Origin of the sequence: Acidovorax sp. A1169 (assembly GCF_030704685.1) — a bacterium.
In the GTDB taxonomy this organism is placed as follows: Bacteria; Pseudomonadota; Gammaproteobacteria; order Burkholderiales; family Burkholderiaceae_C; genus Acidovorax.
In genome coordinates this window covers 1-54668 of record NZ_JAUZDX010000014.1, presented here as the reverse complement: position 1 = coordinate 54668, position 54668 = coordinate 1, and the positions used below count along the sequence as shown (strand labels likewise).

Below are 54668 nucleotides of genomic sequence, written 5' to 3'. Positions count from 1 at the left end.
CGTGGCCGTGATCACCGCCAACTACCAGATGCGCGGCGGCAAGGAGCTGCCGCTCAAGGCCATCATCGACGAGGCCCTGGCCGCCGGCGGCTGCGATACCATCCGCAACGTCTTCGTCTACCAGCGCACGCCCACCGCCTGCAACATGGTGGCCGGGCGCGACAAGACCTTCACCGAAGCCCTCGAAGGCCAGAGCACCGACTGCCCGCCCGTGGCCGTGGGCGCAGAGCACCCGCTGTTCATCCTGTACACCAGCGGCTCCACCGGCAAGCCCAAGGGCGTGCAGCACTCCACCGGCGGCTACCTGCTGTGGGCCAAGCTCACGATGGACTGGACCTTCGACCTGCGGCCTGACGACATCTTCTGGTGCACGGCCGACATCGGCTGGATCACCGGCCACACCTACGTGGCCTACGGCCCGCTGGCTGCGGGCGCCACGCAGATCATCTTCGAAGGCATCCCCACCTTCCCCAACGCCGGGCGCTTCTGGCAGATGATCGAAAAGCACAAGTGCACCATCTTCTACACGGCCCCCACCGCCATCCGTTCGCTCATCAAGGCGGCCGAGGGCGATGCCTCCGTGCATCCCGCGCGCTCGGACCTGTCGAGCCTGCGCATCCTGGGCAGCGTGGGCGAGCCCATCAACCCCGAAGCCTGGATGTGGTACCACAAGAACGTGGGCGGCGAGCGCTGCCCCATCGTGGACACCTTCTGGCAGACCGAGACCGGCGGCCACGTCATCACCCCGCTGCCCGGCGCCACGCCGCTGGTGCCCGGCAGCTGCACGCTGCCGCTGCCCGGCATCACCGCCGCCATCGTCGATGAGCTGGGCAACGACATCGCCAACGGCACGGGCGGCATCCTGGTCATCAAGCGCCCCTGGCCCAGCATGATCCGCACCATCTGGAACGACCCCGAGCGCTTCAAGAAGGCCTACTTCCCCGAAGAGCTCAAGGGCTACTACCTGGCCGGCGACGGTGCCGTGCGCAGCAGCGACCGCGCCTACTTTCGCATCACCGGCCGCATCGACGATGTGCTCAACGTCTCGGGCCACCGCATGGGCACGATGGAAATCGAGTCGGCCCTGGTCTCCAAGACCGACCTGGTGGCCGAAGCCGCCGTGGTGGGCCGCCCCGACGACGTGACCGGCGAGGCCATCTGCGCCTTCGTCGTGCTCAAGCGCTCGCGCCCCACCGGCGAAGAGGCCAAGCAGATCGCCAACGAACTGCGCGCCTGGGTCGCCAAGGAAATCGGCCCCATCGCCAAGCCCAAGGACATCCGTTTCGGCGACAACCTGCCCAAGACGCGCAGCGGCAAGATCATGCGCCGGCTGCTGCGCAGCATTGCCAAGGGGGAGGCGATCACCCAAGATACTTCCACGCTTGAGAATCCGGCAATCCTGGATCAGTTGTCGCAGACCAACTGATCCAGAAGGCGCCGTGCAACGGCGCCAGCGCGCAGCGCTGCCGGTTCGGGGACGCTCCTATCGCGCAGCGATGTGACGTGGCCACAAAACCCCGCAATTCTGGATCAGTTGGCCCGGGCCAACTGATCCAGATGGCGCCGTGCAATGGCGTCAGCGCGCAGCGCTTGCGGGGTTTGGGGACACTCATATCGCGCAGCGATGTGACGTGGCCACAGAATCCTCGTCGATCATCCACCGCCGTGATTGAAGTACCATTTTGACGTTGCGAAGCCTTTCGGTCCCATGGGTTCCGACTGCCCCTTCCGGAGCGTTTTCCTCCCTCCCTCTCTTTTTTTCGTTTCGGGACGCTTCGCAACTTTTTTATCCCGGCCACCGGCCGCCGCGCAGCGGCCAGGCGGCCGCCCCTGTAGGACAGCTTCGGCAAACCGCTGCAAGGTCGGCGTTTGCCGCCCTGCATCGGTTACAACCCGTTCAACGCGCCGCCGGCCATGAGGGCCGGCGTGCGATGCGTGCAACGAACGAACGGAGCTTTTCCCATGCAATTACGATCCATCGTGCTGCTGCTGACCATGCTGGCCATTGCCGTGCTGGCGGCCCTCAACTGGGCAGCGCTGTCTGCCCCCGTGCCCGTGTCCCTGGGCGTGACCACACTGGAGGCGCCACTGGGCATGCTCATGCTGGGCCTCACGGCCTTGCTGGCCATCGTCGGCGTGGCCTATGTGCTGTCGCTGCAGGGCTCGGTGCTGCTGGAGACGCGCCGCCACACCAAGGAGCTGCAGGCCCAGCGTGAGCTGGCCGACAAGGCCGAAGCCTCGCGCTTCACCGAGTTGCGCGCCTTCCTGGAAACCCAGCAGCAGCAAACGCACACCGCCTTGCTGGCCCGGCTGGACCACCTCGAAACCCGCCTGGCCGCACGTGCCCAGGAATCCGACAACACCACCGCCGCCTATGTGGGACAACTGGAGCAGCAAATGCGCGTGCGCGGGGCCGACATGAACCTCGTGTAACACGGTCTGGCCAGCATCCTGGCCCGCAAAGCACAACAGCCGCCCCACTGGCACAGTGGCGCGGCTGTTGTCGTTTGTTGGCAGGGGAGGGCGCGGTGCCCTGGCGCCCGGCGGCTTACTTCACCGTCAGCACCCAGGCGGCCAGCTTCTTCGCGTCGGCTTCGTTGACCTGCGCATTGGCGGGCATGGGCACGGGGCCCCACACGCCTCCGCCACCCTTCATGATCTTGCCGGCCAGCTTGTCTACGGCGTCCTTCTGGCCCGCGTACTTGGCCGCCACTTCCTTGTAGGAGGGGCCCACCACCTTCTTGTCCATGGCATGGCAGGCCATGCAGCTCTTGGCCGTGGCCAGCGCCAGATCGGCCATGGCGGGGCCCGCGACCGACAGCGTAAGGGCCAATGTGATCAGAGTGCGCTTCATGGTGGGGATTTTCCTGTGGGTTGGGTTACAGTTCTTTTAACGGAATTGTAGTGACTTGGGTTGACCTGGGGCCCGTCGGCCGCCAAGCCCCTGCGCACCCGTACTGATTGGAGATTGCCATGTACCTGCTCGCCATCGCCGTTATCCTGACGGCACTCAAATACTTTGAAATCGGCCCCGTCGCGAACATGGATTGGTGGTGGATCCTGGGCTTCTACGGCGCCACCATCGTCTGGTGGGCCTGGGCCGATGCGACCGGCTACACCAAGCGCAAGGCCATGGAAAAGATGGCGACGCGCAAGCAGGACCGCATCAACAAGAACAAGGAAGCCCTGGGCATCGCGCCGCGCAAGCCGCGCTGAGTGCCTGCACCGAGCGCGGGCGATGCCCTCGGTAAGGGCCGCACGCTGGCCGCTTGAGCGATCATTCCTGGCCCCATGAAAAAAGCCCGTACCGCAGTAGTACGGGCTTTTTTCATGCCTTGTCCGCCCGGGTGCCCATCGGCCCGGGCGCCTGGCACTTTCGGCACAGCGCCCTGGCGCAACCAGGCCAGCCAGGCCCCTGTCTTCTTCGTAAGGTATCGCCAGGGCAGGGCATGTCGCCCGGCCTGGCACAACTACCCCGAAGGAGACAACGATGGCGGAATCCTATGTCCTGGTCCATGGCGCCTGGCACACCGGCGCCGAGATGGAGGCCACGGCCGGCCACCTGCGCGCACGCGGCCACACGGTGCATTGCCCCACCCTGGCCGGCAACAGGCCGGGCGACGACCGGGCGGCCACGGGCCTGGCCGATGCGGTGGACTCGCTCGCAGCCTTCATCGAAGGCCAGGACCTCACGGACGTGCGCCTGGTGGGCCACAGCTATGGCGGCATGGTCATCAGCCACATGGCGGCGAGGCTGCCCGGGCGCATCCGCCGACTGGTGTACTGGAACGCCTTCGTGCCGCTGGACGGCGAATGCCTCAACGACCTGGTGCCGCCCCACTACCGCGCGCTGTTCGACCAGGTGGCGGCGGCCAACGGCAATGCGGTGATGCTGCCGTACCCGATCTGGCGCGAGGCCTTCATCAACGATGCCGACGAGGCCCTGGCGCGCAGCAGCTATGCGCTGCTCAACCCGCACCCCTACCTTACCTTCACCGAACCGGCGCGCCTGCCCGTGCCTCTGGCGGCGCTGGAGATCGGCAAGAGCTACCTGAACGCCCAGCAGGACGCGGCCTTGCCCCACAGCCTGCCCTGGCACCCACGCCTGTCGGAGCGGCTGGGCCTGTTCCGCCTGGTGGAGTGCCAGGGCAGCCACGAGATCTGCTTTTCCGACCCGGCGCTGGCAGCCGCCAGCATCGAGCGGGCCGGGCGGGACTGAAAATCGGGCCTCTTCCTGCGGGTGTTGGTGGGTGCTTGGACCCTCGCCCAACACGCGGCATAATCATGTCCATGACACCGCCCGGCCTGCGCTCGGCGGTGTCGTTTTTTTGACAACCCGAACGACGACGGACATGACCACCATTCCCATCACCAAGCGCGGCGCGGAGAAGCTGCGCGAAGAGTTGCACCGCTTGAAGACCGTGGACCGCCCCTGGGTGATCACGGCCATTTCCGACGCCCGCGCGCAGGGTGACCTGAGCGAAAACGCCGAGTACGAAGCCGCCAAGGACCGCCAGGGCTTCATCGAAGGCCGCATCCAGGAGGTGGAGGGCAAGCTGTCCGCCGCGCAGATCATCGACCCGACCGCCGTGGACGCGGGCGGCAAGGTGGTGTTCGGCGCCACGGTGGAGCTCGAAGACGAAGAGTCCGGCGACACGGTGACCTACCAGATCGTGGGCGAGGACGAGGCCGACCTCAAGCAGGGCCTGATCAACGTCTCCAGCCCCATCGCGCGCGCGCTGATCGGCAAGGAAGAGGGCGACACCGCCGAAGTGCAGGCACCGGGCGGCGTTCGCCGCTACGAGGTGGTGGCCGTCAGCTACGTCTGAGGCCAGCAGGCCCTCTTTGGCTTCATGATCGCTGCGCGCCTTCCGGCACTGGCCGCTGCCCTGTGGTGGGGTAGCCTGACCACCGTGGGTTTCCTGGTGGTGCCCCTGCTGTTCGCCAACTTGCCCTCGGCCGCGATGGCCGGGCAGATGGCGGCGAAGCTGTTCGCGGCACAGACCTGGGTCACGGTGGCCTGCTGCATGCTGCTGCTGCTCATATCGCGGCGCCGGCACGAGGAGTTCCAGGAGCCCTGGGCCAAGGCCGTGTTGGGCTTCGTGCTCGGTGGCTTGCTGCTCGCCCTGCTGGTGCAGTTCGGCGTGTCGCCGCGCATCGTCGCGCGGCAGGACCTGCGCCTGTGGCACTCCGTAGGCACCGGCATGTACGTGCTGCAGTGGGTGTGCGCGCTGGTGGTGCTGTGGCGTACCGTGCAGGTTGCGGTCGCTCCCGCCGAAGACGGGGCCGGGCCGGCGCAGCCCGGTCTTTGAATCCGCCTATTCGTGCCAGTGCTCCGCCACCCAGGTGGCGGGGCGGATGTAGCGAAAACGCCGGTTGCGCCGGCCGGCCAGTGCGTCGGGTGGGTTGCATTCGCCGTGGAAGATCACGATGCGCGCATCCTGCGGCACGAAGGGCGCCTTCCAGTAATTGCTGGGCCAGGCGGGGATGCCGTGGTACTTGAAGCTTGGGCACCAGGCCGCAGGCCAGTAGGCGAGCTTGCCCTGGCGGTGCAGAAAGTCCGACAGGTAGGCCTGCTCGTTGCGGAACTGCTCACGGATCTGCGCGAAATGGCCGCGAAAATAGTCGAGCACGTCCGGGTGGGCGCCCAGCTCGAAGCGGTACACCGACGAATTGCCCGTGACGCGCCAGGGGCGCTTGTAATCGTGGATGATGAGGAACTCGCCCGGCTGGGTGAAGAAATCATCGAGCGGGCCGGTGACGACCACGTCCACGTCGAGAAACAGCGCCGTGCCCTTGAGGCCGTGCAGGTCGGCGCTGAAGGTGACGAGCTTGGTCCAGCCGCGCTCGGGAATGCCGGCAGGCAGGTCAAGCGGCGGGATGGGCAGGCACTGCACTTCGCTGCGGATGCCGGCATTGCTGTCGGTAAGGCAGACGAAGTTGAAATCGCCAGCCAGGTGCCTGCGCACCATGGCATAGAGGCGGTTGACGTATTCGGGGCCGTATTTCGTGCCCCATTTCATGCAGATGACATGGCGCTGGCCCCCGGGGGGCGCAGCGCCGCCAGCGGGCGTGGCCTGCATGCGGATCAGTCAGCCTGGCGTTTCTTGACGGACTTGAGCTTGGGCTTCTTGGCCCGCTTGATCTGGCCGCCGGGCGTCAGGCGCTGGTTGCCCAGCACGCGCAGCTGCTTGACCTCGGGGCGCTGGCCGGCGCGCTTGCTGTACTTGAGCACCTTCACGTCGCGCGGGCCGGGCATGCGGTCTTCGTCGATGGTGCGCTCCTTGTCCTTGGCGGGCTGGGGGCGCCACAGCACGAGGAGCTTGCCGATGTGCTGGATGGGCGCGGCGCTCAGGTCGGCCGTGAGCTGCTGGTACATCAGCTCGCGGGCGGCGCGGTCGTCGTTGAAAACGCGCACCTTGATCAGCCCGTGGGCGTTCAGGGCGGCGTCGATTTCCTTTTGCACGGCGGGGGTGAGGCCATCGCCGCCCACGAGCACCACGGGGTTGAGGTGATGGGCATCGGCGCGGTATTCCCGGCGCTCAGCGGGAGTCAATTGAATTTGGGGCATGGGCCGTATTATCGAGGCTGAAAGAAAAACACAATGAAAGTTAACAGAAGAAGCGATGTCACTCATCCAGATACTGCTTAAGAACCGGGTACAGCCCGGTATTTTTTTGCCCCTTTCGCTCAGCAATAAGGCGGCGGATGACGATCAAGGAAACCTTGTAGTCGCGTGCTACAGCAGACATAGAACGCCCGCCATCGACTGCCGCCAGGGCCGAAGATTCCTGCTCAGGTGAGAGCAGCTTGGGGCGCCCGAAGACGACACCACGCTTTACGGCCGCAACTTGACCAGCAACAGTGCGCTCACGAGTTATAGAGCGCTCCAACTGGCCGACAGCACCAAGAATCTGAATCATGAACATGCCCAATGGGCTGGACGTATCTAGCGGCTCAGTGAGTGATCGAATGGCTGCTCCAGAAGCCTTGATGCGATCCAGGATAGAAAGAAGATCCTTCAGCGACCTTGCAATGCGATCCATCTTGTAGACAACAAGCACATCGCCGGAGCCAAGGGCAGCAAGCGCCTTTTGTAACTCAGGACGGGCGCCTACCGAGCTACCCTTTTCTTGATAGACCAGCTTGACGCCGGCCTTCCCCAATGCATCCAACTGCAAATGTGTTTCCTGATCCTTTGTTGAAACGCGCGCGTATCCAATGAGTGCCATTACTCCCCCTCAGTTTGTTGCGGGGCGTAAAGATACCTGTATGAATGAACAGTGTTAACCTGCTGCATACATATCGCGCTATTCGTCGCGCCAGAGCAAGCCCTGTTGTCGCCAATCCCTGTTTGTCAGAGCGAAGCGGAGCAAAGACCGTACAACCACAGCACGGGACGTGTCGAAATGAACCGCCAAGTCATCGAGCGTTAGACCGATCCGGGGATTGATCGACACATCGAGGCGCACATGCTGCGAACGATGCTCAGCGACACGCCGCGAGGTGGCGTTACCGGTAACGAACGCCTGTTTTGTGCTGACGGTACCCATGGCTAGCCCCTGACTGTCTGGAGCCCTACAGCGCCTTTCCTGCGCTTGTTGGGCAGCTCACCATGCAGCACAAACCAGTCTTTCCACTTTGACAGCTTTTCCAAGACAACATGGTGCACATCGAGCATGCAAGCATAGGCCGCCGTCCATGCACTGAGGGTGTCGGGGAAGTGGCCCATGTTGATCGGCTTGGGCATGTCTGGTGCACCGAAGGCGCTGTAACGGTTTGAGAAGGCCTCACCCTCACGGAATGCCTTCACGATGTACTTGGCGATATAGGCCGCAATTTGGGCAGGGCTGCGTGTGCTGGATGCCTTGCGGCGGGCTATGTCTATGTTGCCCTGCCGGGTGCCCGTCACAGACCGCCAGATGGCCCGTATGGCCTCAAAACTCTTCACCTTGCAGGGCAGGCCGCTGGCACTGCGCTGGATGAACGAGACAGGCACGTTAGCAGTAGCAATGTGCCAATGCACTGCACCGCGCTTTTGGGTTTCGTAAACGGCCACAGCCTTGAACTGAGGCATGACGCGGCGCAAACGGCGCACGAACTCTTTGAGGTCTTTTTTGGCCTGCTGCACAGAACACTCATTGGCCCTGTACGTGAGCGTGAGCATGGTATCTGCACCCATGGCTTTGCAGAGCTTGCGCACCTTAGATTTAGCACGGTTTGCCGCGATGGTGAGGGACTTTTCCCGCAACTCGTCGGCGTTGTCTTCACGGTGCTTTAGCACACACTCCAGGTACATCTCCAGGGCCATCGGCGACCACTCCAGCTCGACCCACTTTGTAGGGGCGGCGCCGGACATCTCGATATGGCCATTGCCAAGATCGTGCGCTTTGAGGTTGATGCCATCGCCCATCTTTCCCTCAAACGCAACAAGCGGGACGCCACGCCGGTGCATATCGAGCAGCTCAGCAGGGGTGAATTTGGCGGTTGGGCGCGTTTCGTCGAAAATGCGGATCATGTGGACCAGTCGTAGTGGTTTACATCACGAACCCGGAGGGCCTGCCAGCTCTGCCGGGTTCACCTTTTTGGGCCGTCCCGTGGCCCGTGTTCCAAAGTGTTTATGGGATAAATCTAGGCCGCGCTCCGCGCGGCCCCGCCTGCGCGCTTCGCTTGCGCATGCGTGTCCGCTGCTGCGCTTGCTGGGGACTCATCAAGGGGTACGAGGTGCACGACGGTTGACATGGGGCGTGCTGCCCCATACCCCTGCCCCCAAGCCTGCGGCGCGTGGCTAGTCGCCACTTTGGGGCCCCCGGTTTGTCTCTCAGACAGGTACGACATGCCCGCGCCCATGCAGCCGCTGTAGAGCACTATCACAGGCCACCCCCGCCGAACTTGGCAAAGGCCGGATTGCGAGCCCGTAGCGCGCCCGTCACGTCGGCCTGCGTGATCTGCGTGGGGTCAGGCGGCTGTACCTCAGGCATGGGCACTGTGCGGGCTTGGCGGGGCTGCGGCGGCTGCTGGCGGGGGTCAGTCGGCCCGTTAGCCTGTACGAGCAACTGGGGCCGCTGCTGGCGCTCCTGATGCTCCCTTGGCGGGTCAGCCCATTCCATAAAAAACCCCTGTTTGACTATCTGCAAACAGACCGTGCCAGACACCTGCAGGAGCGTGGCTTGCTGGGTGTAGCACTTGCAGGTTCCGGCCATGTGGATGCACGCCGCAGGGTAAGGCGCTTGCTTGGGCTTTGTGACCTCATCATAGGCCGGTGCCGTGTGCGGAAAATCGGGAATGCGAGGCGTGCGATCGGCGAGGTATTGCTCCGGCGTGGGCTTGAGGGACGCAGGGGGAGCCGCCGCTGCAACCTGCGTTGCGCCAGGCGCTGGCACTCCAGCCGCGGTTGCGTGCTTTGTGACGTTTTTATAGGTCAGCGAGAACGCGTAATAGCCGAACAGCGGCACCAGAATCGCCGCAACCAACAGGAACCAAACGGCCTTTGGGATTCTCTTTTTGCCGGTGTGAAGGCTGGCGCTGCGGTACCACGTATACACCTCTTTAGGGAAGGGCACCATGCTGACGCTGGCGGTTTTTCCGCTGCCGTCTTTCTCGCAGTTGGGGTTGACCGCAGCCCATTCCAGCACGCTCACCATATCAACGCCGAATGTGCGCTTTAGGTGCCGATGCCATCCAGGCGGGCCGATCAGCCGACGCACGAAAGCGTCAATGTTCTGCGGGTGCTGGGTGACCAGGAAGAAATCGAAACCGCGCTTGCGGTGCTCCGCCAGCATGCGCACGTATTCCGGGGGCGTGCCGCTTGGCGGGCGCAATGGAAAATCGTTGTGGCACTCGTCGACGAGGAAAATCGTGCCGTCCGGCTCGTTCTGCCAATCCTTGATGTCGATCTTTTTCCAGTTCGACAGCTCACCGCCTTCGACTACATCAAAGCGCCCGTTGTGGCACACCGGGCGGTTTTCCTTGACCTGCAGTTCGCGAACCCATTTGAGGGTGTTAAGGGTCTTACCTGCGCCGTTGGCGCCAGTGATCAGATGCAGCATGGTTACTTCTTCACGAACCGCTTTGCAACGCCGTTCATGCCGTTGATGAAGACGCGGGCCAGCAATGCGCTGGTGATGATCGAGATAGCCACACCGACCTTCATGTAGGTGAGCAAGGCCATGAGGTCAGGAGGCAATCCGCCGAAGGCAGAAAGGGCCTGTTGCTTGAGCTGTTCAAGGCCGGTTTCCATGCCCTTGTAGGTGATGACGGCAACACCGAGGTTGAGCAGTACACGGCCCACGAAGGACGCCATCATGCGCAGGAATGCGCCCATGAGTGCAGCAATGAATATCGGCATGATCAGCCCTTCACGATGATGCGAGCAGCCGCAAGAGAGCTGACCGCGACGAGGATGTAGCCCAACTGCGCGAGCACAGTGCAGAGCTTCGAGATAGGCAGGTCCACCGCTTGCCGCCACACCGTCAAGTGCAAATCCTGTATGCAGGCACCGCCGCCGCCGAGGGCATCCGTGCTGTTGAGCTTGGACGCGATATCGATCTCTTCATTGCCGGGCAAATCTTTGGTGACGTCGCGCATTAGGTCTTTCTTGGTCTCTTCCGCATAGAGATCTGACTCAGCGCTTTTGTCGTCGAAAAGCTTGCAGGAGCGACGGTGCTGCTCACGAGCTATGGCGCACTGGATGGCATCGCCCTCACACATGAAACCCTCATTGCAAGAACCCTCAAACGTGTTGCCATCGCCATCGCCGTCACCGTCACCGTCACCATCGCCATCGCCATCGCCATCGCCACTGCCATCGCCACCCGGGCGGGTGTAGACACACACGCTGCCAATCTTCACTGTGTCAGGAGGGCACAGGCCGTCGCCATTGGGTGCAGTCGGATTCTTGATACAGACCTTGCCTTGCTTGGTGTAGCCCGCAGGGCAATTGCCACCGGCATCGGGCGCCTGAGGCTTGGGCGTAGGCATGCCGCTGCTACCACCAGGACCGGAGGTTGTCGGCGGGTGAGGATTGCCGGGCGTTGTCGGGTCCGGGTTATAGCCAGGGTTTGTAGGCGCAGTGGGATTGGGGTTTGTGCCACCACCGCCACCGTTCCCAGGACCTGCAGGGCCTTGTGAACCAGGGGGGCCGGTGCCGTTATTGCTCCCGCCGCCGTTGCCACCGCTGCCGCCATTCGGCTTAGTGCTATCGCCGCTGTTGCCATCCCTTCTTGGACCGCCTTCGCCAGAGCTATTTGCACCCGGCGTGCATGTGGAACCTGTGAGGCGCCCAGTGCCAGCACATGACGTGTGACCGTCATACGAAGCACAAACGCTGCCGATGGCCTTGACAGTGCAGAACTGCCCGCCATCCTTTTCGCAGTAGAAAGCAGCGCGGCCATCTGGGGCGTCGTAAGTGCCCATCACCTTGCCAACGTCGCATCCATTTTTCTTGCAAACGCCATTGACACGCTTTTCGCCAGGGGGGCAGGGTGGCTCAGGGACACACACGCCATTGACGCGCACTTCATCGGGCTTGCAGCTGTCAGGGACGCATGCGCCGCCCTCTTCATGCTGACCGGAGGGGCATGGATTTTTGGGGCGACACTGGCCATCTTTTTCTTCATGGGTTGAGGCGCAAACACAGTTGCCGGTGCCGTCGTCGGTGCTGTTGGCGGGACATGAAGTACCAACCTCATAGGCAGGAATCTGCAGACCGGTCATAGTCTGCGGAGTCCACGTATCAGGTGCGCCGGGTGGCCTGCGGGTGGTGAGAGACATCACGCATGTACGGGGTGCCTGCGTGCCTGTCACTGCATAGGTATCCACGGTCTGTTGAGAGTTGCGCTCTGCGACCCAAGCACTGCACGCAGCAGACAAAGAACCGAACGGGCCAAGCTTTACTGTCGAGCCAACCCAAATCTCATACTGGGGCGCCTTGGGCAGTGCGAAGGACGCAGCGCAGAGGGTGCACAGGATAGCCGCGAGGACTACGCGGAGAAGATTAGCCATGCGGCCCCCAGCATTGCGATGATGACGAAAAAGCCCATGTGCTACCCCTTGACGAAACCCACCGCGTGGGCTTTGGCAAAGGCCCCCTGCCGGCCGGTCAGGGGTCTTATGCCGGGTGGCTTAGGACAGAGCCTTGCGCACCCACTGGAAGGCCTTGACGCCCACGTAGATCAGCAGCACGGCAGCGCCGATCAGACCGATGGGTGCGGCTTGGGCGGCAATGTCTGTGACGACAGAGGCGACGTCCACGGCTGCGGCTTGGGAGGCGGTTGCAGCGGCCAGGAGTGCCGATGCGACGATGGCTTGCAGAGCAGGCTTGCGGAAGGTGATGCGGTTCATGTGTTACTCCGTTTCTGAGGTTGAATTTCCATCGGTGTGTTTCAGGGTTTGGATGAGCACTCGAAAGGCCCAGCCCGCACCCCATACCAGCAGGATGGCGCTGCTGATTGCGACCCCTTCCGCCGTCGTTATTTGCAACGGAGGGAGGGAAATTTGTTGGTTGGCTTCTGCCACCGTGAGCAGCAGATGGGAGCCACTGGGGCAGGTGTAGGAGCCACCGGAAAGGGTGGCGTCACCGACTGCCCAGGGCAGGAGCGTTTTGCCGGTCGCAGAAGCCGCAGAAGGCGGGCCAGATGCAGACGCTTCAATGAAGAGGCAAAGGGCCATGGTCAGTAGTCCCGCTTGGGCGGGAATGCCCACTTGATGACCTTGAGCAATGGCGAAATACCAGCAAGGAATGCCAGCCAGAAGAAGCAAGCGAGCCCAATTGCCAAGAGCCAGTCAGCCACGAGACACCACCTGCACTGAGGAACAGTCAACCCAGGTGGGCGCAACCTTGACTGTTGCGTCAGCCTGATCGACGTTGAATTTGATCAAGCAACGGCCCGTGCGAACGCGCTGCACGGTGCCACGCCAGCCATGCCAGGAAACGGGAAGGCCGCGCTTCACGAGCTTGTCGTTTAGATCGAGATTGGCAGGCATGAAGAGCCTCAGGCGGAAGCCTTGGGAGCTGGGGCGGGCGTAGCGGCTTGGCGCTGGGGCGGTACTGGAGTCAAGCTGGTGAGGACCGCCACGACCTCACCCTTATCAGCGCCGTAGTCAGGCACGCGCAATGCGAAGCCAGCGCGATAAATCCCGACCTTCGCCTGTTCGACCAGGTCACGAGGCACGCGCAAGCGGCCTACGGTTTCGAGCTCACCGTCATCGTTGATCAGGGCGCAGCGCGCAACGTGAGAGATGTAGGGCTTGCCGGTGTCGGGGTTGAGTTTCTTGGAGGTCTCTTCAGAGACTTTGAGGAGCTGGATAGTGCTTGTGAATGACATTGCGTGTGCCTCTATTGGCTGTGTGGAACAACAACAGCACCGGGGTACTGTTACCATCACGTACCAAAAAATTGATACGTGACGAATAGTACCAAACATTTGGTACATGTACCAATAGAAAGCTACATATGCCACTAATCGACACCATTGAGAAGGCCGCCGCGATCGCAGGGAGCCAGACAAAGCTTGCCGAGCTACTGGGCGAAAGCCGACCTCACGTATCGAACTGGAAAGCGGGGACTCGTGTGTGCACCATCGACAAGCGCATCAAGCTAGCGCAGATTGCGGGGTTAGACCCAACGATGGCGGTACTAGAAGGCCTAGCAGATCAGCTAGACGAAAATGACGAATGGCAAGCGAAGGCGAAAGAAACGCTAAATGCCATCCTTAACGCCTTCCCTGAAACAGGAATAGAACGCAATGAAAGTCAAAACCCAAAGCAAGAAGGTCAACAAGGCGTGGCTCAATGACCACGTCAACGACACCTACGTCAAGTTGGCCCAGAAAGAGGGTTTTCGGGCCCGTGCAGCCTACAAGCTCAAGGAGATCGATGAGCAGCTGCACCTCATCAAGCCCGGCAATACCGTGGTGGACCTGGGCTCCACGCCCGGCGCCTGGAGCCAGTACGTGCGCCGGCGCCTGTCGCCGGGTGGCGCGGCCACGGGGCAACTCAACGGCACCATCATCGCCCTGGACATCCTGCCCATGGAGCCCGTCGAGGGCGTGACCTTCCTGAACGGGGATTTTCGCGAAGAGGCGGTGCTGGCGCAACTGGAGGCGGCGCTGGACGGCCGGGTGGTGGACGTGGTGGTCTCGGACATGGCTCCCAACCTCTCGGGCATTGAATCGGCCGACGCCGCCCGCATTTCCCATCTGGTCGAGCTGGCGGTGGAATTCGCCACCACCCACCTCAAGCCCGATGGGGCGCTGGTGGTCAAGCTTTTTCACGGCAGCGGCTACAGCGACCTGGTCACGCTGTTCAAGCAGACCTTCAAGGTGGTGAAACCCGTCAAACCCAAGGCATCGCGCGATAAATCGTCAGAAACCTTCCTGGTCGGCATGGGCCTCAAGAAATCGGCGTGATGCGCCGAAATCTCCAAAAGGGGGCTGCCTGAGAGGCAAAACCCCCGCCGATATGTGACAAACCCCCGCAAATCCCGAGCGGTGCCCATGGCCGCTAGGGGGAATAGCCATGGTGTCTGCGCTTGAAAGACCTAAAATGGGCCACATATAGGCCGTGACGGCTTTGTGACCGTCGCCCTTTCTCCCTTGCAACTGGAGCCCCGCTTGAACAATCAGTGGTTTTCAAAAATTGCCGTATGGCTGGTCATTGCCATGGTGCTGTTCACGGTGTTCAAGCAGTTTGACACCCGTGGCGGCGCCAGCGCAGGACATATCGGGTACTCCGAATTCCTCGAAGAAGTTCGTAACAACCGTATCAAGAGCGCCACCATCCCCGAGGGGCTGAGCGGCGGCGAGATCGTTGCCACGACCAACGACGACCGCAAAATCCGCACGAACGCATCGGTGCTGGACCGTGGCCTGGTGGGCGACCTGATCACCCACAACGTCAAGTTCGACGTCAAGCCCCGTGAAGAAGGCTCCCTGCTCATGACCTTGCTGGTCAGCTGGGGCCCCATGCTGCTGCTGATCGGCGTATGGGTCTACTTCATGCGCCAGATGCAGGGCGGCGGCAAGGGCGGTGCCTTCAGTTTCGGCAAGAGCAAGGCACGCATGCTCGACGAGAACAACAACCAGGTCACGTTCGCGGACGTGGCCGGTTGCGACGAGGCCAAGGAAGAAGTCAAGGAAGTCGTGGACTTCCTCAAAGACCCGCAGAAATTCCAGAAGCTCGGCGGGCGCATTCCGCGCGGCCTGCTGCTTGTCGGCCCGCCCGGTACCGGCAAGACCCTCTTGGCCAAGTCCATCGCGGGCGAAGCCAAGGTGCCGTTCTTCAGCATCTCGGGCTCCGACTTCGTGGAAATGTTCGTCGGCGTGGGCGCGGCCCGTGTGCGCGACATGTTCGACAACGCCAAGAAGAACGCCCCCTGCATCATCTTCATCGATGAAATCGACGCCGTGGGCCGCCAGCGCGGTGCCGGCCTCGGTGGTGGCAACGACGAGCGCGAGCAGACCCTGAACCAGATGCTGGTCGAGATGGACGGCTTCGAAACCAACCTGGGCGTGATCGTGGTGGCTGCCACCAACCGCCCCGACATCCTGGACGCCGCCCTGCTGCGCCCCGGCCGTTTCGACCGCCAGGTGTACGTGACGCTGCCCGACATCCGCGGCCGCGAACAGATCCTGAACGTGCACATGCGCAAGATCCCGATCGGCCAGGACGTAGCCCCGAACATCATCGCCCGGGGCACGCCCGGCATGAGCGGTGCCGACCTGGCCAATCTGTGCAATGAAGCCGCCCTGATGGCTGCGCGCCGCAACGCCCGCACCGTGGAGATGCAGGACTTCGAGAAGGCCAAGGACAAGATCCTCATGGGCCCCGAGCGCAAGAGCATGGTCATGCCCGAGGAAGAGCGCCGCAACACGGCCTACCACGAGTCCGGCCACGCACTGATCGGCAAGCTGCTGCCCAAGTGCGACCCGGTGCACAAGGTCACCATCATCCCCCGTGGCCGTGCCCTGGGCGTGACGATGAGCCTGCCCGCGCAGGACCGCTACAGCTACGACCGTGAATACATGCTCAACCAGATCAGCATGCTGTTCGGTGGCCGCATTGCCGAAGAAGTGTTCATGAACCAGATGACCACCGGCGCCAGCAACGACTTCGAGCGTGCCACGCACATCGCACGTGACATGGTGACCCGCTACGGCATGACCGCAGCGTTGGGCCCGATGGTCTATGCCGAGAACGAGGGCGAAGTGTTCCTGGGCCGTTCGGTCACCAAGACCACGAACATGAGCGAGCAGACCATGGAAAAGGTCGATGGCGAGGTGCGCCGCATCATCGACGAGCAATACGACCTGGCCCGCCGCCTGATCGAAGAGAACAGCGACAAGATGCACGCCATGGCCAAGGCCCTGCTCGAATGGGAAACCATCGACACGGAGCAGCTCGACGACATCATGGCCGGAAAGCCTCCACGCCCTCCCAAGGACTGGACGCCGCGCACGCCTTCGTCGGGTGGCGACACCCCCGGCGGCGGCACGCCTGCCGTGGCCACCGAGGCTGCGCCAGCAGCACCATCGGCCGCCTGATAGACAGAGTCCAGGCACGACAGGCGGACCAGCGGTTCGACCGCAGCAACGGGGCCCAGTGCCCCGTTTTTCGTGGCCGGGCCCGGCAGCACCCCTTTCTTCTTCTTTCTCCCGCATCCACTTCCCTTCCGTCCCCCTGCCTGTGCGTCCCTGGCGGCGCCGTTCAGTCCCCGGTGGACTACCTCCCATTCCATGCTCTGGCAGACCTCCCGCTTCGCCATTGACCTCGCCCGGCCGCAGGTCATGGGCATCGTCAATGTCACGCCCGATTCGTTCTCGGACGGCGGGCAGCACGCCAGCACGGCCGCTGCGCTGCGCCATTGCGAGCAACTGGTGCACGAGGGTGCGCACATCCTCGACATCGGCGGTGAATCCACGCGCCCCGGCAGCCCCGCCGTGCCGCTGGCCGAAGAGCTGGCCCGCGTGCTACCGGTGGTGCAGGGGGCCGTGTCGCTGGGCGTACCGGTTTCGGTGGACACCTACAAGCCCGAGGTGATGCAAGCCGTGCTCGACCTGGGGGCCGACATCGTCAACGATGTGTGGGCGCTGCGCCAGCCTGGGGCGGCGGCCGTGGTGGCCGGCCACCCGCTGTGCGGGGTTTGCCTGATGCACATGCACCGCGATCCGCAGACCATGCAGGTGGCGCCCATGGCGGGCGACGTGGTGGCCCAGGTGCTGTCGTTCCTGGCGCAGGCGGCCGACGGTCTGCAGGCCCTGGGCGTGGCCCCCGGGCGCATTGCACTCGACCCCGGCATAGGCTTTGGCAAGACGGTGGAGCAGAACTTTGCGCTGCTGGCGCGTCAGCAGGAGCTGGCGGCCACCGGCTACGCGGTATTGGCCGGCTGGTCGCGCAAGTCGTCCCTGGGGGCTGTGACCGGGCTGGCCGTGGCCGGCGAGCGCATGCTGCCCAGCGTGGCGGCGGCGCTGCTGGCGGTGGTGAACGGTGCGCGCATCGTGCGCGTGCACGACGTGGCCGAGACGGTGACCGCCCTGGCCGTGTGGCAGGCCATGGAGCAGCAGCGACAGCCGTGAGGGCTGTGGCAGGTACGAGGCCGGTACGAGCAAGTGCGAAGCAAAACCAAAAAGCGACAGAACCCGAGGAGATCTCACACATGACACGCCAGTATTTCGGCACCGACGGCATCCGCGGTACCGTGGGCCAGGCCCCCATCACCCCTGACTTCGTGCTGCGCCTGGCCCATGCCGTGGGGCGCGTGCTGCGCCGCACCGAAGAACGCCCCACCGTGCTCATCGGCAAGGACACGCGCATCTCGGGCTACATGCTCGAAAGCGCGCTGGAGTCGGGCTTCAACTCGGCCGGGGTGGACGTGGTGCTGCTCGGCCCGCTGCCCACGCCGGGCGTGGCCTACCTCACGCGCGCGCAGCGCGCCAGCCTGGGCGTGGTGATCAGCGCCAGCCACAATGCGTTTCCCGACAACGGCATCAAATTCTTCAGCGCCCAGGGCACCAAACTGCCCGACGCCTGGGAGCTGGCCGTGGAAGCGGCCCTGTCCGAAGCCCCGGTGTGGGCCGATTCGGCCAGCCTGGGCAAGGCGCGCCGTCTCGACGACGCGGCGGGCCGCTACATCGAGTTCTGCAAGAGCACCTTCCCGCAGGACCTGACCCTGAAGGGCCTGAAGATCGTGGTGGATGGCGCCCATGGCGCGGCCTACCAGGTGGCGCCCAAGGTGTTCCACGAACTGGGCGCCGAGGTGTTGTCCATCGGCTGCGCGCCCGATGGCCTGAACATCAACCACGAGGTGGGGGCCACGCACCCCGAAGCGCTGGTGCGCTCGGTGCGCGCCAACCGCGCCGACTACGGCATCGCGCTCGACGGCGATGCCGACCGCCTGCAGATGGTGGATGCCACGGGCCGCCTGTACAACGGCGACGAGCTGCTGTACCTCATGGCGGCCGACCGCCTGGGCCGCGGCGAAGAGGTGCCCGGTGTGGTCGGCACCCTCATGACCAACATGGCCGTGGAGGTGGCGCTGCAGCAGCGCGGCGTGCAATTCGTGCGCGCCAAGGTGGGCGACCGCTATGTGCTCGAAGAGCTGGCCCGCCACGGCTGGACGCTGGGCGGCGAGGGCTCGGGCCACCTGCTGGCGCTGGACCGCCACACCACGGGCGATGGCCTGGTCAGCGCCCTGCAGGTGCTGCAGGCCTGCGTGCGCAGCGGCAGGAAGCTGCCCGAGCTGCTCAGCGATGTCACCCTGTACCCCCAGGTGCTGCTCAACGTGCGCCTGGCGCCCGGGCAGGACTGGAAGTCGAATCAGCTGTTGGCCCGTGAGACCGAGGCCGTTAAGCAGGAGCTGGGCACCACGGGCCGCGTGCTGATACGCGCCAGCGGCACCGAGCCCCTGCTGCGCGTGATGGTCGAGGCGCGCGAGGCCCGGCAGGCCAGCCACTGCGCCCAGCGCCTGGCCGATGCCGCCCGTGCAGGCTGACACCATGGCTACCGAACAGCCCGCCGTGATCACCGTGCGCCTTGTGGACTACGCCGATCCCGGCGACGCCCAGGCGCTGGTGCAACTGCTCGACGGCTATGCCCGTGACGCTGCCGGTGGTGCCCAGCCGCTGGCCGAGCAGGTGCTGCAGGGCCTGCCCGCCGCACTGCGGCAGCGCCCACAGGCCTTCAGCGTGCTGGCCTGGGCCCAGCAAGAGGGCGCGGCGCCCGTGCCCGTGGGCCTGGTCAACTGCTTCGAGGGCTTTTCCACCTTTGCTTGCCAGCCCCTGGTCAATGTGCACGACGTGGTGGTGGCGCCCGACTGGCGCGGCCAGCGCATTGCGCAGCGCATGCTGGCGCTGGTCGAGACTATCGCGCGCGAGCGCGGTGCCTGCAAGCTCACGCTCGAAGTGCTCTCGGGCAACACCAGTGCCATGGTGCTGTACCTGCGCGAGGGTTTCGCGCCGTATGCGCTGGACCCGGCGATGGGGCAGGCGCAGTTTCTGCAGAAGAAGCTGGCCTGATCGCCTATCTGCCTATCTGCCTATCTGCCTATCTGCCTATCTGCCTATCTGCCTGATGGGTCGATGCGGCCCGATCTTTGTAAGCAGCTGTTCTGCTTTCAAATGCGGCGGCGCAATGCGTGTAGCCTGTTGCCTCCATCCTCGTAAACCCCGATGCGGGTGCACGGCGCGTATCTTCCAGAATCTCGCACCCACAAGGTAACGGCGGGCGGTGCGCAGAGTGCACCGCGACCGCCTTTTCAAGGAGCACGCCTTTCATGACCCATTCCCCCCTGCGCACCGCAGTCACCAGCCTGTTCCTCGTCGCCACATGTGCCGCACCCTTGTCCGCGCAGGCGGGCAAGACGCTGGACGGCATCAAGGCCCGGGGCCTGGTGGTCTGCGGCGTCAACACGGCGCTGGCCGGCTTTTCGGTGGCCGATGCGGGGGGCAAGTGGTCGGGCCTGGATGTGGACATCTGCCGCGCAGTGGCGGCGGCGGTGCTGGGCGATGGCGAGAAGGTCAAGTTCGTGCCGCTCAACACCCAGCAGCGCTTCACGGCGCTGCAGTCTGGCGAGATCGACGTGCTCTCGCGCAACACCACTTTTTCTTTGACGCGCGATGCGTCCATGGGCCTGCACCAGACGGCCGTCACCTACTACGACGGCCAGGGCGTGATGGTGCTCAAGAAAAGCGGCATCAAGGGCTTGAAGCAGCTCAAGGGCCAGACGGTGTGCGTGCAATCGGGCACCACCACCGAGAAGAACCTCGTCGATTATTCGAAGGCCAACAACCTGGCCATCAAGCCTGCCGTGTTCGAAAAGGTCGAGGCCGCCACCGCCGCCTACTTCGCGGGGCGCTGCGTGGGCTACACCACGGACGCCTCCGGCCTCGCATCGGTGCGCAACAAGGAGGCCAAGGACCCGTCGGAGCATGTGGTGCTGCCCGAGCTGATTTCCAAGGAGCCCCTGGGCCCCATGGTGCGCCGTGGCGACGATGAGTGGTTTGCCATCGTCAAGTGGGTGGTCTATGGGCTGATCGAGGCCGAGGAATATGGCGTGGCCCAGTCCTCGGTCGACCGCCTCAAGACCGGCAGCACCGACCCCGTGGTGCAGCGCCTGCTGGGCACCACCGAAGACACCGGCAAGCTGCTGGGGCTGGACCGTGACTGGCTGGCCCGCGCCGTCAAGACCACGGGCAACTACGGTGAGATCTTCGAGCGCAACGTAGGCCCCAAGTCGGCCCTGGGCCTGCAGCGCGGCCTGAACAACCAGTGGAACAAGAACGGGCTGATGTACGCCTTCCCGATCCGCTGAGCAAGGCTGCAGGTCTTCGGCGCACCCTGGTTGCCCTTCAGGGGTGGATGGCGGCGCACAGGTCCGCCACATGCACCACCAACTCCCGCACACGGCGCATCGCCGGGTACTGGTGGAGCACGGACTCCCACTGGGGCGACTCCAGCAGCCGCTGCCAGACCGGTTCGAGATCCCGCGCATCCGCAGGCTGGCCTCGGGCCCCTGCACTGGCAAAGTTGAGGCTCTCGGGGGCGGACAGCAGTTGCATGCGGCTGGCGGCGCTCAGCAGGTGCGGCGCCGCCTCGGCCGGTGCATCGCAGCAGTAGAGCACGCTGCCGGGCAGCTCGGCGTCGCCCGTGCCCAGGGCGCTCAGCACAGCGCCGCGCAGCAGCACCGGGCCCTGGTGCGTGCTGAAGGTGTAGGCAGCCTTCGGGTCCGCCTGGGCGAGCAGGCTCAGGCCGCGCAGCAGGCGCGGAAAATCCGTGGTGGCCGCGTCGATGGAGGCCTTGGCTTCGACCAGCAGGCACACATCCCAGGCAGGCTCTGGCACACCGGCGGGCGCTGCCGCCTGCCGCAGCAGCACCGCATCCCATTCGCTCTTGGCGCGCTCTGCGCTGCCTGGTAGCGTGGACGGCACCCGCATCGACGTCACCACGCGCCATGCACCTGCCGTTCCCCCGGCCGCATCCCCTGCCGCACCTTCGGCTGCATTGAGCCGCTGCGCCAGTGCTTCGAGCGCCTGTGCGGCCAACGCCTCCACTGCTGCGCCACGGTGCTGCGCGGCCTGGCCTTTCGCGACGGCGGCGGGGCTGCCCGAGCGGGGGCCATGCTGGTCGCGCAGGGCCTGGTATTGCTGCACCTGCGGGTCGGCGGCGAGCAGCGTGGTGCGCTGCATGCGCGTGAGCGCTGCACCGCCCAGCAGCCGTGCCAGGTCGCGCTGCAATCGCGTCTCGCCAGCCAGCTCCGGCATGGCGAGCAACCGCTGGGCGGTGGCTGCAAGCGCATCCCACTGCGCCGAGGCGTGGGCTGCATGCAGCTGCGCCAGCGCTTCACGTTGGGGGCCCGCTGTGCAGTGCGGGAGTTTGGCGGGGTGCGCGACGGCGTTGACGATGCTGCGCAGCTCGCGCTCGTCCTTCTCGGCATGGGCTTGCAGTGCCATGGCCTCGTGCACTGGGGGCGCGTGGTGCGCGAGCACCATGGCCTGGTAGGCGGCATCGCCGCTGTCCGCACGCATGGCATCCCCGATCAGGCGCGCCAGCGAGCCGGTGAACAGGCGCCGGGCGGCCGCATCGGGCGGGTGTGCATGCTGCGCAGCGCTGCGCGCCTGGTCGATGGCCATGGCCAGCGCGGTGGCGGGGCTGGTCTCCAGCCGTTGCGCGCAGGCTGCCGGCGCTGCGGGCAGCCTGTAGCGGCGCATGACCGTGCGCAGCACCTGTTCGAGCAAGGGAGGGTGGGGCAGCAGGGGCACGGAAGGGCCGGCAATGCGTTCAGGGACCGGTGCACCAGCGCTTCAGGCGCCGCCGTTACTGCCCACCGGCGTGTCCGGGCCGGCACCCCGGTGGGTCTTGGTCCAATCATACGGCGTGCCGTCGGGCAGCAGCCGGGCCTCTACCGTGTTCACGCCAGGCCGGCCCACGCTCTCGGTCAGCTCCGTCGACAGGCTCACATGGCGTTTGCCCGCCTTGCGCCGGGCCTCGCAGAACTGCAGGGCCGGCGCCAGCTCGTGGGCGCCAAACGCCTGCATGGCGGCCACTCCGGGCGCTTCTTGCCAATAAACGACGATGCTCATGCGGATCCGGGCCTTTTCTGGGTTGCGTGCGGGTGGTACCCGCCGATCGTGCCAGAAAGCCGAACCTTCTACCTGAGCGGTTGCTCGGCTGCACCCGAGGGCCGCGCCCCCTGCCGTGTCAGCGTCACTTGGCCAGCGCCAGCGTGCCCTTCATCAGGCTCGAATGCCCGGGGAAGGAGCAGAACCAGACGTAGGCCTCGCCCGCCTTGAGTTTGGCCACGTCAAAGGCCACCGCATCGGCTTCGCCGCCGCCGATGACCTTGGTGTGCGCGATCACGCGGGCATCACCGGCCTTGACATAGGCCTTGTCCACGCCGGCTGCCATGCCATCGGCAGCCACGCCCTGCATGTCGGCGGCCTTGCTCAGCACCCAGTTGTGGCCCATGGCAGCCTTGGGCAGCTTGCCCACGTGCTTGAGCTTCACGGTGAACTGCTTGCAGCTGGCGGGAACGGCGATGCTGGACTTGTTGAACTGCATGGCATCGTTGGCTTCGATCTCCACGTCGCAGGTCGCGGCCAGCGCCGGGCCGGCGAGCAGTGTGGTCAGCAGCATGGCTGCGGCGTTTTTCATCTTGATCGTCATCTGTCATTTCTCCGTCGGTAAGAAGCGCTTGAGTTCCCGGGAGCCCCTGGAGGGCAGGGGTCGGGCTGTCTGTGAGTGGACCACCGATGGCCGACAGCGCTGTTGACCTGCATCAGAGAACACTGGCGCAACGGCACCACGCATCCATCCGGGCCAGGGGCGGGCCCGGTGGCCCTGCGCCAAGGCTTCGGCTAGCATTGCCAATGGCCGAGAAATCCGCACCGCTGCCCCTGCGCGCCGAGCACCCTGGCCGCAGGCTGGGCATGTTGCTCACCGGAGCCAATGCCCTGCTCGCCGCGCTGCTGTGCGGCCTGGTCCTGTGGGTGCTGTCGGCGTCGCGGCAAAACCACGAAGACCGTGCTCGGGCCACGGCGGAAAGCCTGGTAGCCATCACCGGGGCCAACGTGGGGTCCGAACTCGGGCTCATCGATGCAGTGCTGAGGATGACGCTGGACGACCTCCAGCGCAGCGGGTTTGGCGCCCGGGCGACGGACGAAGACATCCATCGGCTGCTCAATGAGCGGCGCAGCCTGCTCCCGGGTGCCGAAGGCTTTCGCCTGGCAGACGAGGCGGGAGCGGTGCGCTGGGGCAATCAGGTGGGAGGAGCGACGGTACCGTCCATATCGGACCGAGAGTTCTTCAAGCAGGCCAGGCTGGCCGTTTCGGGCGATCCCATCGTTTCCCGCCCCGTGGTCTCCCAGGTTTCAGGCAACTGGGTGATCGTCATCGCGCGCCGCCTGGCTGTGCAAGGCCGGTTCGCGGGCGTTCTGTACGCAACCATCCGGGTGGACCACTTTGCACAGCTGTTCCACGGCTATGAGCTGGGTGAGCGCGACGCCATCACGCTCAGGATGCGGGATCTGCGTTTCGTGGCCTGGATGTCGCCCGGGAACGAAGTACGCGTCGAGATCGGCTCGGCCCAGGTCTCCGATGAGCTGCGGGCGGCGCTGGCGAGCAAGCCTTCTTCCGGTGTCTACACGGCGGTCTCTGCGACCGATGGGGTGGAACGGACGGTGGCCTACCGGGAGGTGCAGGGCTGGCCGTTCATTGTCCTGGCGGGGCTCAACAACCAGCATTTCTTTCAGCCCCTGGCCCAGGAGGCGCGCATGCTCACGCTCATGGCCGGCCTGATGTGGCTGCTGAGCTGCGCCGCCGCCGTCGTGGTCTACCGGCTGTGGCTGCGCGAGCTGGGCACCCTGCGCGCCCTGGAGGCGCAAAGCCGGCGCACGCAGACCCTGCTGCGCGTGGCCGGTGACGGCATCCACATTATCGACCGCCAAGGTCACCTGGTCGAGATGAGCGATTCGTTCGCGCAGATGCACCGATCTTCCCGGGAGGCGCTGCAGGGCCGGCATGTCTCCAGCTGGGACGCCAAGCAGAACGAGGCGGCCATCCGCGCCTGGCTGACCAGGGTGTGTGACGGTGACCGCCAGCGTGTGGAGGTGCAGCACCGGCGGGCGGACGGCCAGGTCATCGACGTCGACCTGCACTGGCATGCGGTGGACATCGACGGGCAGTTGCTGATCTTCGGCTCCGCCCGCGACATCACCGACAGGCAGCGCCTGCTGCAAAGCCTGGAAGAGTCCTCCGCGCGCATCCGCGACCTGTACGACCACGCGCCCTGCGGGTATTTCTCGCTCGATGCCGATGGCTGTGTCGTGCACATCAACGCCACCCTGCAGCAGTGGCTTGGGGGCACCCCCGTGGAGCCCCACTCCCGCTTCGGCGACCTGCTGCAGGGCGCAAGCCGCCAGCGATTCCATGACCACTTCATCGTGCTGACCCTGCAGGAGCAGGCCCCGGAGATCGAGGTCGAGCTGGCACCACCGGGCGCTGAAAGCCGCTTCGTGCGCATCAACGCCACGGCCGTGCGCGATGCCCAGGGCAACTTCCTGATGAGCCGCACCGTGGCGATCGACGTGACGGCGCAGCACCAGGCGCTGCAGCAGGTGCAGGCCCTGCTGCACGACCAGTCGGCCATGCTCAACAGCGACCTCGTGGGCATGGTCAAGCTGCGCGACCGCACCATCACCTGGAAGAATGCCGCGATGGAACGCATGCTGGGCCATGCGCCCGGCGAGCTCGACGGTGCCCAGGTGCAGGACCTGTATGCCCATGGCCAGGACCACCGCAACGTGGAGAATGCCGCGGCGCTGCGGCTGGACCAGGGCCAGAACTTTCGCACCGATGTGCGCCTGCAGCACAAGAACGGCGACGCCATCTGGGTGGACCTGAGTGGCGTGCGCCTGTCGGACCGCGAGACCTTCTGGATGGCGGTGGACATCTCTGCGGCCAAGCGGGCGCATGAGCAGATCACCCACGTGGCCTTCCACGACGCGCTCACGCAGTTGCCCAACCGCCTGCTGTTGTTGGACCGCTTGCGCCAGGCCCTGGCTGCGGCACAGCGGGCCGGCCATGGGGTGGCTGTCTGCTTTGCCGACCTGGACGGCTTCAAGGCCGTGAACGACCAGTTGGGGCACGACGCAGGCGACCAGCTCCTGGTCGAGCTGGCCGGGCGCGTGCGTGGGAGCATCCGCGCATCGGACACGGCGGCGCGCATCGGCGGCGATGAGTTCGTGCTGGTCCTCACGCCCGTGGCCGGTGACGAATGGGGGGCCGTGCTCGATCGCCTGATGCAGGCCGCCTGCCAGCCCGTGCAACTGCTGGCCTCGCAGGCACCCGTGCAGGTGGGCATGAGCATCGGCGTCGCGCTGTCACGGGGCCGGCTGGACGCGCAGGAGCTGCTGGCCGAGGCCGACGCCGCCATGCTGGAGGCCAAGCGTTCAGGCAAGCACCGCGTGCAGCTGGCGCAGGGACCGCAGGCAGCCAAGAGCACCATCTGATACAGGGCTGCATTCCAATCGGCCCGAATCAGGGGCCGTAAAAAGCAAAACGCCTACAGCAAAGCTGCAGGCGTTCATATTGTGGGGATGGGCGAGGCTGGGGGGCTACCCGCCCCTCAAGCCCTGCACCATCCCGTTGCCTTTCCTCAATACGCGTCCAGCACCGCGCCCTTGCTCGCGCTAGAGGCATTGAACGCGAACTTGGCCTGCACGCCGCGGGTGTAGCGCGGTGCTGGCGCCGTCCAGGCGGCGCGGCGCTTGGCGATTTCTTCTTCTGGCACGTTCAGCTCCAGCAGCAGTTGGCGCGCGTCGATGGTGATGCTGTCGCCTTCGTTGACGAAGGCAATGGTGCCGCCTGCCGCCGCTTCAGGCGCCACGTGGCCGACCACCATGCCCCAGGTGCCGCCGGAGAAGCGGCCGTCGGTGATGAGGCCCACGCTTTCGCCCAGGCCAGCGCCGATGAGCGCGCCGGTGGGGGCCAGCATTTCGGGCATGCCGGGGCCGCCCTTGGGGCCCAGGTAGCGCAGCACCATCACGTCGCCGGCAACGATCTTGCCGGCCAGGATGGCTTCTAGGGCGGACTGCTCGTCGTCGAAAACGCGGGCCGGGCCGGTGATGACGGGGTTCTTCAGGCCGGTGATCTTGGCCACGGCGCCTTCGGGGCTGAGGTTGCCCTTCAAGATGGCCAGGTGGCCCTGGGCGTACATGGGCTTGTCGATGCCGCGGATCACGTCCTGGTCGGCTCGGGGTACATCGGGCACGTCCTTGAGCACTTCGGCAATGGTTTTGCCGCTGATGGTGATGCAGTCACCGTGCAGCAGGCCGGCGTTGAGCAGCACCTTCATCACTTGCGGAATGCCGCCTGCGCGGTGCAGGTCCACGGCCAGGTACTTGCCGCTGGGCTTCAGGTCGCACAGCACGGGGGTCTGCTTGCGGATGCGCTCGAAGTCGTCGATGCTCCACTCCACGCCTGCGGTGTGGGCGATGGCCAGGAAGTGCAGCACGGCGTTGGTGGAGCCGCCGGTGGCCATGATCACGGCCACGGCGTTCTCGATGGCCTTCTTGGTCACGATGTCGCGGGGCTTGAGGTCCATCTTGATGGCCTCGATCAGCACCTTGGCCGATTCCTTGGCCGAGTTCATCTTCTCGTCGTGCGGGTTGGCCATGGTGGACGAGTAGGGCAGGCTGATGCCCAGGGCCTCGAAGGCGCTGGACATGGTGTTGGCGGTGTACATGCCGCCGCACGAGCCGGTGCCGGGGATGGCGCGCTTTTCGATCTCTTTGAGGTCGAAGTCGCTCAGCTTGCCGGCGGCGTTCTCGCCCACGGCCTCGAATACGCTCACGATGTTCAGGTCCTTGTCCTGGTAGCGGCCCGGCAGGATGGTGCCGCCGTACACGTAGATGGCGGGCACGTTGGCGCGCAGCATGCCCATCAGGCCGCCGGGCATGTTCTTGTCGCAGCCGCCGACCACCAGCACGCCGTCCATCCACTGGCCGCCCACGCAGGTCTCGATGCAGTCGCTGATCACCTCGCGGCTGACCAGGCTGTACTTCATGCCTTCGGTGCCCATGGCCATGCCGTCCGAGATGGTGGGCGTGCCGAACACCTGGGCGTTGCCGCCCGCTTCCTCGATGCCGGCGATGGCCGCGTCGGCCAGCTTCTGCAGGCCGCTATTGCAGGGGGTGATGGTGCTGTGGCCGTTGGCCACGCCGACCATGGGCTTGACGAAGTCGCCTTCCTCGTAGCCCATGGCGTAGTACATGGAGCGGTTGGGCGCACGCGACTTGCCTTGCGTGATGTTGGCGCTGCGGTGGTTGATGGGCTGGATCGGGATGGTCTTGCTGTCTGCCATGGCGTGTTTCCTGGTGGGGGAGTCGTTGTTGTGGGGGAGGACAGCGCAGCGTTCCACGTGTCCCGTGCTTTCGGGTTGCAAGTATGCGAGGTTTGGCGCTGCGTTTCCAATCCCTTTCATCTGCTCCATTAATATATAAAACATATGAAAGAGACATTCATCGACGTGCGCGCCTGGCGCCAGTTCGTCGCCGTGGCCGAGGAGCTGCACTTTGGCCGGGCCGCGCTGCGCCTGCACATGACGCAGCCGCCGCTGACCCAGGCGATTGCGCAGATGGAGCGCTCGCTGGGCGTGATGCTGTTCGACCGCACGCGCCGGCGCGTGGCGCTGACGCCGGCGGGCGAGGCCCTGCTGCCCGACGTGCGCGACTTTCTGGAGCGCGCGCAGGCGCTGCCGGTGCGGGCGCGCGCGGCGGCGGCGGGCGAGGTGGGGCGGGTGCGGCTGGCCTTTGTCTCCACCATCGGCTTCGAGCGGCTGCCCGAGTGGGTGCGCGATTTTCGCGTGCTGTGCCCGCAGGTGGCGCTGGAGCTGGTGGAGGCCACGGGCGACGTGCAGCGCGCGCTGTTCGCGCGCGGCGAGCTCGATGGCGGGCTGGTGCTGCATTCGCCCGGCGCGGCCCCGCCGGAGCTGGCGCGCCTGGCGGTGGCCGAAGAACCCTTGGTGCTGGCGCTGCCCGCAAGCCACCCGCTGGCCGGTGTGCCGCGCCTGGACCTGGCGCAAGTGCTGGCCGAGCCGCTGGTGATCTTTCCGCGCCGCATCGTGCCCTCGCTGCACGACGCGATCTTTGCGCTGTACCACGCGGCTGGCCGCGTGCCCGTGGTGGCGCAGGAGGCGATCCAGATGCAGACCATCGTCAACCTAGTGTGGGGCGGCCTGGGCGTGGCCTGGGTGCCCGAGAGCGTGACCCAGTTTCGCCGCGAGGGGGTGGTCTACCGCGCGGCCGATGCGTTCGGGCCTGCCCCGGGCAAGGCGCGGACCAAGGCCGTGAAAGCGGTGCCCGGTCCCCTTCCGGTATGCGAAACCAGCCTGGTCTGGCCGGCTGCGCTGAACAACCCGGCGCTGGCGCGTTTCGTCGACTTCGTGCGCGAGCGCTCGGCTGCAGGTTAAGAGCGGAGAACAAAACTCAGCGAAGCGGTTCTGGCCAGGCGCTGCGTTGCAGGCAGTACGAGCAGTACGACAAGACGCAGCAACGACGCCAGAAGAGTTTTGTTAGCCGCTCTAAGCCGCGGCCGCAGCGCGGCCGCGCACGAACAGCAGCCCCGCCGCAACGGCCAGCAGCGGCAGCGCCACGGCGTTGATGGCAGTCCAGCCCACGCCAGTCAGCAATGCGCCCGAGGCAAAGGACATCATCGCCGCCACGATGCCGTTGGCCAACTGCATCAGTGCCTGCGCCTGGCCGCGCTCTTCGGGAGCATGGCTTTCGGCCAGCAGCGTGGTGCCCGAGATCACCATCAGGTTCCAGCCCGTGCCCAGCAGGAAGGAGCTGGCCAAAAACTCGGTGAAGGAGATGCCCGACAGCGCCACCACCGCGCTGGCCGCCAGGCACAGGGCACCCACGGTGGCCACGCGGCGGCTGCCGAAGCGGTCCACCAGTGCGCCCGAGAACAGAGCGGGCGCGAACATGCCGATCACATGCCACTGGATGACCTGCGCGGCGGACGCAGCCGAGAAGCCGCAGACCTCCATCGCCAGCGGCGTGGCGTTCATCACCAGGATCATCAGGCCGTGGCCGATGGCCGTCATCACCACCGCCGCGCGCAGGCCGGGCCGCGCCAGCAGGGCGCGCATGGCCGCCATGCCGCCTGCGGCCGGCTTGGGGGCCACGCCCTCGCGCAGCCGCGCCATCACCACCCAGCCCAGCGCGGCCAGTGCCGCAATGGCCAGATAGGCACCCGCCAGCGGCGTGGCCAGCAGGTTGCGCGACCACAGCGCCAGCGGCGGCGCGAACACCGCCGCGCACAGGCCGCCGGCTACCACGCAGGCGGCGGCCCGGCCTTTCTGCTGTGCATCCACTGCCTCCAGCGCGGCATAGGTGTAGTAGCCCGAGGATGCCTGGTAGGCGCCGATGGCCAGCGTGCCCGCGCAGAAGACGGCAAAGCTGCCCCACTGCACCCCCGCCATGCTGATGAGCCCGCCCGCCACGCCGCACAGCGCGCCGGCCTGCAGCCCCGCGCGCCGGCCGTGGCGCTGCATGAACAGCGACAGCGGCTGCACCGACAGCAGGTTGCCCAACACCAGCAGTGCCAGCGGCAAGGTGGCCAGCGCCGGCCAGGGCGCCAGCCGCGCGCCGACGATGGAGGTCAGCGTGATGCCGATGATGGAGCAGCCCCAGTACAGGGCCTGGCCGGCGAACAGCAGGCGAACGGAGGCATTGCGCAGAAGCAGCATGGGCGGGGCTTTCGGTGGTGCGCCGTGAGCGGCGCGGTGGGGGATGAGGAGGGCGCTCAGTCCAGCAAGGCACCGGCGCCAAAGCGCTGCGCATAGGCCTGCGGGCTCACCGCGCGGTGCTTGTGAAAACTGCGGCGCAGGTTCTCAGGGTGCTCGAAGCCGCACAGCCGGGCCACGGTGGAGACGGACGCCTGGGCCTGGGCGAGCAGGGTGGAGGCGGCCTCCACGCGCACGCGCTCCACATAGCGGCCCGGCGTGGTGCCCAGCTCACGCTGGAACACGCGCGTGAGCGTGCGCGGCGGCATGCAGGCCTGCCCGGCCAGGGCGCCAAGCGACAGGTCGCCGCCGAGCTGCGAGGGAATCCATTCGAGCAGCGCCGCCAGCCGGGGCGCATGCCGGGTCTCGGGCGCCAGCAGCGCGCTGAACTGGGCCTGCCCGCCCGGGCGGCGCATGAACATCACCAGCCGGCGCGCCACAGCCAGGGCCATGGGGCGGCCCAGGTCCGCCTCCACCAGCGCCAGGGCCAGATCGATGCCGGCCGTGACGCCGGCCGAGGTGAACAGGTGGCCGTACACGGGGTGGGCCGCGTCGTAGGTGTGCAGGCAGTCCTCGTCCACCTGCACGGCGGGGTAGTCCTGGCGCATGCTGTCCATGCGGCACCAGTGCGTGGTGGCGCGCAGGCCGTCGAGCAGGCCGGCCTGGGCCAGCAGCAGCGCGCCCGAGCAGACCGAGCCCAGGCGGCGCACCTGGGGCGCGGCACGGCGCAGCCACTGCTGCATGCCGGCGTGGCCCAACTGGTCGGCCACACCATCGCCGCCTGCCACCAGCACGGTGTCCAGGCCGGCGGGGTCGGTATCGGCCCAGCTGCCATCGGCCACCAGCGCAAAACCGGCCGAGGTGGTGACGGGCCCCGGCGCGCCCGCCAGCAGGCGCAGCGCATAGGCCGGCGGCAGGCCATGGCCGGTGCGCTCTGCATTGGCCGAACCGAACACCTGCATCGGGCCGATGGCGTCCAGGCTCATCACGCCGGGGTAGATCAGGCAGGCAACGGTGCGGGTGGGGTGGGGCATGCCCCCAGTGTCGGCGTTCGGCTGGTTGGCTGCAATGACAATCGGCCCACAGATCTGGCCACATGCCAAGCTGCTACGGTCAGTGGAGGTGCGCCCAGGAGGCGCCAGCCACCGCTGTCCGGGCCACAATGTCAACAAGCGATAATTTGCTGGCGTTCGCTGCCGCATGGGCGCTATCCTGCAGACAGGTTGACTGGCAAGCCGAAAGCCCGCAACCCGGTTTGAACTTGTCCATTGCACGCTTTGAGGAGACTGCGAATGCCTTTCCCCTTGAGGTTTCCCCGAGAGATGGAGTGGCTCCTGAAGGCCGCGCGGCTGCTCGGCACCATCCAGGGCGACCCAGGGCGGGTGAATCTCGTCCTGGAACTTCAGCAACTGCTCATCCGGCGCATCGCCCGCTCGAAGCTGAGCCATGACCGCCTTCAGGACGCCAGGCTCCGCCTCAAGCAGCGCCTGGTGAGAGAGCGGCTGATCGGAGAGAAGGCGCGCGAGACGAAAGAGCTGGTTCTGAAAATCCAGGACCGCTGTGACGCGCTGGAACATCTGCGCTTTCTGTACCGCTGCTTTGGCGATGGCATTGCGGCGACCTACCATCCGCCCCAACGCCACAGGTACTTCTATTTTGCGCAGAGAACCCAGGCCAAGGAACGCGCGGGACTCATCTCCCGGCAGGAAACGTTTCGCAGGCGGTACCGTGCCCTGAGGCTGGGCACCGGCATGGGCATCCCCGTTGTGCTGGCCGATGTGACGAACATGGTGGGGCAAGGCGATATCTGCGTGCTGGCGGGCAGTGAACCGCAGCCCGTGGAACTGACGTCTTTCGTGCAAAGGGGTTGCTCAGGGAAGCTCCTGGACGAGGAACTGCGGCGCACCATGCAGCTTCTGGCGGGCGGTTTTCCGGCGGATTTCCGCAGCACGCGCAATGCGCCGCCGCCGGAAATCCACCCCGCAACAGCGCATGCGGTGCACCTCAACACCTGTGTGCAGCAGGGCATGGAGTCGGGCATCGCGCAGGTCTTGCCGGAAGAGGGCCTGCGCTACGTGGCGATCCGCACGGACTACTACCAGAGCAACCCGGGTTGCCTGCGTGCGCTCAAGGGTATGGCATCGAAGTCGATGATGTCGATACAGGTGGCGCCCGAAATGGCCTGGGTGCCGATGCAGCCGTTCACCCTGTCAATGACTGCTGAAAATGCCGTTCTGTTCATGCAGGGGGCATTTCATCTCTTTGTCTGCATCGACTTGAAGGTACTGGTGTCCCACTTCGCATCGCTGGGGGTGCATGCCATTGCCTTGATGGACGGGGTGACGGCGCTGCAGATTTCCAACGACCCCGAGGACTCTGGGCCGGGGTCCTACCGGGTCAGTGAGGTCATCTTCCAACGCATCTCCTGCGAGTTCATTGCGCTGCGCAGTTTTGCCCAGGAAATGGCGGGAATGCTGGAGCCGGCAGACGCCCATGGGCTGCAGGATGCCGGTGACCGGGATCTGCTTTTTGCGCCACCAGCGCCTGAGTGGGACGAGGCGCGGCACTACTACGACGAAGAAGGCCCACGCCTGCATTGAGTGGACACCAGAACTGGCCGGTGGGACCGGATGTACGGGCAACCCCCTTGCCTGAACCCGGCGCGGGGCGCGCGAGTTCCGTGGGGGCTGGCTCAGGCGGAGGTTTGTGACTGCAGGTAGTTCTGCAGGCCAATCTTGTCGATCAGGCCGATCTGCTTTTCGAGCCAGTAGGCGTGGTCTTCCTCGGTGTCGCGCAGCTGGGTCAGCAGCAGGTCGCGGCTCACGTAGTCGCCCACGCTCTCGCACAGCGCCATGCCGTTTTGCAGGGCGGTGCGCACTTCGTATTCGGTGGCCAGGTCCTTGCGCAGCATCTCGGGCACGGTTTCGCCGGGGGTGAACTCCTTGGGCCGCATGTCGGGGCGGCCGCCCAGGAAGAGGATGCGGCGCAGCAGCGCGTCGGCGTGCTGGGTCTCTTCCTGCATCTCGTGGTCGAGGCGGGTGTAGAGCTTGATGAAGCCCTGGTCTTCATAGATGCGCGAATGCGCGAAATACTGGTCGCGCGCGGCCAGTTCGCCGCGCAGCAGATCCTTGAAGTAGTCGACGACCTGTGGGTTTCCCTGCATGTTTTTATCCTTGAATTCTGGCGGGGAGTATCGCGCGGACGAAGGCGTTTGGGGGGAATGTCCCCCTCAGCGCGCTCTGCATGCGTACAGGGATCAGAAGCGTTCTCATCGGGTGTCCGTGCCGTGCGCCACAGGGCCCCGCGCCAGCTTCCCCCACACCTCGCGGGGCTGCCGGCTGCCAACCGCCACGGCGCGCGGGCACAATACCGCCCAAATGCTGACCTACCCCCAAATCGACCCCATCGCCCTGCAAGTGGGCCCGCTGGCCATCCACTGGTATGGCCTGACCTACCTGGCGGCCTTCGGGCTGTTCATGCTGCTGGGCATCGCCCGGCTGCGGCACCAGCCGTTCGCCTCCATCACCGGCCCGGGCGCGTGGACGCGCAAGGATGTGGAGGACATCCTCTTCCTGGGCGTGGCGGGCGTGGTGATCGGCGGGCGGGTGGGCTACTGCCTGTTCTACAAGCCCGGCTATTACCTGAGTCACCCGCTGGAGATTTTCTACGTGTGGCAGGGCGGCATGGCTTTCCATGGCGGGCTGCTGGGCGTGATCGTGTCCATGCTGTGGTTTGCCCACTCGCGCAAGCGCCCCTGGCTGCAGGTGGCCGACTTCGTGGCGCCCTGCGTGCCCACGGGGCTGGCGGCAGGCCGCGTCGGCAACTTCATCAATGGCGAACTCTGGGGCCGCTTTGCCAGCCCCGACCTGCCCTGGGGCATGGTGTTCCCGCAAAGCGGCTCCATGCTGCCGCGCCACCCCTCGCAGGTCTACCAGTTCTTGCTGGAAGGGCTGCTGCTGTTCGTGCTGCTGTGGCTGTATGCCCGGCGCGAGCGCCGTGAGGGCCAGGTGGCCGCCGTCTTCCTGATAGGCTACGGGGCTTTCCGCTTCATCGCCGAATACTTCCGTGAGCCCGATGCGCACCTGGGCATCCTCTCGCTGGGCATGAGCATGGGCCAGTGGCTGTGCGTGCCGATGATCGTGGCGGGCATCCTGATGTGGCTGTGGGCCGCCAAGCGCGAGGGCGGCACGCCTGCGCTCACCACGCCCAAGTCCTGACCTGCCGCGCGGTGCCGATGACCGTCACCCGCCGCCGGCTCCTTCTGGCCAGCGCTGGCGCGTCACCGCTGCTGTCGTCATGTGCCACGGACCTCACGCGCTACCAACACCAGCAGGTGGCCGAGGTGGCTGCCAGCCTGGGCGTGTGCGCGGCGGCGCATGCCACGCTGCAGGCGGGCCGTGTGCAGGAGACCGTGGTGGCAGGCACCTGTGGTGCGGCACCCGACGCGGTGTTCCAGGCCGCCTCGCTGACCAAACCCGTCGTCGCTTATGCCATGCTGCGCCTGGCCCTGGCGGGGCAGCTGGACCTGCATGCGCCTGTCTCGCACTACCTGCCGCAAGGCTATGTGCACTACCAGCATGTGCTGCGGCGTAAACCCGGCGATGCCAGCGACACCGTGCCCGCCAGCACGCTGGCCCGCATCCCGGTGGCCGCCTTGCTCAACCACACCTCGGGCCTGCCCAACTGGACCGGTGGCACGCTGGCCCCCGCCTTCGAGCCCGGCCAGCGCTGGCGCTATTCGGGCGAAGGCTATGTGCTGCTGCAGACCGTGATGGAGGCCGTCACCGGCACGCCCATCGCGCAGTGGATGGATGCTGAGGTCTTTGCACCCCTGGGCATGCGCGATTCCAGCCTGGTCTGGAAGGCCACCTTGGAAGGCCGGGCCGTGCATGCCCATGGCGGCGCCGCCAGCGGCATGCGCTGGGGCCTGCCCGTGGCTGCCGCCTCGCTGTACACCACGGCGGGAGACTATGCGCGCCTGCTGGCCGCCGTCGTGGCAGATGAGCGCTTGCTGGCGCTGGCCTTGTCCGCCCCCGTGGTGGCCGACAAGGCGCTGGGGCTGGAGTGGGGCTATGGCTGGGGCATCGAGCGCACCCCCTCAGGCCCCATGCTCTGGCAGTGGGGCAACAACCCGGGCTTTCGCAATTTCGCGATGGTCTCGCCCGGCTCGGGCGATGGCTTTGTGCTGTTGACCAACAGCGACCGGGGCATGGCCCTGGCCGTGCCGTTGGCGCAGCAGGTGCTGCCGATGGAGCACCCGGTGTTCAGGTCCCCACTGGTGGGGTGATTTCAGCCTCTCAGCCCAGCGGCTTGCGCATCAGGGCCAGGTACTGGCCCTGGATGTAGTCGTCGATGCGCGCGTACTCGGCGTAACCCTGCTTGATGTAGAAGGCACGTGCCTGCCACTCGAAGGTTTCGAGCTTGGCGTTCTTGGCACCCAATGCCTTGCCTTGCGCTTCGGCCATGCCCAAGAGGCGGGCACCGAGGCCGTTGCCGCGCTGATCCTCGGCCACCCACAGCACGTCGGTCTGCAGCCAGTACAGGAACACATAGGAGCGGATGCCCGCCACCAGCCGGCCGTCCGGGTCGCGCACGTCCAGCCGCACCGGCTGCGCCTGCGGGTACTCGCCCACCGTACGGTAGTTGAACTCACGCATCTGCTTGCCGAGCGTGCCGGCCTGCAGGTCTTCGGGGGAGGGCGGAGCGAAGGTGAAGGAATAGGCCATGGATGCAGGGGGCGGGCTGGATGGGGCGGCGATTATGCCGGCAGGTCGGCCGCTTGCTCTATGGAACCTGCCTCCCCCAGCCAGGCCTGCACCTGCCCGCGGATGCCGTCCAGCACCGGGTTGGGCGTGCGCGCCACGCGCTGCACCCAGGCGATGTGCGATTGCAGTCCTTGTGTCGGTATGTCCAGCGCCACCAGTCGGCCCTGCGCCAGCAAGGGCGCGGCCGGGGCCACGATGCCCAGGTAGACCGCATCCGTGTGGCTGACCACGTCCAGCAGGTCGGCCACCGATTCGCTGCCCAGGGTGATCAGTGTGTCGGGGTGCGCCTGCAGGCCCAGGCGCTGCACCAGCAGCCGTCCCATGGCCGCGCTCATGCCGGTGCAGGCCACGGCAAATTCCGTGAGGTCGGCAAATCGCACGGGGTGCCGTTGTGCCAGGGGGTGGCCGGGCCGCACCAGAACCCCGGTGGGCAACTCGGCCAGGGTGTGCACTTCCAGGTCGGCATGGGCTCCGGGGAGGGAGCGCTGGTCCATTACCAGCGCGTCCAGCGCGCGGTCGCGCAGGGCTTGTATCTGCTGCGCCTGGGGCCCGCCGCTCAGCTGCAGGCGCATGTGGCCTGCTTGCCCCGCCGCCATGTGCAGCAGGCGGCTGCCCAGCAGGGCATGGGGCGTGGCGCTCATCCCCAGGCGCACGGAGCCCGCTTCGCCGCTGACGTGGTGGCGCACCACCTGGTGCAGCTCGTCGGCCTGGGCCACCACCTGGCGCGCGTGTTCGAGCACGGTGCGGCCTATGGGTGTGAGCGCATTGCGCTGGCCGCTGCGCTCGACCAGTGCCGCGCCCAGGTGGGCCTCCAGCATGGCGATGCTGCGGCTGAAGGCGGCCTGCGAGCGCCGCGTGCTGTCGGCCGCACGGGTGAAGCTGCCGCTGTCGGCCAGGGCAATGAAATGGCGCAACTGGGCGATGGTGGTGCTCATGCGGAAAATCGAACGAAACGACTTGAATTATGCATTGGACGAACATTTCGTTACCGGCATAGCATGCAGCCCTCTCTCCCGCCCACCGAATCCAAGAAAGCGCTGACGTACATGATCAAGAAACTCCTGCTGGGGCTGCTGGCCCTGGTGGTGCTGCTGGTAGCGGCGCTGGGTATCAACACCGCGCGCAAGGGCTCGCGCCAACTGGAGGTGGCGCCCATCGCCCGCCTGCCGGTGGACGATGCCGCCGTGGCCGCCCGCCTGGCCGAAGCAGTGCGCCTGCGTACCGAGTCCTCGCGCGACGATGCCAACTTCAGCGCCGGCCAGTTCCTGCAGTTCCACGCCTTGCTGCAGCAGCGCTTTCCGCTGGTGCACGCCAAGCTCAAGCGCGAGGTGGTGGGCGACCTGAGCCTTCTCTACACCTGGCCCGGCAGCGATGCGAATGCCGCCCCGGTGATGCTGATGGCGCACCAGGACGTGGTGCCCGTGGCGCCCGGCACCGAGGGCGACTGGGCCCAGCCCCCGTACTCGGGCGCCATTGAGGGCGGCTTCGTCTGGGGCCGTGGCTCCTGGGACGACAAGGGCAACCTCATGAGCCAGCTCGAAGCCGTGGAGATGCTGCTGGCCAGCGGCTTTGCGCCCCAGCGCACCATCTACCTGGCCTTCGGTGCCGACGAGGAAGTGGGCGGCCTGCGCGGCGCCGCCAAGATCGCCACGCTGCTGCAGGAGCGCAAGGTGCGCCTGGATTTCTTGATCGACGAAGGCTTGTTGATCCTGGACGGCGTGATGCCCGGCCTGGCCAAGCCGGCCGCCGTCATCGGCGTGGCCGAGAAGGGCTACATGTCGGTGGTGATGAAGATGTCGGGCACGCCCGGCCATTCGTCCATGCCGCCGCACAAGGGCAGCAGCGCCATCGCCATGATGAGCGACGCGCTCAAACGCCTGGACGAAGAGCAGATGCCCGGCGGCATACGCGGCGTGGCGGGCGAGCTGTTCGACACCTTGGCGCCCGAGATGGGCGGCGTGAATCGGGTGGTGCTGTCCAACCTGTGGCTGTTCCGCCCCGTGGTGCAAAAGCAGTTCGAAGGCGCTGCCAGCACCAACGCCATGCTGCGCACCACCACGGCGCTGACCATCGTGAATGCCGGCAACCGCGACAACGTGGTGCCCGGCCGCGCCGAGGCCACGGTCAATTTCCGCATCATGCCCGGCGATACTCAGGAGCAGGTGATGGAGCACATGCGCAGCAAGATCAGCGCGCCCACGGCGCAGTACGAGCTGAGCCCGCTGCCCGGCGCGGTGGACGCCTCCAAGGTCGCACCCACCGATTCCACCCAGTACCGGCTGCTCAACCAGACCATCCGCGAGATCTTTCCCGATGTGCTGGTGGCCCCGGGCCTGATGGTGGCGGGCACGGATTCGCAGCACTACGGCGCCATCAGCGACCACATCTTCAAGTTCTCGCCCGTGCGCGCGAACTCGGAGGACCTCAAGCGCTTTCATGGAACCAACGAGCGCCTGGAGATCGCCAATTATGCGGATGCGATCCGCTTTTACCACCGCCTGATCGGGCAGGTGAGCCAGGCGGGCGCCAAGCCCTGAGTCGACCTTTTCAGGGGCCGGCCAGCTGGTCCATGGCTTCGCGCGTGAGCCGGTAGCTCAGCCTGTCGGCCACGAGCACCGCACCCAGGCTTTCGTAGAAGGCGATGCCCGCGTGGTTGCCGGCCTTCACGTTCCAGTCCATGCGGCCGCAGCCTTCGCTGGCGGCATGGCGGGCCACCCAGGCCATCAGCGCGCGGCCTGTCCCCCGGCCTCGGGCGCTCGCGCTGACGAACAACTCCTTGACCATGCACTGCAGCCGGTGCCCGGGGCTTGGGTCCACCAGCGAGTGCAGGAAAACGATGGCTGCAAACCCATGGGCCTTGCCCGCCGCATCGCTGGCCACCACCAGACGCACGGGCGAGCCGGGCGCGAGCAGGTGGTCGCGCAGGTGCGCATGCACGGCCTCGCGCGGGGCCGTGGCCACGCCGGCATCGGCGTAGTAGGCATTCAGTTCGCAGAGCAGGTCGGTCAGCGAGGCATGCGGACTGTCTGCCAGCGCGATGTGCAGCATGGGGACGGAGCCCAAGCTGCCGTTACGGGAAGAAGCGCTGGAGTGCATCCTCGAAGGCGGGTACGTCGGCACCGACGTGGCTGGCGTTGTACTCTGCCCTGAGCAGCGTCAGCCCCGGGTTGCTCTGCGCGGCCATCTGGGTATACAGCGGATTGACGATGAGTACCGTATTGCCGTTGATGGCGCCCGTCAGGAACAGCGTGGCGGGCAGGGGCTTGCCGTCGAGCTGCTTTTCATAGGCGAGGAAGGCCCTCGCATCACCGTGGCCGCCCACGCTGGACTCGGTGGACAGGTAGTGCGAGAAGCTCAGCGCGCCGGCCATTCCCTCGATCACCAGGGCTGCCACCACGAAGTAGCCGCCGTGCGACAGACCCGAGAGAGCGCGGCGCTTGGGGTCGGCGCGGTACTGGCGCTCGATGCTGGGTGCCAGCTCCTTGGTGATGAAATTCAGGTAGACGGCAGCGCCGGGCAGCAGGAAGTCCGTGCCGCGTTGGGCCGTGCCACCGATGCCGACCAGGATGGCCTGTGTGCCCCGGCGCTGCATCACCTGCTTGAAGGTGTCGAAGCGCGTGGGGGCCAGGCCGCTGCTGCCGTACACCGCATCGCCTTCGGTCACATAGATGGTGGGCAGAGTGGCCGTGCCCGTGGCATAGGCCGGGGGCAGGTAGACGCGGATGGCGTACGAGCCGCCCGTCGCTTCGGACCTGAGCGACGAGTTGATGACCTGGCCCACAGGCTCGGCAGGCGGCTCTTCGCTGGACGAGCCGCCACCGCCGCAGGCAGCCAGCGCCGTGGCGGCGGCTGCCGCCAACAGGGCCGTGCGGCGTGGCATGGAGACGGTGGTGGGGCGGGGCGATGGCTTTGGCGGCATGCGTTGGACTCCTCCTGTTCGGCCCATTGTAGGGAGGCATGCCTGACGGTGCTGATGACCGCCGCACGGATGCTTCTGCCGGCTCAGAACTGCGCGCGGTCCAGGTCCGCGATCAGTGTGGTCTCCACCGGCCGCCAGCCCAGGCGCTGCTGCGTGAGCGCGCTGGAGGCGGGGCTGTCCATACCGGCAAAGCGGGCCAGCCAGCCAAAGTGCTGCTCGGCATCACTGGCCGGTACCGAGGCCACGGGCAGGTTCAGACACCGGCCGATGGATTCGGCAACCGCCCTGAGGGCCACACCTTCTTCGCCCACCGCGTGGTAGCGTGCGCCGGCCTGGCCCTGTTCCAGCACCAGCCGGTACAGGCAGGCGGCATCGAGCACATGCACGGCGGGCCAGCGGTTGGCGCCTTCGCCCAGGTAGGCCGACACCCCTTTCTCGCGGGCCAGCGCGATCAGGTAGGTGATCAGGCCCTGCTTGAACGGGTCGTGCACCTGCGGCAGCCGCACCACGCAGGCATGCACTCCCTGCTGCGCCAGGGCGGTGGCAGCCTCTTCCGAGGCGCTGCGCGGCACACCGGCGCTGCTGGGCACGGGCGCATCCTCTTCGGTGCCCACGCCGCCCCTGTTGCCCAGCAGCGTCATGCCGGTGGTCACGAGCAGGGGCCGGTTGGTGCCCGCAAGCTCGGCGCCCAGCGCCGCGATGACCCGCCGGTCCGCCTCGCAGTTGGCCGCATAGGTTGAAAAGTCGTGGTTGAACGCCGTGTGGATCACGCCATCGGCGTGGGCAACGCCGCGGCGCAGGCTGGGCAGGTCGTCGATGGAGCCGCGGTGCACCTCGGCCCCCACGGCGGCCAGGCGCTCGGCCCCTTCGTCCGAGCGGGCCAGGCCCAGCACACTGTGGCCCGCATCGATCAGCTCATTGACGACGGCCGTTCCCACAAAACCGGTCGCGCCGGTCACGAATACTCGCATGGTGATGTCCTTCCTGTGAAAGGAAGGCAGTGTCGCCACGGCGCTTATCCGGGTAAAGTAGTGATATTATACAGGTATAAAAAGTAACAGGACTGCATCCATGCCCGACACCAACGACAACCCGCTGGGCAACTACCTGCGCGACCGCCGCACCCGGCTGGACCCTGCCGCCCTGGGCTTTCCGCTCGCGCGCCGGCGCACGCCCGGCCTGCGCCGCGAAGAAGTCGCCCAGCGCGCCCATGTCAGTGCCACCTGGTACACCTGGCTGGAGCAGGGGCGCGGCGGGGCGCCTTCGGCCGACGTGCTGGCGCGCATCGCCCGCGCGCTGATGCTCACCGAAGCCGAGCGCGAGTATGTCTTTTTGCTCGCCCTGGGCCGCCCACCCGAGGTGCGCTTTCAGGACCCAGAGGGCGTGACGCCCCGGTTGCAGCGCGTGCTCGATTCGCTCGAAACCAGCGCCGCCTATGTGAAAACCTCCACCTGGGATGTTGTCGCCTGGAACCATGCCTCCACCCTGGTGCTGACCGACTATGGCGCGCTGCCCGTGGGGCAGCGCAACATCCTGCGCGTGGTTTTCGGCAGCGCGGCGCTGCGCCGCAAGATGCCCAACTGGGAGCGCGATTCGCGCTTCATCGTCGGCGCCTTCCGCGCCGACGTGGCGCGCGCCGGTGCTGCTGCCCGCGTGCAGCCCATGGTGGACGAGTTGTGCCATCTCGACCCCGAGTTCCGCGCGCTCTGGCGCGACAACGGTGTGCAGAGCAGCTATGGCGAGCACCCCAAGCACGTGGTGCACCCCGTGGCTGGCCCCATCGACCTGGAGTATTCGGCCTTTGCCGTCGATGGCCGGCCCGACCTGGGCATGGTGATCTACACCCCGGCCACGCCGCGCGACCTGGCGCGGGTGAAGGCACTGATTGCGGCGGGCGAGGAGGGCAAGGCGGCAGCAGCGGCAAGTGCTGCTGTCAGGCGCAAGCGCCAGACCACGCATGCATAGGCACGCCCCTAAAATTGCCGATGTAACAAAACCGCCAGTCCCGCATGCCTGCAGGAGACAAGCCAGATGAACGCCATGCCCGCCGTACCTTTGAGCTTCGAGCAATTCCAGGCCCAGTCGCTTGCCGGCGGGTTCGACGAAGTGCGGGTGCGCGAATGGGCCCCCGGCCAGGTGGTGCCCGAGCACCGCCACGACTTCGGCGTGAGCGCTATCGTCGTGCAGGGCGAGATGTGGCTCACCTGCGAGGGCCAGGAGCGCCACCTGGTGCCCGGAGATACCTTTACGCTGTACCGCAATGAGCCGCATGCGGAGCGCTATGGGGCGCAGGGGGCGACTTACTGGGTGGCACGGCGCAACGCAGGGGATTGATGGGGCAGGGCGCTGGGCTTTCAGCCCTTGCCAAACAGCCCGTCGAAACGTGCCTGGAACTTGCCCATCACCTCATCCGCTGAAGTGCCTTGCAACAGGTCGGGGTCGAACATATGGTCTCCGACATAGATCAGCGCATCGTCCTTGCCTTCTGCCGCATCGTCGCCGGCCACGGGAAAGGTGGGCTGCAGCCTGTAGGTTTCCAGCCGGAAGACCCGCCCTTGGTACCGGGTGGTATTCACTTCGCGCGAGATCTCGAGACGGAATCGAAATGCATCTCCGTCACCAGTGCTGAATGGCTCTACGTCGATGGTTCTGACCAGCTCGCGCAGTTTTTTCATGTTCTCTGTTCAAGGCTTCTTGTTGTGAACGAATGCTTGCGCTGCAACGGGTGAGCTACAGAGGGAACGACCTACGTGCAGCGGCGCGACGGATAACAAATTCACTCTGCGAGGTTACAGCGTTGCTGCTACCCACTTGCGCACCTTTGCTACTCGCCAGTGTGCCGCTTCGAGCCCTGACGGCTGTTGCTCCACTGCCTCTTTTCTCCAAATTTGGCCCTGCCTTACCAAAAAACACGTTTCCCCTCTTGTCATTTTCCATAATTATGAGAAATTACAACCATGTGAGAGCAAAGCCTGCGTTTGCCGTCATTTGATGGCACGTTGGCGGCAAAAGCCGGGGGCCCTTGTGGGGCCTGGCAGCTGATTCACCCGGAGTTCACCCGCACATGCGCCTGGTATCCAATTCCCTGCACGATGAAGTCGCCTCGCGCCTGCGCGAGGAGATCTTTGCCGGCACGCTGGCGCCGGGCATGTTTCTGGACGAGGCGGCGCTGTGCGAGCGGCTGGAGATTTCGCGCACGCCGTTGCGTGAGGCGCTCAAGGTGCTGGTGGCCGAGGGCCTGCTGCGCCACGAGCCGCGCCGTGGCTGCTTTGTGGCCGAGGTCACGTCCCAGGACCTCGACGATATCTTCCCCGTGATCGCGCTGCTCGAAGGCCGCGCCGCGCACGAGGCCACGCGCCGCGCCAGTGCGGGCGACGTGGCCGCGCTGGAGGTGCTGCACCAGCGCCTGCAGGCCCACGCCGCAGCCGGGCGCATCCCCGAATACTACGCAGCCAACCACGCCATCCACGAGGCCTTCATCACGCTGGCGGACAACCGCTGGCTGGCCCAGGTGATCGGCGATCTGCGCAAGATCCTGCGCCTGGCGCGGCTGCAGCAGTTGCACGCGCCCGGCCGCCTGCAGCAGAGCCTGGCCGAGCACCTGGCGGTGTTTGCCGCCCTGAAGGCCCGGGACTGCGATGCCGCCGAGGAGGCCATGCGCACCCACCTGCTGCGCCAGCGCGAGGCCTTGCGCGACGTAGCCCGCACCCAGCAATCGAGGTTGACACCATGAACATGAACACTGCCCCCGAATGGATTGCCCGCAGCGTCTCGCGCCTGCGCTCTGCTGCACCCGCCATCGACAAAGCCGCAGGCGACAAGCCTGCCGGTGACAAGGCCCCGGGCGACAAGCTTGCGCGAGCGGCCGCCGACAAGGCCAACGTGACCGACGTGGTGGCCAAGGTGGCTGTCCCGCGCTCCACCAACGAACGCCTGGCGGCCACGCTGCGCCGCGGGCAGGAGGCCTTGTCGCCGCGTGCCCTGCGCCGCCTGCTGGCGGACCTGCAGGAGGTGGTGGCCCCGCAGGTGAGCGAGCTCGAAGGCGGGCGCCGCGCCCACGGCGTGGCCCAGTGGTATGCCGAGGCCGCGCCCGAGGAGCGGCGTGACATGTGGCTGCTGCTGTGCGAGCAGTTCGCACCCGATGCCACGCGCTTCAAGTCCGCCCGCCAGCGCTACGAGGCCGCAGCCGGCACGGCCGAGGAGGGCCAGGCCGAGATCAGCCTGCGCCGCGCCCTGGTGTCGCCGCGCACACGGCTGCTGCAGCGCTTTGCGGTGGTGCCCGAAGGCATGCGTTTTTTGCTGGACATGCGCGCCGAGCTGCTGCCCCTGCTCAAGGCCGACAAGCGCCTGCTGCCGCTCGATGCGGAGCTGGAGCACCTGTTCTCGACCTGGTTCGACGTGGCCTTCCTGGAGCTGCGCCGCCTGTCGTGGGACTCGCCTGCCTCGCTGATCGAAAAGCTCATCAAGTACGAGGCGGTGCACGACATCCGCAGCTGGGCCGACGTGAAGAACCGGCTGGACAGCGACCGCCGCTGCTACGGCTTCTTCCACCCGCGCCTGCCCAACGAGCCGTTGATCTTTGTCGAGGTGGCGCTGGTGGATCGCATCTCCAGCAGCATTACCCCGCTGCTGGACGAGGCCGCCGCACCGGCCGACCTGGCCAAGGCCACCACGGCCATTTTCTACTCCATCAGCAACACCCAGACGGGGCTGCGCGGCGTGAGTTTTGGTGATTCGCTGATCAAGCACGTGGTGGAAACGCTGACCGAGGAGTTCCCGCGCCTGCGCACCTTTGCCACGCTGTCGCCCATCCCCGGCTTTCGTGGCTGGCTGGCCAAGCATGCGGCACCCATGCTGGAGCGGCTGGACGACAAGCGCCGCGCCGAGCTGGGCCGCGCCGTGGGCTTCGAGCCGCCCCAGGCCGCGCACCTGCTCACCGCGCTCGAAAAGCCGCTGGACCTGGACGCCCGCTCGCCCGTGCGGCAGATGCTGCTCGAATGCGCGGCCCACTACCTGGCGCGCGAGCTGGCCGAGGGCAAGCCCGTGGACCCGGTGGCGCGCTTTCACCTGGGCAATGGCGCGCGCGTTGAGCGCCTGAACTGGGGCGGCGACCCCTCCACCAAGGGGCTCAAGCAGTCGTACGGGCTGATGGTCAACTACCTGTATGACTTGAAGCGCATCGACAAGCACCGCAGCATGCTGGCACAGGGCAAGGTGCCCGCATCGGGAGACATCGACAGCCTGTGCAGGGGCTGAATCGCGGCGTCACCGCGCCTGTGTGCCGCGTCCAGAGGGGTAACCCGTAACCCCTGGGGCCGTGGCGTGCATCGGTGACACCCGTGTCGTGAGGCGGCGCTACCATGCGCCTTTGTTGTGTTGGACCTTTTATTTCTATTTTTATAAGACAGGAGACAAGATGAAAGACAACGACCTGCAGCGCCGCGACGTGCTGCGCGGTGCCGCTGCTGCGGCCGCCGCACTGGCCTGTGGCAACAGCTGGGCCCAGGCGTCCGCATGGCCTAGCAAGCCGGTGACCGTGGTGGTGCCGTTCCCCGCAGGCGGGGGCACCGATGCGTTTGCGCGCCCTCTGGCCGCGCAGTTTGCCAAGTCCACGGGCAAGGCCCTGGTCATCGACAACCGGGGCGGCGCGGGCGGCACCGTGGGCGCCAGTTTTGCCGCCAAGGGGGCACCCGACGGCTACACCCTGTTCATGGGTGCCGTGCACCACGCCATCGCCCCGTCGATGTACCCCAAGCTCGACTACGACATCGAGAAGGACTTCATCCCCCTGGCCCTGCTGGCCAACGTGCCGCAGGTGGTGGTGGTCAACCCCAAGGCCGTACCGGTGGCCAACTTCCAGCAGTTCATCGATTTCGTCAAGCGCAACCCTGCCAAGCTTAACTATGGCTCGGCCGGTGCCGGCACCTCGCACCACCTGGCGGGCGAGCTGTTCAAGCAACAAACTGGCACCTTCATCACCCACATCCCCTACCGCGGCGCAGGCCCGGCCCTGCAGGATCTGATCGCCGGCAATGTGGACATGATGTTCGACGGCCTGGGCTCATCGGCGGCGCACATCAAGGGGGGGCGCATCAAGGCGCTGATGGTCTCGGGCAGCAAGCGCAACCCGGCCTTCCCCGATGTGCCCTGCGCCGCCGAAGTGGGCCTGCCCGACTACACCGTGACCACCTGGTACGGCCTTTGGGCGCCCAAGGGCACGCCAGCCGACATCCAGGCGCGCATCGTGGACGAAATCAAGCGCCTGGGCACGGCCGAAGAACTCAAGACCATCTGGGCCAGCAACGGGGCCGACTACGGCGGCCTCACCCAGCAGCAGTTCGGCGCCATGGTCAGCAGCGAAGTCAAGCGCTGGGCCACGGTGGTCAAGGCCTCGGGCGCCAAGCTCGACTGAAATGAAGCACCCCCTGAGTCGCTTCGCGCCTCGGTGCCGTCGCCAGAGGCGACGGCTCTTCGAGCACGTCCAAGCCTGCGCAGGCATGCTTGGAGCCGCGGCCCTCAGCCCCTCTCTCTCCTCGCTGCGCGAGTCGGGAGGGGGACGCCCCCGTTGCGGCGGGGCGGCCCTTGCACGGGGGCACTGGCCTGGGCCGCGCCAGTCTCATGCGATGTGGGGCGCGCTCAGCGCCATAAACAACTAAGAGAAAAGGCGATATGCAGGCAGTAGCAGTACCCGCAGGGACATCGGCAACCAGGGCCGAGGTAGTCGCTACGCGAGCGCCCGGTGCAGCCGGCGATGCTGGCGTGGTGCAGGTCACGCTGCGCCACACCGGCCGGCTCAACGCCATGTCGCGTGGCATGTGGCAGCAACTGCGCGCGGTGTTCAAGGACATTCAGCGCAGCCACGATGTGCGCTGCGTGCTGATCGAAGGCGAGGGCGCGGCCTTCTGCGCGGGTGGCGATATCTCGGAGTACCCGGGCTTTCGCTTCGACGCGGCGGCGCTGCGTGAATTCCACGAAGGCGATGTCTGGGGCGGGCTCTCGGCCATGCTCGACTGCGACGTGCCCATCGTCGCCCACATCGTCGGCGCCTGCATGGGCGCGGGCGTGGAGATTGCCAGCTGCTGCGACGTGCGCGTGGCCCATGCTGGCGCGCGCTTTGGCGCACCCATTGCACGCCTGGGCTTTCCCATGGCCCCGCGCGAGGCGCAACTGGTGGCCGGCGCCGTGGGCGAGGTCACCGCGCGCCAGATGCTGCTGGAAGCCGCCACCTTTGGCGCTGACGAGATGTTCTCGCGTGGCTTTCTGAGCCGCGTGGTGGCCGATGCCCAGGAGGCCCGCGCCGAGGCCCTGGCCAGCGCCTGCCGCATCGCGGCGCTGGCGCCAGGGGCCGCACGCCTGAACAAGCAGACCCTGCGTGCGCTGAAAGCGCCGCCGTCCATCGACCCGTCGCAGCACCACCCTGCGTCTTCCAGCCACCACCACGCCACAGACCCTTATGCCTACGCGGACAGCGCCGAGCACCGCGAAGGCATCACCGCATTTCTTCAAAAACGCCCCCCTGTGTTTTGAACCGCCGCTTTGTTGCCTATACGGATGACCGCACCATGAGTTCCACCCCTCAGCAAAACCTCTTTTGCGCCCTGCGCGCCGCCTTCCCCGCAGACCTGGCCAGCACGGCGGTGGAGACCTCCACCGCCGATGGCCGGCCGCTGCTCTACAGCTGGAGCGACCTGGACCGCGCCAGCGCCCGCATCGCCAACCTGCTGGTGTCGCTCAAGCTGCCCGAGGGCAGCCGCGTGGCCGTGCAGGTCGAGAAATCGGTCGAAGCGCTGCTGCTGTACCTGGCCACCTTGCGCGCGGGCTACGTGTTCCTGCCGCTCAACACCGCCTACCAGAGCGCCGAGATCGAGTACTTCATCGGCAACGCCGAGCCTGCCGTGGTGGTCTGCACGCCCGGCAATTTCGGCTGGGTGAGCAAGATCGCCTTCACCCAGGGCACGCAGCATGTCTTCACGCTGGGCGACGACCGCACCGGCAGTTTGCTGGACCGCGCCGCGCACCATGCAGATGAGCACACGCCCGTGCAGCGAAAGGCCGACGACCTGGCCGCCATCCTCTACACCAGCGGCACCACGGGCCGTAGCAAGGGCGCCATGCTCACGCACGGCAACCTGCTGTCCAACGCCCAGGTGCTCAAGGAATACTGGGGCTGGAAGCCGGGGGATGTGCTGATCCACGCGCTGCCCATCTTCCACGTGCACGGCCTGTTCGTGGCCATGCACGGCGCGCTGATCAACGGCAGCAAGATGATCTGGTTCAGCAAATTCGACCCCAAGGCCGTGCTCGCCGCCATGCCGCGCGCCACCGTCTTCATGGGCGTGCCCACGCTCTACGTGCGCCTGCTGGCCGAGCCGGGGCTCACCAAAGAGACCGCGAAGAACATGCGCCTGTTCGTCGCGGGCTCCGCGCCGCTGCTGATCGAGACCTTCAACGAATGGCAGCAGCGCACGGGCCACACCATCCTGGAGCGCTACGGCATGAGCGAAACCATCATGCTCACCTCCAACCCCTATGCGGCCGACAAGCGCCACCAGGGCCAGACCGAGCGGCGCGGCGCCACCGTGGGCTTCCCTCTGCCCGGCGTGGGCCTGCGCGTGGTGGACGATGCGAACAAGCCGCTGCCGGTGGGCGAGATCGGCGCCATCCAGGTCAAGGGCCCCAACGTCTTCAAGGGCTACTGGCGCATGCCCGAGAAGACGGCCGAGGAGTTCACGGCCGACGGCTGGTTCAAGACCGGCGACGTGGGCAAGGTCGACGAGCGCGGCTACGTGAGCATCGTCGGGCGCAGCAAGGACCTGATCATCAGCGGCGGCTACAACGTCTACCCGGCCGAGATCGAGGGCTACATCAACGACATGCCCGGCGTGGCCGAAAGCGCCCTAGTGGGCGTGCCCCACCCGGACTTTGGTGAAGTGGGCGTGGCCGTGGTCATCGCCAAGCCGGGTGCCAAGCTCGATGGCGAGGCCATCGTGGCGCAGCTCAAGTCGCAGCTGGCCAACTTCAAGATCCCGAAGCGCTGCTTCGTGGCCGACGAATTGCCGCGCAATACCATGGGCAAGGTGCAGAAGAATTTGCTGCGGGACCAACACAAGGGCTTGTTTGCCTGAACGGAGCAGCACTGACCTGATGCATGATCGAGAAAGGGCCTGCGGGCCCTTTCTTCATGGATGTAGCTCTTGCCCCGAGGACCTGATCACGGTGCCGCCAGCTCCACCGGTTGCTGCCGCGCAAAGTCGATGAAGCTGCGCAGCGGGACGGGCACGTAGCGCTGCTGCGGGTAGTACAGGTAGGGCACGCCCAGGCCCGGCGCCCAGTCGGCCAGCACGCGCTCGAGCCGGCCGGCTGCCTCGTCGGCCAGCACATAGCTTTCGTGCACATAGGCCAGGCCCGCGCCGTGCAGGGCGGCGTTGAGGGCGATGTGCGCATCGTTCACCGTGAGCGGCCCGCGCGGCACCACACTGGCGCTTTCGCCATCGCGCGCGAAGTGCCAGGTGAACAGGGTGCCACCCGGAAAGCGCCGCCGTATGCAGCGGTGCGTCGCCAGGTCCTGCGGCGTGGCGGGCCGTCCGTGCTCGGCCAGGTAGGCGGGCGATCCCACCACGGCATAGCGCTGCGCCGGGCCGATGGGCACGGCCACCACGTCCTGCGCCAGGTCGTCGGCAAAGCGCACGCCGGCATCGAAGCCGCCCTTGACGATGTCCGTCATGGCCGCGTCGGCGCTGATGTCCACGCCGATGTCCGGGTAGGCCTGCTGAAAGCGCGCCACCAGTGGTGCCAGCACGAAGTGTGCAATGGGGCCCGGCGCATTCAGGCGCAGCGTGCCGAAGGGCATCTCGCGGTAGCGGTTGAGCCGGTCTACCGCATCCGCTATCTGGGCCAGGGCCGGCTCCAGGTGGGCGAACAGCTCCTTGCCCGCATCGCTGGGCGCCACACTGCGCGTGGTGCGTTTGAGCAGCACCACGCCCAACTGCTCTTCCAGCCGGCGCAGGTTCTGGCTCAGCAGCGAGGGCGTCACGCCCCGCTCCAGCGCCGCGCGGCGAAAGCTGCCATGCCGGGCCACGGCGGCGAAGACTTCGAGGTCGGCCAGCGGAATGCGGTTCATTGTGTAGCCAGGGTTCATTGTTTGTGAATCATTATGGGTCTATCGCTTCGCTGTAGGCACTTTTACAGTCGGCAGCAAGCAATCACCTGGATCACGACCCATGCCCATGTCCTCCCGTTTCCCCCTGCGCCTTGCCCGCTTCGCCACCCTGGCCGGCCTGCTGGCGCTGGCACCCTTGGCATGGAGCCAGGGCGCTCCCGCTGCTGCTGTGGCCATCTGGACCACTGCGGCCCTGGCGGGCGTGGCGCGCCAGGAGCTGTACCCCGAGGTGCTGGGCGGCAAGATCTACGTGGCGGGCGGCCTGCTCAGCCCCAATACCGGCTACTCGGCCCACTTCGAGGCCTACGACCCGGCAACGGATGCCTGGACGCGGCTGGCCACCTTGCCGCAGGCGCGCCACCACATGACGCTCACCGCCGTCGGTGGGCAGCTCTACGGCGTGGGCGGTTTCACGGGGGGCTTTCCCGTCTGGCAGGCGCAGCCCACCATGTTCATCTACGACCCCGCGCGCAACGCCTGGCGCGCCGGCACCGACTTGGCCACGCCGCGTGCCGAGGGCATCGCCGCGGCAGTAGATGGCAAGCTCTACCTCATCGGCGGGCGCGTGCGCGCCACGCCCGCGGCCAGCCATTTCGACGAGCATGTGGACAGCACCCTCAACGAGGTGTTCGACCCTGTGCGTGCGCAGTGGTCGGCCCGCGCCCCGGCGCCCACGGCGCGCAACAGCGCGGCCTATGGCGTCATCGGCGGCAAGGTCTATGTGGTTGGCGGGCGCCAGTACGGTAAGAACCCCGACGGCACGGCCCGCCAGGTGAACGTGCCCACTCTGGAGGTCTACGACCCCGCCACCGACACCTGGGCCACGCGCGCCCCCATGCCGCAGGCCCAGGGCGGCCTGGCGGCCACGGTGCTGGACGGAAAGCTCTACGTGTTCGGCGGCGAGCAGTGGGTGCCCGAGCAGAAGGTGTTTGCCGACAGCTGGGTTTACGACCCCGCCACCGACCGTTGGTCCGCCTTGCCGCCACTGCCCACGCCGCGCCACGGCCTCGGCGCGGCCACGCTGGGCAAGCGCGTACACGTCTTCGGCGGCGGCCTGCGCACGGGCGGCAATGCCGCCACGGCGGTGCATGAGGTGCTGGTGGTGGACGCCGGCAAGCCCTGACGCTCAACAACTCATGCGGCGGCCTGGAATGCGTGCTTCAGGTACTCGGCCACATGCTTTGCCGCCATGTCCTGCACCGTGGCCAGCTTGATGTGACGCCGCCTTTTGCCAGCGCCCTCCAGCACGCCATGCGGGTCGGGCAGGGCGGCACCTTCGCTGAACTCCAGCGACACGTGCTTGGTGTACGAGAATATGCCGCAAAAGGGCCTGTCTGCACTGAACAGGATGCCTCCGTACTTCACTTCCTCGGTCACCGATGCATCCAGGCCCAGCACGGTGTCACGCAGGGTCTGGACCAGTGTGTAGCGGTCCGCATCGTGTGCGCGGAGGTCGTCGAGCAGTTGGGCAACGCGGTCGGCTGCAGTGGGCATGGTGTTCTCCAGAGGGCGGTGGTGTGTGCAGGGCGTGGAGCGGGGTACCCCTCCGCAAGCGCATATGCTGCCATGGCGTGCGGACCGCTTTTGTCAGCAGGCCGTCATGGCCCACCCGGTCAGCGTCTACTGCAGCAACAAGGCCAGCATCGACAGCGCCACCAGTGCCCCCCTTCCAGCTTCAGGCGCATCGCCGAACCACCCGCAGTAGCGTGCCGTGGTACGGCGGGGGCTTGTGGCCAGGAGCCTGGCGACTGGTGAGTGCACGGCAGGACGCTGCGCTGCGCAGCCTCACCCCGCCCGCGCATACCGCCCCGGCGCCTGCCCCACATGCCGGCTGAACGCGGTGCTGAACGTGCTGGCCGAGCCGTAGCCCACGCGCTCGGCCACCTCGGCCATGGCCAGGCCGCCCTGGCGCAGCAGGCCCTTGGCCAGTGCCATGCGCGAGCCCAGCAGGTACTCCATGGGCGGCATGCCCACGGCGCGCGCAAAGCGTTCGTAGAAGGCCGAGCGCGAGAGCGCCGCCGTCTGTGCCAGTTGCGCCATGGTCCAAGGGCGGGCAGGGCTGGTGTGCATGTGGCGCATGGCCTGGCCAATGCGCGCATCGGCCAGGCCGCGCAGCAGGCCGGGCGGTGCCTCGTCGCCCGATGAGGTCGAGCGCAGGGCCTCGATGAGCAGCAGCTCCACCAGGCGAGACAGCACCAGGTCGCGGCCCGGGCGGTCCGCCGCCGATTCCTTGCCCACCAGCTGCACCAGCGCCTGCAGGTGCTCGACCCCGCGCACGTGCATCAGCGCCGGCAGCAGGGACACCAGCAGGGCCGCGTCGGGCGAGCCGAAGACAAAGTAGCCGCCCAGCAGGCGCACATCGGGCGGGCCGTCCTGCTCGCCGTGGCGCACTTCGCCGGTGGGGGCGGGCGCCGTCTTCGGGTCGATGGACCGAGGCGCCGCCGGTTCGGCCCCCGCCATGGTGAAGCCAGGCGTGGCCGGCAGCAGCACGAAGTCGCCGGCCCCGAGGGTGATGGCGTCCTGCCCGTCCACCGCCAGGCTGCAGCGGCCTTCCAGCACCACGCAAAAGCTCGGGTGCCCGAAATCGGAATAGCGCACGGCCCAGCGGCCCGCGCCGCTGATGCCTTTGGAAAACACGGCGCGCGGCTGCAGCAGGGCGATGACTTCGGCAAGGGGATCGTTCATGGCCGGACGATTGCTAATGAAAACAGGACGTTTCGTTGTGGATGGTCCGGTCAATGGTCCCTATCGTTGGGGCCTTGTCAAGCCCTTCCATTCAACCCCCCCCCCGGAAATCACAATGACCCACACTGTCCTCATCACCGGCTGCTCCTCCGGCTACGGCCTCGAAACCGCGGGCCACTTCCACGCCAAGGGCTGGAACGTGATCGCCACCATGCGCAGCCCGCGCGCCGACCTGCTGCCCACCGGCGAGCGCATGCGCGTGCTGCCGCTCGACGTGACCCGCGCCGACAGCATTGCCGCCGTGCTGGCCCAGGCCGGGCGCATTGACGTGCTGGTGAACAACGCCGGCATCGGCCTGTTCGGCGCCTTCGAGGCCACGCCCATGGCCACCGTGCGCGAGGTGTTCGAGACCAACACCTTCGGCCCCATGGCCATGGCGCAGGCCGTGCTGCCGCAGATGTGTGCGCGCCGCGCGGGCACCATCGTCAATGTGACCTCCAGCGCCACCCTGGCGCCCATGCCCCTGGTGGCGGTGTACACCGCGAGCAAGACGGCCATCGAGGGCTTCACGGCGTCGCTGGCCTTCGAGCTCGAAGCCTTCAATGTGCGCGTGAAGCTGGTGCAGCCGGGCTACGCGCCCTCCACCCGCTTCACCAGCAACGGCAGCGAGCGCATGCAGGGCCTGATCCCCGAGGCCTATGCGCCCTATGCACACAGCGTGTTCGCGTCGTTCGCGCAGATCGGCGCCGTCACGACGGAGGCCGACGTGGCCCAGGCCGTGTGGCAAGCCACCACGGGTGCCGGTGCACAGCTGCGCTTTCCCGCCGGGGAAGATGCGGTGGCGCTGGCGCAGGCACCACGCTGAAGACGCGCGCCCCTGCTGCTGTCACCAGGCGCCGTGCGGCGGGCCGGGATCAACTGCGCGAAAGCCACACTGCCGCTACCATTCCTTGCTTGAAACATCTTCCCCACGCAAGGCGTTGGGAGGCAACCGCCAACCAACGCACAGGAATTTGCACATGTCAGTAGAAAAAGTGGCCCTCATCACCGCCGGCGGCAGCGGCATGGGCGCAGCGGCCGCGCGCAAGCTGGCGGCCGATGGTTACCGCGTGGGCATTCTGTCCTCGTCGGGCAAGGGCGAGGCGCTGGCCGCCGAGCTGGGCGGCCTGGGCGTGACTGGCTCCAACCAGTCCGTGGAGGACCTGGGTCGGCTGGTGGACCAGGCGGTGGCCCGCTGGGGCCGCGTCGACGTGCTGGTCAACAGCGCCGGCCACGGCCCGCGCGCGCCGGTGCTGGACCTGACCGACGAGCAGTGGCACACGGGCATGGACGTCTACCTGCTCAACGTGATCCGCCCGACGCGCCTGGTCGTGCCCCACATGCAAAAGCAGGGCGGGGGCAGCATCATCAACATCTCCACCGCCTGGGCCTTCGAGCCGAGCGCGATGTTCCCCACCTCCGCCGTGTTCCGTGCCGGCCTGGCGGCCTTCACCAAGCTGTTCACCGACAGCTACGCCAAGGACAACATCCGCATGAACAACGTGCTGCCCGGCTGGATCGACAGCCTGCCCGCCACGGAAGAACGCCGCCAGACCGTGCCCCTGGGCCGCTACGGCAAGAGCGCGGAAATCGCTGCGACCATCGCGTTCCTGGCGTCGGAGGGCGGGGCTTACATCACCGGCCAGAACCTGCGCGTCGACGGCGGGCTGACGCGCTCGCTCTGATCTGGGCTCTGGTGGGGAAGCGGCTGCCAGCAAGGGGCGTGGGCGCTGTTGTTCCTGGTTGGTGGCTGCTTCTGTGGTCGTGGTTGGCGCGTGCCATGTTGGAGGGCGGAGGCCGGGGTGTGCGCCCGGCGGCGCACCT

General features: G+C 66.6%; 58 protein-coding genes (1 of these 58 running past the window's edge). 30 read left to right on the top strand and 28 right to left on the bottom strand.

Annotated features, from left to right (window positions below; all coding sequences use genetic code 11):
• A protein-coding gene (gene acs, locus QYL93_RS21050) for an acetate--CoA ligase (protein ID WP_305745489.1) crosses the window boundary here: on the top strand, positions 1 to 1426 show its 3' portion. Its footprint begins 578 nt before the window's first position; the window shows 1426 of its 2004 coding nt (coding positions 579-2004); its start codon lies off the left edge, out of view; its stop codon occupies positions 1424 to 1426.
• 536 nt (positions 1427 to 1962) lie between these two features.
• Complete coding sequence (locus QYL93_RS21045; protein ID WP_305745488.1) at positions 1963 to 2433, top strand: LapA family protein; 471 nt, start codon at positions 1963 to 1965, stop codon at positions 2431 to 2433.
• A gap of 115 nt (positions 2434 to 2548) precedes the next feature.
• Here QYL93_RS21045 and QYL93_RS21040 read toward each other — a convergent pair whose 3' ends face one another.
• Complete coding sequence (locus QYL93_RS21040) at positions 2549 to 2854, bottom strand: c-type cytochrome (protein ID WP_305745487.1); 306 nt, start codon at positions 2852 to 2854, stop codon at positions 2549 to 2551.
• A gap of 119 nt (positions 2855 to 2973) precedes the next feature.
• Between QYL93_RS21040 and QYL93_RS21035 the strand changes: the two genes are divergently transcribed.
• From QYL93_RS21035 to QYL93_RS21020, 4 genes are all read left to right on the top strand, one after another.
• Positions 2974 to 3216: a TIGR04438 family Trp-rich protein gene (locus QYL93_RS21035; protein ID WP_305745486.1), complete on the top strand. Its 243-nt coding sequence runs from the start codon at positions 2974 to 2976 to the stop codon at positions 3214 to 3216.
• A 274-nt stretch (positions 3217 to 3490) separates the two neighbouring features.
• Positions 3491 to 4219 (top strand): alpha/beta fold hydrolase, encoded by a 729-nt coding sequence (locus tag QYL93_RS21030; RefSeq protein ID WP_305745485.1) that lies wholly within the window; start codon positions 3491 to 3493, stop codon positions 4217 to 4219.
• Between the two features lie 133 nt (positions 4220 to 4352).
• Complete coding sequence (greA, locus tag QYL93_RS21025; protein WP_057206476.1) at positions 4353 to 4829, top strand: transcription elongation factor GreA; 477 nt, start codon at positions 4353 to 4355, stop codon at positions 4827 to 4829.
• A gap of 24 nt (positions 4830 to 4853) precedes the next feature.
• Positions 4854 to 5312 (top strand): DUF4149 domain-containing protein, encoded by a 459-nt coding sequence (locus QYL93_RS21020; protein ID WP_305745484.1) that lies wholly within the window; start codon positions 4854 to 4856, stop codon positions 5310 to 5312.
• 6 nt (positions 5313 to 5318) lie between these two features.
• Here QYL93_RS21020 and QYL93_RS21015 read toward each other — a convergent pair whose 3' ends face one another.
• The 7 genes from QYL93_RS21015 to QYL93_RS20985 form a co-directional block, all read right to left on the bottom strand.
• Positions 5319 to 6083, bottom strand: coding sequence for a hypothetical protein (locus QYL93_RS21015; RefSeq protein ID WP_057206473.1), 765 nt, complete (start codon positions 6081 to 6083; stop codon positions 5319 to 5321).
• 5 nt (positions 6084 to 6088) lie between these two features.
• A complete protein-coding gene (locus tag QYL93_RS21010) occupies positions 6089 to 6571 on the bottom strand; it encodes a YhbY family RNA-binding protein (RefSeq protein ID WP_057206472.1) in 483 nt (160 codons plus the stop codon).
• Positions 6572 to 6629: 58 nt separating this feature from the next.
• On the bottom strand, positions 6630 to 7232 hold the full coding sequence (locus QYL93_RS21005) for a recombinase family protein (protein WP_305745483.1): 603 nt from the start codon (positions 7230 to 7232) through the stop codon (positions 6630 to 6632).
• Between the two features lie 323 nt (positions 7233 to 7555).
• Positions 7556 to 8518, bottom strand: a complete 963-nt coding sequence (locus QYL93_RS21000) for a hypothetical protein (protein ID WP_305745482.1) — start codon at positions 8516 to 8518, stop codon at positions 7556 to 7558.
• A gap of 352 nt (positions 8519 to 8870) precedes the next feature.
• Positions 8871 to 10049 carry a zonular occludens toxin domain-containing protein gene (locus QYL93_RS20995; protein WP_305745481.1) on the bottom strand — a complete coding sequence of 393 codons (1179 nt, stop codon included), beginning with the start codon at positions 10047 to 10049 and terminating at the stop codon, positions 8871 to 8873.
• A 2-nt stretch (positions 10050 to 10051) separates the two neighbouring features.
• Complete coding sequence (locus QYL93_RS20990; protein ID WP_305745480.1) at positions 10052 to 10348, bottom strand: DUF2523 domain-containing protein; 297 nt, start codon at positions 10346 to 10348, stop codon at positions 10052 to 10054.
• Positions 10349 to 10350: 2 nt separating this feature from the next.
• Entirely contained in the window at positions 10351 to 10980 is a 630-nt protein-coding gene (locus QYL93_RS20985) for a hypothetical protein (RefSeq protein WP_305745479.1), read from the bottom strand.
• A 321-nt stretch (positions 10981 to 11301) separates the two neighbouring features.
• Here QYL93_RS20985 and QYL93_RS20980 point away from each other — a divergent pair, with 321 nt between their 5' ends.
• The gene (locus QYL93_RS20980; protein ID WP_305745478.1) at positions 11302 to 11625 is read left to right on the top strand and encodes a hypothetical protein; all 324 of its coding nucleotides are present in this window, start codon (positions 11302 to 11304) and stop codon (positions 11623 to 11625) included.
• 498 nt (positions 11626 to 12123) lie between these two features.
• On the opposite strand, the gene QYL93_RS20975 is transcribed toward QYL93_RS20980, so the two are convergent.
• The 4 genes from QYL93_RS20975 to QYL93_RS20960 are packed head-to-tail and all read right to left on the bottom strand — an operon-like array spanning position 12124 to position 13325.
• Complete coding sequence (locus QYL93_RS20975; protein ID WP_305745477.1) at positions 12124 to 12342, bottom strand: major capsid protein; 219 nt, start codon at positions 12340 to 12342, stop codon at positions 12124 to 12126.
• 3 nt (positions 12343 to 12345) lie between these two features.
• Complete coding sequence (locus QYL93_RS20970; RefSeq protein ID WP_305745476.1) at positions 12346 to 12759, bottom strand: hypothetical protein; 414 nt, start codon at positions 12757 to 12759, stop codon at positions 12346 to 12348.
• Positions 12760 to 12783: 24 nt separating this feature from the next.
• Positions 12784 to 12984 (bottom strand): hypothetical protein, encoded by a 201-nt coding sequence (locus tag QYL93_RS20965; RefSeq protein ID WP_305745475.1) that lies wholly within the window; start codon positions 12982 to 12984, stop codon positions 12784 to 12786.
• 8 nt (positions 12985 to 12992) lie between these two features.
• Positions 12993 to 13325 carry a hypothetical protein gene (locus QYL93_RS20960; RefSeq protein WP_305745474.1) on the bottom strand — a complete coding sequence of 111 codons (333 nt, stop codon included), beginning with the start codon at positions 13323 to 13325 and terminating at the stop codon, positions 12993 to 12995.
• Between the two features lie 128 nt (positions 13326 to 13453).
• On the opposite strand from QYL93_RS20960, the gene QYL93_RS20955 reads away from it, so the two are divergent.
• The 7 genes from QYL93_RS20955 (at position 13454) to QYL93_RS20925 (ending at position 20806) form a co-directional block, all read left to right on the top strand.
• Positions 13454 to 13795 (top strand): YdaS family helix-turn-helix protein, encoded by a 342-nt coding sequence (locus QYL93_RS20955; RefSeq protein WP_305745473.1) that lies wholly within the window; start codon positions 13454 to 13456, stop codon positions 13793 to 13795.
• On the top strand, positions 13746 to 14408 hold the full coding sequence (locus QYL93_RS20950) for an RlmE family RNA methyltransferase (protein WP_057206470.1): 663 nt from the start codon (positions 13746 to 13748) through the stop codon (positions 14406 to 14408). Before QYL93_RS20955 ends, QYL93_RS20950 begins: the two co-directional genes overlap by 50 nt.
• A gap of 204 nt (positions 14409 to 14612) precedes the next feature.
• On the top strand, positions 14613 to 16541 hold the full coding sequence (ftsH, locus tag QYL93_RS20945) for an ATP-dependent zinc metalloprotease FtsH (protein WP_305745472.1): 1929 nt from the start codon (positions 14613 to 14615) through the stop codon (positions 16539 to 16541).
• Between the two features lie 192 nt (positions 16542 to 16733).
• Positions 16734 to 17573, top strand: coding sequence for a dihydropteroate synthase (folP, locus tag QYL93_RS20940; protein ID WP_305745471.1), 840 nt, complete (start codon positions 16734 to 16736; stop codon positions 17571 to 17573).
• 80 nt (positions 17574 to 17653) lie between these two features.
• Entirely contained in the window at positions 17654 to 18988 is a 1335-nt protein-coding gene (gene glmM / locus QYL93_RS20935) for a phosphoglucosamine mutase (RefSeq protein ID WP_305745470.1), read from the top strand.
• A 4-nt stretch (positions 18989 to 18992) separates the two neighbouring features.
• Positions 18993 to 19511, top strand: a complete 519-nt coding sequence (locus QYL93_RS20930; protein ID WP_305745469.1) for a GNAT family N-acetyltransferase — start codon at positions 18993 to 18995, stop codon at positions 19509 to 19511.
• Positions 19512 to 19768: 257 nt separating this feature from the next.
• Positions 19769 to 20806 (top strand): amino acid ABC transporter substrate-binding protein, encoded by a 1038-nt coding sequence (locus tag QYL93_RS20925; RefSeq protein ID WP_305745468.1) that lies wholly within the window; start codon positions 19769 to 19771, stop codon positions 20804 to 20806.
• Positions 20807 to 20843: 37 nt separating this feature from the next.
• Here QYL93_RS20925 and QYL93_RS20920 read toward each other — a convergent pair whose 3' ends face one another.
• From QYL93_RS20920 to azu, 3 genes are all read right to left on the bottom strand, one after another.
• Positions 20844 to 22253, bottom strand: a complete 1410-nt coding sequence (locus QYL93_RS20920; RefSeq protein ID WP_305745467.1) for a 3-deoxy-D-arabino-heptulosonate 7-phosphate synthase — start codon at positions 22251 to 22253, stop codon at positions 20844 to 20846.
• A 42-nt stretch (positions 22254 to 22295) separates the two neighbouring features.
• Entirely contained in the window at positions 22296 to 22574 is a 279-nt protein-coding gene (locus tag QYL93_RS20915) for a hypothetical protein (protein ID WP_305745466.1), read from the bottom strand.
• A 124-nt stretch (positions 22575 to 22698) separates the two neighbouring features.
• On the bottom strand, positions 22699 to 23157 hold the full coding sequence (gene azu / locus QYL93_RS20910) for an azurin (RefSeq protein ID WP_305745465.1): 459 nt from the start codon (positions 23155 to 23157) through the stop codon (positions 22699 to 22701).
• Positions 23158 to 23360: 203 nt separating this feature from the next.
• Here azu and QYL93_RS20905 point away from each other — a divergent pair, with 203 nt between their 5' ends.
• Positions 23361 to 26000 carry a diguanylate cyclase domain-containing protein gene (locus QYL93_RS20905; protein ID WP_305745464.1) on the top strand — a complete coding sequence of 880 codons (2640 nt, stop codon included), beginning with the start codon at positions 23361 to 23363 and terminating at the stop codon, positions 25998 to 26000.
• Positions 26001 to 26146: 146 nt separating this feature from the next.
• Here the strand turns inward: QYL93_RS20905 and ilvD are convergent, their stop codons facing one another.
• A complete protein-coding gene (gene ilvD / locus QYL93_RS20900; protein ID WP_305745463.1) occupies positions 26147 to 27853 on the bottom strand; it encodes a dihydroxy-acid dehydratase in 1707 nt (568 codons plus the stop codon).
• Between the two features lie 144 nt (positions 27854 to 27997).
• On the opposite strand from ilvD, the gene QYL93_RS20895 reads away from it, so the two are divergent.
• Complete coding sequence (locus QYL93_RS20895; protein WP_305745462.1) at positions 27998 to 28960, top strand: LysR family transcriptional regulator; 963 nt, start codon at positions 27998 to 28000, stop codon at positions 28958 to 28960.
• 111 nt (positions 28961 to 29071) lie between these two features.
• Here QYL93_RS20895 and QYL93_RS20890 read toward each other — a convergent pair whose 3' ends face one another.
• Both QYL93_RS20890 and QYL93_RS20885 read right to left on the bottom strand, forming a co-directional pair.
• Positions 29072 to 30241: an MFS transporter gene (locus tag QYL93_RS20890; RefSeq protein WP_305745461.1), complete on the bottom strand. Its 1170-nt coding sequence runs from the start codon at positions 30239 to 30241 to the stop codon at positions 29072 to 29074.
• 56 nt (positions 30242 to 30297) lie between these two features.
• Positions 30298 to 31311, bottom strand: coding sequence for a GlxA family transcriptional regulator (locus QYL93_RS20885; RefSeq protein WP_305745460.1), 1014 nt, complete (start codon positions 31309 to 31311; stop codon positions 30298 to 30300).
• Between the two features lie 258 nt (positions 31312 to 31569).
• Between QYL93_RS20885 and QYL93_RS20880 the strand changes: the two genes are divergently transcribed.
• The gene (locus QYL93_RS20880) at positions 31570 to 32877 is read left to right on the top strand and encodes a hypothetical protein (protein ID WP_305745459.1); all 1308 of its coding nucleotides are present in this window, start codon (positions 31570 to 31572) and stop codon (positions 32875 to 32877) included.
• Positions 32878 to 32969: 92 nt separating this feature from the next.
• On the opposite strand, the gene bfr is transcribed toward QYL93_RS20880, so the two are convergent.
• The gene (gene bfr, locus QYL93_RS20875) at positions 32970 to 33440 is read right to left on the bottom strand and encodes a bacterioferritin (RefSeq protein WP_305745458.1); all 471 of its coding nucleotides are present in this window, start codon (positions 33438 to 33440) and stop codon (positions 32970 to 32972) included.
• A gap of 214 nt (positions 33441 to 33654) precedes the next feature.
• Here bfr and lgt point away from each other — a divergent pair, with 214 nt between their 5' ends.
• Positions 33655 to 34494, top strand: coding sequence for a prolipoprotein diacylglyceryl transferase (gene lgt / locus QYL93_RS20870; protein WP_305745457.1), 840 nt, complete (start codon positions 33655 to 33657; stop codon positions 34492 to 34494).
• Between the two features lie 17 nt (positions 34495 to 34511).
• Positions 34512 to 35564, top strand: a complete 1053-nt coding sequence (locus tag QYL93_RS20865; protein WP_305745456.1) for a serine hydrolase — start codon at positions 34512 to 34514, stop codon at positions 35562 to 35564.
• A 10-nt stretch (positions 35565 to 35574) separates the two neighbouring features.
• Here the strand turns inward: QYL93_RS20865 and QYL93_RS20860 are convergent, their stop codons facing one another.
• The gene (locus QYL93_RS20860; RefSeq protein WP_305745455.1) at positions 35575 to 36003 is read right to left on the bottom strand and encodes an N-acetyltransferase; all 429 of its coding nucleotides are present in this window, start codon (positions 36001 to 36003) and stop codon (positions 35575 to 35577) included.
• Between the two features lie 32 nt (positions 36004 to 36035).
• Positions 36036 to 36977, bottom strand: coding sequence for a LysR family transcriptional regulator (locus QYL93_RS20855; RefSeq protein WP_305745454.1), 942 nt, complete (start codon positions 36975 to 36977; stop codon positions 36036 to 36038).
• A gap of 111 nt (positions 36978 to 37088) precedes the next feature.
• Here QYL93_RS20855 and QYL93_RS20850 point away from each other — a divergent pair, with 111 nt between their 5' ends.
• Complete coding sequence (locus tag QYL93_RS20850; RefSeq protein ID WP_305745453.1) at positions 37089 to 38579, top strand: M20 family peptidase; 1491 nt, start codon at positions 37089 to 37091, stop codon at positions 38577 to 38579.
• 10 nt (positions 38580 to 38589) lie between these two features.
• Here the strand turns inward: QYL93_RS20850 and QYL93_RS20845 are convergent, their stop codons facing one another.
• The 3 genes from QYL93_RS20845 to QYL93_RS20835 form a co-directional block, all read right to left on the bottom strand.
• Complete coding sequence (locus tag QYL93_RS20845; RefSeq protein ID WP_305745452.1) at positions 38590 to 39105, bottom strand: GNAT family N-acetyltransferase; 516 nt, start codon at positions 39103 to 39105, stop codon at positions 38590 to 38592.
• A gap of 7 nt (positions 39106 to 39112) precedes the next feature.
• Entirely contained in the window at positions 39113 to 39961 is an 849-nt protein-coding gene (locus tag QYL93_RS20840; RefSeq protein ID WP_305745451.1) for an alpha/beta hydrolase, read from the bottom strand.
• A gap of 83 nt (positions 39962 to 40044) precedes the next feature.
• Positions 40045 to 40932 carry an SDR family oxidoreductase gene (locus QYL93_RS20835; RefSeq protein WP_305745450.1) on the bottom strand — a complete coding sequence of 296 codons (888 nt, stop codon included), beginning with the start codon at positions 40930 to 40932 and terminating at the stop codon, positions 40045 to 40047.
• Between the two features lie 100 nt (positions 40933 to 41032).
• On the opposite strand from QYL93_RS20835, the gene QYL93_RS20830 reads away from it, so the two are divergent.
• Entirely contained in the window at positions 41033 to 41926 is an 894-nt protein-coding gene (locus QYL93_RS20830) for a helix-turn-helix transcriptional regulator (RefSeq protein WP_305745449.1), read from the top strand.
• A 75-nt stretch (positions 41927 to 42001) separates the two neighbouring features.
• Entirely contained in the window at positions 42002 to 42295 is a 294-nt protein-coding gene (locus QYL93_RS20825; protein WP_305745448.1) for a cupin domain-containing protein, read from the top strand.
• 20 nt (positions 42296 to 42315) lie between these two features.
• On the opposite strand, the gene QYL93_RS20820 is transcribed toward QYL93_RS20825, so the two are convergent.
• Complete coding sequence (locus tag QYL93_RS20820; protein ID WP_305745447.1) at positions 42316 to 42636, bottom strand: hypothetical protein; 321 nt, start codon at positions 42634 to 42636, stop codon at positions 42316 to 42318.
• Positions 42637 to 43025: 389 nt separating this feature from the next.
• Here QYL93_RS20820 and QYL93_RS20815 point away from each other — a divergent pair, with 389 nt between their 5' ends.
• The 5 genes from QYL93_RS20815 to QYL93_RS20795 all read left to right on the top strand — a co-directional run bounded on the left by QYL93_RS20815 (position 43026) and on the right by QYL93_RS20795 (position 49086).
• Positions 43026 to 43694, top strand: a complete 669-nt coding sequence (locus tag QYL93_RS20815) for a GntR family transcriptional regulator (RefSeq protein ID WP_305745446.1) — start codon at positions 43026 to 43028, stop codon at positions 43692 to 43694.
• Between the two features lie 2 nt (positions 43695 to 43696).
• A complete protein-coding gene (locus QYL93_RS20810; RefSeq protein WP_305745595.1) occupies positions 43697 to 45217 on the top strand; it encodes a malonyl-CoA decarboxylase in 1521 nt (506 codons plus the stop codon).
• Positions 45218 to 45377: 160 nt separating this feature from the next.
• The gene (locus QYL93_RS20805) at positions 45378 to 46373 is read left to right on the top strand and encodes a tripartite tricarboxylate transporter substrate binding protein (protein ID WP_305745445.1); all 996 of its coding nucleotides are present in this window, start codon (positions 45378 to 45380) and stop codon (positions 46371 to 46373) included.
• 257 nt (positions 46374 to 46630) lie between these two features.
• On the top strand, positions 46631 to 47488 hold the full coding sequence (locus tag QYL93_RS20800) for an enoyl-CoA hydratase/isomerase family protein (RefSeq protein ID WP_305745444.1): 858 nt from the start codon (positions 46631 to 46633) through the stop codon (positions 47486 to 47488).
• Between the two features lie 35 nt (positions 47489 to 47523).
• Positions 47524 to 49086 carry a malonyl-CoA synthase gene (locus tag QYL93_RS20795; protein ID WP_305745443.1) on the top strand — a complete coding sequence of 521 codons (1563 nt, stop codon included), beginning with the start codon at positions 47524 to 47526 and terminating at the stop codon, positions 49084 to 49086.
• Positions 49087 to 49172: 86 nt separating this feature from the next.
• Here QYL93_RS20795 and QYL93_RS20790 read toward each other — a convergent pair whose 3' ends face one another.
• Positions 49173 to 50081, bottom strand: coding sequence for a LysR family transcriptional regulator (locus tag QYL93_RS20790; RefSeq protein WP_305745442.1), 909 nt, complete (start codon positions 50079 to 50081; stop codon positions 49173 to 49175).
• A gap of 100 nt (positions 50082 to 50181) precedes the next feature.
• Between QYL93_RS20790 and QYL93_RS20785 the strand changes: the two genes are divergently transcribed.
• Positions 50182 to 51243: a kelch repeat-containing protein gene (locus tag QYL93_RS20785; protein ID WP_305745441.1), complete on the top strand. Its 1062-nt coding sequence runs from the start codon at positions 50182 to 50184 to the stop codon at positions 51241 to 51243.
• Between the two features lie 11 nt (positions 51244 to 51254).
• On the opposite strand, the gene QYL93_RS20780 is transcribed toward QYL93_RS20785, so the two are convergent.
• Both QYL93_RS20780 and QYL93_RS20775 read right to left on the bottom strand, forming a co-directional pair.
• Positions 51255 to 51614 (bottom strand): DUF1801 domain-containing protein, encoded by a 360-nt coding sequence (locus QYL93_RS20780; RefSeq protein WP_305745440.1) that lies wholly within the window; start codon positions 51612 to 51614, stop codon positions 51255 to 51257.
• A gap of 291 nt (positions 51615 to 51905) precedes the next feature.
• Positions 51906 to 52805, bottom strand: a complete 900-nt coding sequence (locus QYL93_RS20775) for an AraC family transcriptional regulator (RefSeq protein ID WP_305745439.1) — start codon at positions 52803 to 52805, stop codon at positions 51906 to 51908.
• 115 nt (positions 52806 to 52920) lie between these two features.
• Between QYL93_RS20775 and QYL93_RS20770 the strand changes: the two genes are divergently transcribed.
• Both QYL93_RS20770 and QYL93_RS20765 read left to right on the top strand, forming a co-directional pair.
• Entirely contained in the window at positions 52921 to 53670 is a 750-nt protein-coding gene (locus QYL93_RS20770; protein ID WP_305745438.1) for an SDR family oxidoreductase, read from the top strand.
• A 154-nt stretch (positions 53671 to 53824) separates the two neighbouring features.
• Positions 53825 to 54529, top strand: coding sequence for an SDR family oxidoreductase (locus QYL93_RS20765; RefSeq protein ID WP_305745437.1), 705 nt, complete (start codon positions 53825 to 53827; stop codon positions 54527 to 54529).
• Positions 54530 to 54668 lie beyond the last annotated feature (139 nt).

Excerpts from the sequence above, each read along its gene's own strand:
- QYL93_RS21010 (WP_057206472.1), bottom strand. The coding sequence starts at position 6,571 with ATGCCCCAAATTCAATTGACTCCCGCTGAGCGCCGGGAATACCGCGCC.
- QYL93_RS20855 (WP_305745454.1), bottom strand. The coding sequence starts at position 36,977 with ATGAGCACCACCATCGCCCAGTTGCGCCATTTCATTGCCCTGGCCGAC.
- QYL93_RS20830 (WP_305745449.1), top strand. The coding sequence starts at position 41,033 with ATGCCCGACACCAACGACAACCCGCTGGGCAACTACCTGCGCGACCGC.
- QYL93_RS20785 (WP_305745441.1), top strand. The coding sequence starts at position 50,182 with ATGCCCATGTCCTCCCGTTTCCCCCTGCGCCTTGCCCGCTTCGCCACC.
- ilvD (WP_305745463.1), bottom strand. The coding sequence starts at position 27,853 with ATGGCAGACAGCAAGACCATCCCGATCCAGCCCATCAACCACCGCAGC.
- QYL93_RS20930 (WP_305745469.1), top strand. The coding sequence starts at position 18,993 with ATGGCTACCGAACAGCCCGCCGTGATCACCGTGCGCCTTGTGGACTAC.
- QYL93_RS21020 (WP_305745484.1), top strand. The coding sequence starts at position 4,854 with ATGATCGCTGCGCGCCTTCCGGCACTGGCCGCTGCCCTGTGGTGGGGT.
- QYL93_RS20880 (WP_305745459.1), top strand. The coding sequence starts at position 31,570 with ATGCCTTTCCCCTTGAGGTTTCCCCGAGAGATGGAGTGGCTCCTGAAG.
- QYL93_RS20780 (WP_305745440.1), bottom strand. The coding sequence starts at position 51,614 with ATGCCCACTGCAGCCGACCGCGTTGCCCAACTGCTCGACGACCTCCGC.
- QYL93_RS20995 (WP_305745481.1), bottom strand. The coding sequence starts at position 10,049 with ATGCTGCATCTGATCACTGGCGCCAACGGCGCAGGTAAGACCCTTAAC.
- QYL93_RS20820 (WP_305745447.1), bottom strand. The coding sequence starts at position 42,636 with ATGAAAAAACTGCGCGAGCTGGTCAGAACCATCGACGTAGAGCCATTC.
- QYL93_RS20795 (WP_305745443.1), top strand. The coding sequence starts at position 47,524 with ATGAGTTCCACCCCTCAGCAAAACCTCTTTTGCGCCCTGCGCGCCGCC.
- QYL93_RS20960 (WP_305745474.1), bottom strand. The coding sequence starts at position 13,325 with ATGTCATTCACAAGCACTATCCAGCTCCTCAAAGTCTCTGAAGAGACC.
- QYL93_RS21035 (WP_305745486.1), top strand. The coding sequence starts at position 2,974 with ATGTACCTGCTCGCCATCGCCGTTATCCTGACGGCACTCAAATACTTT.
- greA (WP_057206476.1), top strand. The coding sequence starts at position 4,353 with ATGACCACCATTCCCATCACCAAGCGCGGCGCGGAGAAGCTGCGCGAA.
- QYL93_RS20975 (WP_305745477.1), bottom strand. The coding sequence starts at position 12,342 with ATGAACCGCATCACCTTCCGCAAGCCTGCTCTGCAAGCCATCGTCGCA.
- QYL93_RS20950 (WP_057206470.1), top strand. The coding sequence starts at position 13,746 with ATGAAAGTCAAAACCCAAAGCAAGAAGGTCAACAAGGCGTGGCTCAAT.
- QYL93_RS20765 (WP_305745437.1), top strand. The coding sequence starts at position 53,825 with ATGTCAGTAGAAAAAGTGGCCCTCATCACCGCCGGCGGCAGCGGCATG.
- QYL93_RS21045 (WP_305745488.1), top strand. The coding sequence starts at position 1,963 with ATGCAATTACGATCCATCGTGCTGCTGCTGACCATGCTGGCCATTGCC.
- QYL93_RS21000 (WP_305745482.1), bottom strand. The coding sequence starts at position 8,518 with ATGATCCGCATTTTCGACGAAACGCGCCCAACCGCCAAATTCACCCCT.
- lgt (WP_305745457.1), top strand. The coding sequence starts at position 33,655 with ATGCTGACCTACCCCCAAATCGACCCCATCGCCCTGCAAGTGGGCCCG.
- QYL93_RS20825 (WP_305745448.1), top strand. The coding sequence starts at position 42,002 with ATGCCCGCCGTACCTTTGAGCTTCGAGCAATTCCAGGCCCAGTCGCTT.
- bfr (WP_305745458.1), bottom strand. The coding sequence starts at position 33,440 with ATGCAGGGAAACCCACAGGTCGTCGACTACTTCAAGGATCTGCTGCGC.
- QYL93_RS20905 (WP_305745464.1), top strand. The coding sequence starts at position 23,361 with ATGGCCGAGAAATCCGCACCGCTGCCCCTGCGCGCCGAGCACCCTGGC.
- QYL93_RS21015 (WP_057206473.1), bottom strand. The coding sequence starts at position 6,083 with ATGCAGGCCACGCCCGCTGGCGGCGCTGCGCCCCCCGGGGGCCAGCGC.
- QYL93_RS21005 (WP_305745483.1), bottom strand. The coding sequence starts at position 7,232 with ATGGCACTCATTGGATACGCGCGCGTTTCAACAAAGGATCAGGAAACA.
- QYL93_RS20800 (WP_305745444.1), top strand. The coding sequence starts at position 46,631 with ATGCAGGCAGTAGCAGTACCCGCAGGGACATCGGCAACCAGGGCCGAG.
- QYL93_RS20850 (WP_305745453.1), top strand. The coding sequence starts at position 37,089 with ATGATCAAGAAACTCCTGCTGGGGCTGCTGGCCCTGGTGGTGCTGCTG.
- QYL93_RS20770 (WP_305745438.1), top strand. The coding sequence starts at position 52,921 with ATGACCCACACTGTCCTCATCACCGGCTGCTCCTCCGGCTACGGCCTC.
- QYL93_RS21030 (WP_305745485.1), top strand. The coding sequence starts at position 3,491 with ATGGCGGAATCCTATGTCCTGGTCCATGGCGCCTGGCACACCGGCGCC.
- QYL93_RS20865 (WP_305745456.1), top strand. The coding sequence starts at position 34,512 with ATGACCGTCACCCGCCGCCGGCTCCTTCTGGCCAGCGCTGGCGCGTCA.
- QYL93_RS20815 (WP_305745446.1), top strand. The coding sequence starts at position 43,026 with ATGCGCCTGGTATCCAATTCCCTGCACGATGAAGTCGCCTCGCGCCTG.
- QYL93_RS20790 (WP_305745442.1), bottom strand. The coding sequence starts at position 50,081 with ATGAACCGCATTCCGCTGGCCGACCTCGAAGTCTTCGCCGCCGTGGCC.
- QYL93_RS20810 (WP_305745595.1), top strand. The coding sequence starts at position 43,697 with ATGAACACTGCCCCCGAATGGATTGCCCGCAGCGTCTCGCGCCTGCGC.
- QYL93_RS20860 (WP_305745455.1), bottom strand. The coding sequence starts at position 36,003 with ATGGCCTATTCCTTCACCTTCGCTCCGCCCTCCCCCGAAGACCTGCAG.
- QYL93_RS20835 (WP_305745450.1), bottom strand. The coding sequence starts at position 40,932 with ATGCGAGTATTCGTGACCGGCGCGACCGGTTTTGTGGGAACGGCCGTC.
- QYL93_RS20915 (WP_305745466.1), bottom strand. The coding sequence starts at position 22,574 with ATGAGCATCGTCGTTTATTGGCAAGAAGCGCCCGGAGTGGCCGCCATG.
- QYL93_RS20965 (WP_305745475.1), bottom strand. The coding sequence starts at position 12,984 with ATGCCTGCCAATCTCGATCTAAACGACAAGCTCGTGAAGCGCGGCCTT.
- QYL93_RS20895 (WP_305745462.1), top strand. The coding sequence starts at position 27,998 with ATGAAAGAGACATTCATCGACGTGCGCGCCTGGCGCCAGTTCGTCGCC.
- glmM (WP_305745470.1), top strand. The coding sequence starts at position 17,654 with ATGACACGCCAGTATTTCGGCACCGACGGCATCCGCGGTACCGTGGGC.
- QYL93_RS20805 (WP_305745445.1), top strand. The coding sequence starts at position 45,378 with ATGAAAGACAACGACCTGCAGCGCCGCGACGTGCTGCGCGGTGCCGCT.
- QYL93_RS20885 (WP_305745460.1), bottom strand. The coding sequence starts at position 31,311 with ATGCCCCACCCCACCCGCACCGTTGCCTGCCTGATCTACCCCGGCGTG.
- folP (WP_305745471.1), top strand. The coding sequence starts at position 16,734 with ATGCTCTGGCAGACCTCCCGCTTCGCCATTGACCTCGCCCGGCCGCAG.
- QYL93_RS20990 (WP_305745480.1), bottom strand. The coding sequence starts at position 10,348 with ATGCCGATATTCATTGCTGCACTCATGGGCGCATTCCTGCGCATGATG.
- QYL93_RS21040 (WP_305745487.1), bottom strand. The coding sequence starts at position 2,854 with ATGAAGCGCACTCTGATCACATTGGCCCTTACGCTGTCGGTCGCGGGC.
- azu (WP_305745465.1), bottom strand. The coding sequence starts at position 23,157 with ATGACGATCAAGATGAAAAACGCCGCAGCCATGCTGCTGACCACACTG.
- QYL93_RS20840 (WP_305745451.1), bottom strand. The coding sequence starts at position 39,961 with ATGCCGCCAAAGCCATCGCCCCGCCCCACCACCGTCTCCATGCCACGC.
- QYL93_RS20955 (WP_305745473.1), top strand. The coding sequence starts at position 13,454 with ATGCCACTAATCGACACCATTGAGAAGGCCGCCGCGATCGCAGGGAGC.
- QYL93_RS20890 (WP_305745461.1), bottom strand. The coding sequence starts at position 30,241 with ATGCTGCTTCTGCGCAATGCCTCCGTTCGCCTGCTGTTCGCCGGCCAG.
- QYL93_RS20775 (WP_305745439.1), bottom strand. The coding sequence starts at position 52,805 with ATGAACGATCCCCTTGCCGAAGTCATCGCCCTGCTGCAGCCGCGCGCC.
- QYL93_RS20925 (WP_305745468.1), top strand. The coding sequence starts at position 19,769 with ATGACCCATTCCCCCCTGCGCACCGCAGTCACCAGCCTGTTCCTCGTC.
- QYL93_RS20985 (WP_305745479.1), bottom strand. The coding sequence starts at position 10,980 with ATGCCTACGCCCAAGCCTCAGGCGCCCGATGCCGGTGGCAATTGCCCT.